The sequence below is a fragment of the Kitasatospora sp. NE20-6 genome (genome assembly GCF_045862635.1).
Window position 1 is genome coordinate 1 of the sequence record NZ_BPRL01000034.1, and the last position, 57,671, is coordinate 57,671.

Consider the following 57,671-nt stretch of genomic DNA (forward strand, 5'->3'; position numbering starts at 1 on the left):
AACCCGGAAGCTAAGCCTCGTAGCGCCGATGGTACTGCAGGGGGGACCCTGTGGGAGAGTAGGACGCCGCCGAACAATTCTTCGAGAGAAGCCCCCTCCCCTTTCCGGGAGGGGGCTTCTCTGCGTTAACCTTCGCCAATGCAGAACCTGACCCTCACCTGGCAGACCTCGGCCGTGACGTCCGTGGTGCTGTTCGGTTCGGCGTACGCCGCCGGGCGGACGCGCCGGGCGTTGCCGGCGGCGCTGCTGCGCGAGGCGGGGACGCTGCTGGCCCTGTTCGCGCTCTGGCAGATGGTCGGGCACCTCTCGCTGATGAGCACCGCCCATGCGCTCGACCGTGCCGAGTGGATCCACCGGACGGAGCTGGCGCTCGGCCTGCCCGACGAGGTGGCCTGGCAGCGCGCGGTGGTGCCGCATCCCTGGCTCGTGCAGGGGGCCAACTACTACTACGCCACCATGCACTTCGGCGTGATGCTGGTGCTGCTTCTCTGGCTCTTCCTCCGGCACCGGGAGAGCTACGCGTGGGTCAGGACGACGGTCGTGCTGACGACCGCCGCCTGCCTGCTGATCCAGTTCATCCCGGTCGCCCCGCCGCGCATGCTGCCCGGGAACGGCTTCGTCGACCTGGCGGTGCAGTACGGCCAGTCCGTGTACGGCGGCGGCGTGGCCGGCGTGGTCGCGGACCAGTTGTCGGCGATGCCGTCGGTGCACGTCGCGTGGTGCGTGATCGTCGCGGTGGCCGTCGTGGTGATCGGACGCGGCCCGTGGCGCTGGCTGGTGGTGCTGCACCCGGTGCTGACCGTGGTCGTCGTGGTCGTCACCGCCAACCACTTCTGGGCGGACGGCGCGGTCGCCGTGGCGCTGCTGCTCGTGGTCTACCTGGTGCAGCACGCCGCGGCGGGCTGGCGGGGCCAGAGCGGGGTGCCGGGCGTCGTGCTGACGCCGGCCGCGGCCGCGGCCGCGCAGGAGAAGGAGTCGGACCGGAGCCCGGCCGGCCGGTGAGGACTCCCCGGCCGGCCGGGCTCCGTCCGGTTCCGGGTCCGGTCCCGCGTCAGCCCGGCTTCGGTGCGGAGACCCGCATCGGCATCGGCAGGCTGCCGTCGGAGAGGCGTTCGGCGACCTCCGTGGCGGCCTCCCGGTCGCCGTAGAAGTGGATGTCGGTGGTCGGGTCGGTGATCGCCATGACGACGACGAGGCTCGACACGACCCGGCCGTCGAGGGTGATCGCGAGCTCGCCGGTGGCGGCGCCGGGTCCGGCGAGTGCGGTGGTGACGGCGGTGAACGCCTTCGTGCCGTCCGGCGTGAACCGGACGGAGACGATCCAGGCGGTGCCGTCGCCCGTGGAGTCCTTCAGTTCGGCGCCGGCGACAGTGTTGCCGTGCATCGCGGAGGGGGCGAGGGCGTACCGGCGGTCGGCGAGGGTGCGCGGCTGCTTGCCGCAGGCGACGGTGGGCTTCGCCGGCGCGGCGGGCCGGAGGTCCGCGGGGCACTTCAGGGTGTCGAACGCGGACCGGAGCTCGTCGGGCACCGTGCCCTCGGTCGTGCCGTCGGCGGCGTCGGCCACGGCCTGGACCGGCCTGAACGTGAGGAGTGCCCCGGCGGCGAGCCCGGCGATCCGGTCGCCCTCGCTGCCGGCGGCGGAGACCTCGATGGTGCCGTTGCCGATCCGGGCCTTCACGTCCTTGAGGCCGATCCTGGCGGCGCGCCTGGTCAGCACCGTGGCGGCCTGCTGCAGGACGGGCTTGTCGAGGGGCTGTTCCGGGGTGAAGACCACGGTGGTCCGGGCGCCCGTCCCCGAGGCCGTGCACCCGGTCAGTGCGGCGGCGGCCAGGAGGAGGGCGGACAGTGCGGCCGGCACCGGGTGGAGGGCGGCCCGGGGAGCGGACGGAGCAGGGTGGCGTGGCGGCGTCATGCGGGCCAGTCTCCCGATCGCGTACGGCCCCGGCGGCGAAGTAGACGCAACCGTGATCGGCCAGGGCCGCGGCGGGCCGCTGACGGGCCTCCCAGGCCCCGCGACAGGCCGCACGGACGCCTGCCGTACGGGCCCGGGCCGTGCCGGTGCGTGCAGACCGGATGCGTGCAGACCGGACGCGTGCCGACCGGGCGCGTGCCGGACGGCTGCGGACATGCCGGTGGGCCGGGCCCCGTGGGGGTGAGGCCCGGCCCACCGGCGGTCCCGAGGGCTACCTGACCGGCAGGGTCTTCAGCCCGCCGCCGCTGTTGGTCAGCGTGGCGGTCGCCCAGTACCAGGCGGCCAGGCCGGATGCCGCGGCGACCCAGCCGGCGACCTTGCCGAGCCCGCCGCTGTCGGCGAACGCGGCGACGGCCCCGAGCAGGAGGGAGACCGAGAACAGGCCGTAGACGGCGCGGCCGAGCAGCCCGTGGGCGTTCCAGCCGGCGAGGGTGAGGCTCAGTGCGAGCAGGGCCCAGAGCAGCAGGAACAGGCCGGCGGCGTTCTTGCTTGCCCCGCCGGCACCGGACCACACGGCCCAGAAGGCGCCGAGGGAGGTGAAGGCGGTGCCGGTGAAGACCTCACCGGCGCGGAGCTGCCAGAGGCCCGCGACGAAGAGGGTGAGGCCGCCGACCAGGTGGGCCAGCGACACGGCGTCCTTGACCCCGGCCCCGTCGAGGAGGCCGGTGGAGAGGAGACCGTAGGCGAGGAGGGTCAGTCCGAGGGCCAGGTGTCCGAGAGGACCCGCGTCGGCTCCTGCGGGTCGGGCGTTCGCCTCGGTAGCGTCGTTGCTCACCGGAGGCTCCTTTCACTGGGTGCCGGGATGGCGGCGGTGAAGGGTCGAGGGCGCACCGCGGCCCGGGGGCGCGGTGCGTGAGGGCGCACGGAACACGTGCGTGACGGTGCACGGTGGGTGCGGCAGGTGGTTGCGCGATGCCGGACCGCGGGCGCACGGACGGTGCGTGCGGGCGGAGGCCGGCGGGTGAGGACCGGCGGTCGGGCCGCTGGTCGGGTGCCCCTCCGGGGGAGTCCCCGGTGATGACGGTGTACCCGGCCCGCAGGCCCTTGTACCCTTGTGAATGCCACAATTTGTTCAGTCGTCAGCTGTGCAGGGCCGCCATCCGTCGCTCGCCGACCGTTCGGTGGCGACAGTCGACCGGGCGGCCGACCGGTGCGCGCAGGCCGCACTGCCGCACGGAGCTGCCGCGGTCCGTGGCGCGGACGGCGCCGTGCAGGCGCCGGGGCCGACTACCTTCCGTACGGCGGCCCGTGGCGGTGTCAGCCGTGGCGCTGCTCGGGCACGCGGAGGGTGAGGATCGCCATGTCGTCCGAGGGCGGCTCCGGGGCGAACCGTTCGACCGCCCGCTGGACGCGGGCGGCGACCGCGCCGGCGGTGAGCCCGGTGCACCCGGTGAGCACCTCGGCGAGGCCGTCGTCGCCGAGCATCCGCAGGCCTTCGCGGCGTTCGGTGACGCCGTCCGTCACGCAGAGCAGGACCTCTCCCGGTGAGAGGATCAACTCCTCGGAGACGAGGTCGAGTTCTTCCATGACGCCGAGCAGCGGCTGCGGCGACGCCGCCTGGTCGACCTTGCCGTCGGTGCGCAGCCGCAGCGGCAGCGGGTGGCCGGCGCAGACCAGGGAGAGTGCGGTCGACCCGTCCGGGCGGGGCGTCAACTCGCCGTACAGCAGGGTGAGGAAGCGGCTCCGGGTGCCCTCGCCGAGGATGGCGGCGTTGAGGCGGGTGAGCACCTGGGGCGCGTCGAGGCCCTCCCGGGCCAGCAGGCGGAGGGAGTTGCGGGCGAGGCCCGTCACGGAGGCCGCCTCCGGGCCGGTGCCGCAGACGTCGCCGATCGCGAAGCCGTACGTGCCCTCGCGGATCGGGAAGATGTCGTAGAAGTCGCCGCCGACCTCGTTGCCCTCGCCGGCCGCCTGGTAGAACACCTCGACGTCGACGCCGGGGATCTTGGGCAGTTCCGGGGGCAGCAGGGCCCGCTGGAAGGCCTGGCTGGTGGCGGTGCGCTCCGAGTAGAGGCGCGAGTTGTCGAGGGCGAGGGCGGCGCGGCGGGAGAGGTCCTCGGCGAGTTCGAGGATCTCCTGGCGGAAGCGGACGCCGGCGGCGGCGCCGAGCACGAGCAGTCCGATGACCCGGTTGCGGGCGGCGAGCGGGAGGACGACGGTCTCGCCGAGCAGCCCGGCGAGGGCGGGGCCGTCGGCCAGGCCGAGGCTGTGGGCGGTCTCCGCGGGGGCCTTCCAGAACCGGACGCCGGCGGCGGGCCCGGCGGCGGGCGGCGCGGTCTTGTCGAGGAGGTCGCGCAGCGGGTCGATGCGGTCCTCGTCCTCGTGCAGGAGGAAGGCGAGGTCGGCGGCACCGCCCTGTTCGCCGGTGGTGTAGACGGCGCACCAGGTGGCGAGCTTCGGCACGGCCATCTGGGCCATGAGGGCGAGGGTCTGCTCGTGTTCGAGGGTGCCGGCGAGCAGGTCGGAGGCTTCGACGAGGAAGGAGAGGGAGCCGCGGCGGAGCTGTTCGAGCTCGGTCAGCCGGGCGCTCTCCAGGGCCAGCGCGATGCGGTCGGCGGCGAACTGCAGGCGCAGCGCGTCCTCGTTGTCGTAGCGGGCGGGAGCGCCGGCGGCGACGCCGAGGGAACCGGTGAGTCGGCCCTCGACCTTGAGCGGTACGGTGATGAGGGAGCGCAGTCCGCTGCCGTTGAGCAGCGGCGCGGCGGACGGGCGGACGGCCAGGTCCTCGTGGACGGCGGGCAGCCGCGCGGAGTCGTAGCGGCCGGCGCCGCCGTCGATCGGCAGGCGGGCGTAGCGGCGGCCGGCGGTCGGCAGGCCGGTGGCGGCGCGCACCTCGAACTCGGTGTCGTCGTCGGTGGTGAGGAGCAGGTAGGCGGCGTCCGCGTCGAGGAGGTCGCGGGCACGGTCGACGATGCGCTGGAGGAGTCCGTCGATGTCGCCGAGGTCGCCCGCGGAGACGGGGCCGACCAGCAGGTCGAGGGGTTCGATGGAGGGCGGCGTCTCGGGCGTGGTGCCGGGGGTGCGCAGGACGGCCCGGTCGGCGTCGTCGACCAGCAGGCAGAGGGTGGACGGGGTGCCGTGGGTGTCGCGCAGCCGGACCTGGACGCCGTACACGTCGAGGGTGCGGCCGTCGCCGGTGCGGACGCCGTAGCTGCCCTCCCAGCGGGCGAGGCGGAGCGTCTCGGTGAGGCCGAGTCCGGTGCCGGGGGACTGCGGCCAGTCGGCGAGGTCGGCCCAGGGGCGTCCGACGGCCTGGTCGGCGGTGTGGCGCAGCAGGGATTCGGCGTCGGCGTTCCAGCCGCGGACGGTGCCCTCGTCGTCGAGTTGGACGACGGCGACGCGGACGGGCCCCGCGGCGCCGGGGAGTTCGCCGCCGGGCAGGCTCGGCACGGCGTAGCGGGTGCCGAGGACGTGCTCGGGCAGGGCGAGCCGGAACCAGACGGTCTTGCGGCCGGCGGTGTACTCGACGCCCCAGCAGGAGGAGAGGGCGGAGCACATGAGGAGGCCGCGGCCGCCTTCGCCGTCGGGGTCGGCGTACCGCTCGGAGGCGGTCGGGACGTTGACGAAGGAGGGCAGGCCGCGTTCGGGGTGATGGTCGGTCACCTCGATCCGGACGGTCTCCTGCTCGCGGATGCAGCCGACCTCGGCGGAGGTGCCGGCGTGGACCACGGCGTTGGTGACGAGTTCACTCACGAGGATGACGGCGTCGTCGACGACCTCCGGCAACCCCCAGCCGAGGAGTGCGTCGCGGACGAAGCCGCGCGCAGCGGCGGCGGACCGGTCGACCGGTCCGAAGGTGGCGGCTGCGCGTGCAGTGACCACGTGCCACGTCTCCTCTGCTCTGGTCCGGCTGCCCGGCTCACGGGAGTTGTGCCCCCTGGGCCCGGTGCAGCGTTCCACCCTACTTTCCGCTTGGTACCCCGCGGGCCCGGGGAGCGGAAACAGGCGCGTGGGGGTGATTCTGCCCACGGAGGAGGTGCGGGTGGCGTGAACCCTGTGCAACCGGACGGACACCGGCCGCAGGTGCTGACAGACTGGGGGGTCCGCAGCACCCGGCCGGCGAAGTACGGTCGAAGCGGTGCCGGTGGCCGGGACGGCCGCCGTACCGCTCCCGAACGGTACTGAAGCGGTACCGCACAGTAACGATGTGGGAGGGCCCCCGTTGAGTTCGGCCACCAAGGACGCCATCGCCACGACCGGGGAAGCGACCCATGCCGGCAGCCGGGCGCGCGGGGTGCCCGGGCGCCGGGCCGGAGGGTACGGCCGCGGTGCCGAGCCCGCCGACCTGCGCAAGCTGCTGGCGGCGCTGACCGCCATGCGGGACGGCAACGTCCGGCGGCGGCTGACCGTTCCGGGGGACGGCCCGCTCGCGGAGATCGCGGCGGTCTTCAACGAGGTCGCGGAGCGCAACCAGCACCTCACCGGTGAGCTGGCGAGGGTGCGGCGGGCGGTCGGCCGGGAGGGGCGGCTGTCGGAGCGCCTGGAGACGGGTGTCGGCGAGGGCGCCTGGATGGCGGCGATCGACAACTGCAACGCGCTGATCGACGACCTGGCGCGCCCGATGGCCGAGGTGGGCCGGGTGCTCGGGTCGATCGCGGAGGGTGACCTCGACCAGCGGATGGAGCTGCGGTCGATCCACACCAACGGGGCGAGCTACCCGCTGCGGGGCGAGTTCCTGAAGGTGGGCCGCACCGTCAACGGGCTGGTGGACCAGCTGTCGGAGTTCACCGACGAGGTGACCCGGGTGGCCATCGAGGTGGGCACCGACGGCAAGCTGGGCGGGCAGGCCCGGGTGCGGAGCGTCTCGGGCAGCTGGAAGGACCTGGCGGACTCGGTCAACACCATGGCCGGGCGGCTGACGGCGCAGGTGCGGAACATCGCCGAGGTGACGACGGCGGTCGCCAAGGGCGACCTGTCGCGCAAGGTCACGGTGGACGTCGCCGGCGAGATGCTGGAGCTGAAGGTCACCGTCAACACGATGGTCGACCAGCTCAACTCGTTCGCCGCGCAGGTGACGACGGTCGCGCGCGACGTGGGCACCGAGGGCCGGCTGGGCGGTCAGGCGCAGGTGCCGGGCGTGGCCGGGGTGTGGCGCGACCTCACCGACTCGGTGAACTTCATGGCGGCGAACCTCACCGCGCAGGTGCGGAACATCGCGGAGGTGACGACGGCGGTCGCCAAGGGCGACCTGTCGCGCAAGATCGAGGTCGACGCGCGCGGCGAGATCCTGGAGCTGAAGAACACCATCAACACGATGGTCGACCAGCTGTCCGGCTTCGCCGAGCAGGTGACGCGGGTGGCGCGCGCGGTGGGCACCGAGGGCATCCTGGGCGGCCAGGCGCAGGTGCCGGGCGTGGCCGGGGTCTGGAAGGACCTCACCGAGAACGTCAACTCGATGGCGAACAACCTGACGAGCCAGGTGCGCAACATCGCGCAGGTGACGACGGCGGTCGCCAAGGGCGACCTGTCGCAGAAGATCCAGGTCGACGCGCGCGGCGAGATCCTGGAGCTCAAGAACACCATCAACACGATGGTCGACCAGCTCGGGGCGTTCGCGGCGGAGGTGACCCGGGTCGCCCGGGACGTCGGCACCGAGGGCATCCTGGGCGGCCAGGCGTCCGTGCCGGGTGTCTCCGGCACCTGGCAGGACCTCACCAACAGCGTGAACCTGATGGCCAACAACCTGACCAGCCAGGTGCGGAACATCGCCGAGGTGACCACCGCGGTGGCCCGCGGCGACGTGTCGAAGAAGATCACCGTCGACGCGAAGGGCGAGATCCGCGAGCTGGTCACCACCGTCAACACGATGGTCGACCAGCTGTCGGCGTTCGCGGACGAGGTCACGCGGGTGGCCCGTGAGGTGGGCACCGAGGGCATCCTGGGCGGTCAGGCGCGGGTGCGCGGCGTCTCGGGCATCTGGCGCGACCTGACCGACAACGTGAACTTCATGGCGTCGAACCTGACGAGCCAGGTCCGCAACATCGCCGAGGTGGCCTCGGCGGTGGCCAGCGGAGACCTGTCGAAGAAGATCACCATCGAGGCGCAGGGCGAGGTCAAGGCGCTCGCCAGCACCCTCAACACGATGGTCGACCAGCTGTCGGCGTTCGCCGTCGAGGTGACCCGGGTGGCCCGTGAGGTGGGCACCGACGGCACCCTGGGCGGCCAGGCGTCCGTGCCGGGCGTCGCGGGCATCTGGAAGGACCTGACCGACAACGTCAACCTGATGGCCAACAACCTCACCGGCCAGGTCCGCAACATCGCCCTGGTCATCACGGCGGTCGCCCGCGGCGACCTGTCGCAGAAGATCGACGTCGACGCGCGCGGCGAGATCCTGGAGCTGAAGACCAGCATCAACACGATGGTCGACCAGCTCGGCGCGTTCTCCGACGAGGTGACCCGCGTGGCCCGCGAGGTGGGCACCGACGGACGGCTCGGCGGCCAGGCCCGCGTCCCCGGCGTGGCCGGCCGCTGGCAGGACCTCACCGAGTCGGTGAACGAGCTGGCCAACAACCTGACCCGGCAGGTGCGTGCGATCGCCCAGGTCGCCACCGCGGTGACCCGCGGCGACCTCTCCCCGCGGATCGACGTGGACGCGTCCGGCGAGCTCGACGAGCTCAAGGACAACATCAACCAGATGATCGCGAACCTCCGCGAGACCACCCGCACCAACAAGGACCAGGACTGGCTGAAGACCAACCTGGCCCGGATGTCCGGCCTGCTGCAGGGCCGCCGCGATCTGGAGGCGGTCGCCGCGCTCATCATGACCGAGCTGACACCGGTGGTCTCCGCCCAGCACGGCGCGTTCTTCCTGGCGCAGCCGTCCGGCCGGACGGCCGAGCTGGTCACCGAGGACGACGACGAGAACGACACCGTGCTGCGCCTGATCGGCAGTTACGGCTACCAGCGGCGCACGATGCCCACGACGTTCCGGCCGGGTGAGGGGCTGGTCGGGCAGGTCGCGGTGGAGCGGCGGTCGATCGTGGTCAGCCAGACCCCGCCCGGCTACCTGAAGATCGCCTCCGGGCTCGGCGAGGCGTCGCCCGCGCACGTGGTGGTGCTGCCGGTGCTGTTCGAGGGCCGGCTGCTCGGGGTGATCGAGCTGGCGACGTTCAGCTCGTTCACGGCGGTCGCCCTGGACTTCCTCAACCAGATCGCCGACCTGATCGGCGTGACGGTCAACACCATCAGCGTCAACACCAAGACCGAGGGCCTGCTGCTGGAGTCGCAGCGGCTGACCGCCGAACTCTCCATGCGCTCCGCCGAGCTGGAGGCGCGGCAGGAGGAGCTGGAGCGCACCAACGAGGAACTGCAGGAGAAGGCCGAGCAGCTCGCCCAGCAGAACCGCGACATCGAGATCAAGAACAGCGAGATCGAGGAGGCCCGGCAGATCCTGGAGGAGCGCGCCGAGCAGCTGGCCCTCGCCTCCCGCTACAAGAGCGAGTTCCTCGCCAACATGTCGCACGAGCTGCGCACCCCGCTCAACTCGCTGCTGATCCTCGCCAAGCTGCTCTCCGACAACAACGAGGGCAACCTCTCGCCCAAGCAGGTCGAGTTCGCCGAGACCATCCACGGCGCCGGTTCGGACCTCCTCCAGCTCATCAACGACATCCTCGACCTGTCCAAGGTCGAGGCGGGCAAGATGGACGTCCGTCCGGCCCGGATCGCCCTGGTGCAGCTGGTCGACTACGTGGAGGCCGCGTTCCGGCCGCTCGCCGCGGACAAGAACCTCGACTTCGCGGTGCGGGTCTCCGACGAACTCCCGGCGACCCTGCACACGGACGAGCAGCGGCTCCAGCAGGTGCTGCGCAACCTGCTCTCCAACGCGGTGAAGTTCACCGACGCCGGCGCGGTCGACCTGCTGATCCGGCCGGTCACCGACGCGGACGTCCCCCAGCACGTCCGCGAGCAGCTGCTGGAGGCCGGGGCCATCGGTGACCCGGACGAGCAGCTGATCGCCTTCTCCGTCTCCGACACGGGCATCGGCATCCCCGGCAACAAGCTGCGGGAGATCTTCGAGCCGTTCCGGCAGGCCGACGGCGGCACCAGCCGCAAGTACGGCGGCACGGGCCTGGGCCTGTCGATCAGCCGGGAGATCGCCCGACTGCTCGGCGGCGAGATCCACGCCGAGAGCGAGCTCGACGACGGCTCCACCTTCACGCTGTACCTCCCGCTGCGGACCGAGGGCCCGGAGGCCGCGCCCGACCGCCTCGCCGGACCGGGTGCGCGCGCCGCGGTCGGGTTCACGCCGGTGGGCCTCCCCGTGCCGGTCGGCGAGAACCCGGCCGAGCACTGGGCGCAGGAGGTGCGCGAACTGGCCGAGGAGCGCCGCAGGGGCGCCGCAGAGCGCCGCCGGGCGGCGGAGGGACGGCCGCAGCAGGCCCGTGCGGTCGCGGCCGAGCCGTTCGCCGCGGGCCAGGAGCAGTTCCCGCGGCAGCCCGTGCAGGCGGCCGACCGGCCGGGCCGGGCGGCGCAGTTCCAGGGCCGCTTCGAGGGCCAGCGGGTGCTGATCGTCGACGACGACATCCGCAACGTCTTCGCGCTGACCAGCGTGCTGGAGGAGTACGGCCTGGCGGTGCTGTACGCGGAGAACGGCCGCGAGGGCATCGAGGTGCTGGAGCAGCACGAGGACGTCTCCCTGGTGCTGATGGACATCATGATGCCCGAGATGGACGGCTACGCGACCACGGAGGCGATCCGGCGGATGCCGCAGTTCTCGGGGCTGCCGATCATCGCGCTGACCGCGAAGGCCATGAAGGGCGACAAGGAGAAGAGCCTGGAGGCCGGGGCGAACGACCACGTCACCAAGCCGGTCGAGACCGACCATCTGCTGGCGGTCATGCGCCACTGGCTGACGGTCGGGTAGCCGCCAGGTCCACCGGACGGCCCGCACTGGCGAGTCCGGTCGGGAACCCGGTAGGGTGCCGCAATCGTTGCGAACGGTGACCGGACGGTGACGCCGAGTCCCCGGCCGGCGGCTCCGTCGACCCCGCAGCGGCGGCGGTCCGGCCCCGGATCGCCGGGAGCGATGTGACGGGCGAGGGGGTACGGCTAGCATGACCGGGTCAGTAGCGGGCGGCACGCAGGTGCCCGCCCTGGGCAGGCAACCGGCAGGAGGGCGGGTCCTGGTGCAGAAGGCGAAGATCCTTCTGGTCGACGATCGGCCGGAGAACCTCCTTGCCCTGGAGGCCATCCTGTCCGCGTTGGACCAGACCCTGGTGCGTGCCTCGTCCGGCGAGGAGGCGCTGAAGGCGCTGCTCACCGACGACTTCGCGGTGATCCTCCTGGACGTCCAGATGCCGGGCATGGACGGCTTCGAGACGGCCGCCCACATCAAGCGCCGCGAGCGCACCCGTGACATCCCGATCATCTTCCTCACCGCGATCAACCACGGCCCGCACCACACCTTCCGCGGCTACGCGGCCGGCGCGGTGGACTACATCTCCAAGCCGTTCGACCCGTGGGTGCTGCGCGCCAAGGTGTCGGTCTTCGTCGACCTCTACATGAAGAACTGCCAGCTCAAGGAGCAGGCGGCACTGCTGCGCCTGCAGCTGGAGGCCGGCGAGGCGCCCGCGCTCGGCGGCGCACTGCTCGGCGAGCTGTCGGCCCGGCTGGCCAGCGTCGAGGAGCAGGCGGAGGCGCTCGCGAAGCAGCTCGACGGCTCCTCGGACCCCGCGGCCGCCGCGGGCGCCGCGCACCTGGAGCGCAAGCTCGCCGGTCTGCGCCGGGCCCTCGACGCGCTGCGCCCCGGCTCGTCCTGAGCCGGTCCTGACACCGCGTCGGCCCCGCCCCCGCGGGCCGTCCGCGGCGGGTACCGGCGACACGCCCCCCGCCGCCGCGCTCGGTCACATGTGCTGGAGTGCCGCCCGCCGGTAGGCTGCTGAGCCATGGCCACACGTACGCCCGGAAGCCAGGCACGCAACCCGAAGCCCGGGCCGGCCAAGAAGGCGCCGGCCGGGAAGGCCGCCGCCGCGCCCGCCGTCCCGCGCAAGGCGGCCGCGGCGAAGAAGGCGTCCACGAAGAAGGCCGCCGCGCCGCCCCCGCCCCCGCCGCGGCCGATACTCTTCCGCGCCGTGCGGGCGGTCTGGCTCGGCCTCGCGCACTCCGTCGGGGCGCTGTTCCGCGGGTTCGGCCACGGCGCGAGGAACCTCGACCCGGCGCACCGGAAGGACGGCCTGGGGCTGCTGCTGTTCGCGCTCGCGCTGGTCACCGCCGCCGGCACGTGGTTCAGCCCGCAGGGCTGGCTCGGCGGCGCCGCGACGAACGTCGTGTCCGGACTCTTCGGCCGCCTGGACGTCCTGGTGCCGTTCCTCCTCGGCGCGGTCGCCGTACGGCTGATGCGCCACCCCGAGGTGCCGGAGGCCAACGGCCGGATCGTGATCGGCCTGACCGCCCTGGTGATCGGTGTGCTCGGCCTGGTCCACATCGGCTGCGGAGCCCCCGTCATGTCGAGCGGGGCGACCCGGATACGGGCCGCGGGCGGGATCGTCGGCTGGGGCGCGTCCACCCCCATGATGGCCGCGGCGGGCCCGCCGCTCGCGGTGCCGCTGCTGCTCCTCCTCGCGTTCTTCGGGCTGCTGGTCGTCACCGCCACGCCGGTCAACAAGATCCCGGAGCGCCTGCGCCAGGTGGGCGTGCGGCTCGGCGTGGTCGAGCCGGCGTTCGCGGGCGGGGCCGGCGCGGACGCCCCCGGGGCGGCCCGCGAGTTCTCCTCCGAACCCCCCGAGGACGCCGACCCGGAGGCGCTGCCCTTCACGATCGAGGGCCGGGACGACGAGTCCGGCCGCTCGCGGCGGCGCCGCCGCCACAAGAAGGTCGACGAGCCGGAGCTCGGCTCGGCCCTCCCCGACATGTTCGTGAAGGACCCGTACGAGACCCGCGACATCGCGGCCGGCGTCGCCGCCGACCTGGACGGCGCCCTGCTGTACGGAGTGCCGGGCTCGCCCGCGGTCGCCAGCATGATGCACCAGGTGCAGGACAACACGGCGCCGCCGGAGGAGCCGGCCGTGCCGGCCGCCCGGTCCGCCGGGGCCCCGGGCGGCCACGGTCCGGCGCCGGTGCGGATGGAGCAGCTGCGGCTGGCCGGCGACGTCACCTACAGCCTGCCGCCGCTCGACCTGCTGGAGCAGGGCCCCCCGGCCAAGGCCAGGTCCCGGCTCAACGACGAGGTCGCCGCCCAGCTCAGCGCCGTCTTCGCGGAGTTCAAGGTGGACGCCCGCGTCACCGGCTTCACCCGCGGCCCGACGGTCACCCGCTACGAGGTCGAGCTGGGCCCGGCGGTCAAGGTCGAGCGGATCACCGCCCTCGCCAGGAACATCGCGTACGCCGTCGCCAGCCCCGACGTGCGGATCATCAGCCCGATCCCCGGCAAGTCCGCGGTCGGCGTGGAGATCCCCAACCGGGACCGCGAGATGGTCACCCTCGGCGACCTCCTGCGCTCGCGCAGCGCCTCCGACGACGACCACCCGATGGTCGTCGGCATGGGCAAGGACGTCGAGGGCCACACCGTGATGGCCAACCTCGCGAAGATGCCGCACGTCCTGGTCGCCGGCGCGACCGGTGCGGGCAAGTCCTCGTGCATCAACTGCCTGATCACCTCGGTGCTGGTCCGTTCCACCCCGGACGAGGTCCGGATGGTGCTGGTCGACCCCAAGCGCGTCGAGCTGACCGCGTACGAGGGCATCCCGCACCTGATCACGCCGATCATCACCAACCCGAAGAAGGCCGCCGAGGCCCTCCAGTGGGTCGTGCGCGAGATGGACATGCGCTACGACGACCTCGCGGCGTTCGGCTTCCGGCACGTGGACGACTTCAACGCCGCCGTGCGGGCCGGGACGGTCGTACCGCCGCTCGGCAGCGAGCGCGAGCTGACGCCCTACCCGTACCTGCTGGTGATCGTCGACGAGCTGGCCGACCTCATGATGGTCGCCCCGCGGGACGTCGAGGACTCCGTCGTGCGCATCACCCAGCTGGCCCGCGCGGCCGGCATCCACCTGGTGCTGGCCACCCAGCGGCCCTCCGTGGACGTCGTGACCGGCCTCATCAAGGCGAACGTGCCGTCCCGGCTGGCGTTCGCCACCTCGGCGATGGCCGACTCCCGGGTCATCCTCGACCAGCCCGGCGCGGAGAAGCTCATCGGCAAGGGCGATGCGCTGTTCCTGCCGATGGGTGCCTCGAAGCCGGTCCGGATGCAGGGCGCCTTCGTCACCGAGGCGGAGATCGCCCGGATCGTGCAGCACTGCAAGGACCAGATGTCGGCCGTCTACCGCGACGACGTCTCGGTCGGCGGCGGTCCGAAGAAGGAGATCGACGAGGAGATCGGCGACGACATGGATCTGCTGATCCAGGCGGCCGAGCTGGTGGTCTCCACGCAGTTCGGCTCCACGTCGATGCTCCAGCGCAAGCTCCGGGTGGGCTTCGCCAAGGCCGGACGGCTGATGGACCTCATGGAGTCCCGGGGGATCGTCGGGCCCAGCGAGGGCTCCAAGGCCCGGGACGTCCTCGTGAAACCCGATGAACTGGACAGTGTGCTCCTGACACTCCGTGGGTAGCCGCCTCTCACCCGTTCGGTGGAATGTGATAGGTAAGGGAACCACGCCGGGCACCCGGCACGTCCCCTTCGGGGCGGAGGCGAACCATCGCCCCGGCCTGCGCTGATCCGCCGTCAGGCAGGGTCGGGCGGCCGCCCACGTTCGGGCCTGTTCCGCTTGAGAAACGTTCCACCCCCGCCCCTAGACTGTCTTCTCAGCAGGTGGCCAACGCTCGAAAGGCGCGTCCAGTGACCATCGGCAAGTCCCCCGACCGAGGCAGCCGCCGGCCCTCAGCCCGCACGTCCCGGAACGCTTCGGGACAGCCGGCGCCGGCAGACCAGCCCGCCACCGACCTCCCGTCCATCGGACGTGTGCTCACCGTCGCCCGGATCGACGCCGGACTGACCGTCGATCAGGTGAGTTCGACGACCCGCATCCGCGTGCCGATCGTGCACGCCGTCGAGCAGGACGACTTCAGCCGCTGCGGCGGAGACTTCTACGCCCGGGGCCACGTCCGGCTCCTCGCCAAGGCCGTCGGGGCCGACGCCGACGAGCTGGTCGCCCGGTACGACGCCGCGCACGGCGGCGCCCCCGCCGACCGCCGGCCCACCCCGCTGATGGACCCCACCCCGATCAAGGTCAACGACCACCGCCGGCCGAACTGGACCACGCCGATGGTCGTGGCCATCGTCGCCGTCGTCGCGCTGATCGGCTTCAACCTGGTCGGCGGCGGCTCCGGCCAGCCCGCCGCGGGCACCGCCAGCTCCCCGCTCGCGGACGCCCCGGGCCCGGCCGCCGCCTCGCCGTCCGCCCAGCCGCCGGCCCCGGCCCCCAGCCTGGCGCCGATCGCGGCGGCCCCGGCCGACAAGGTCACCGTGAAGCTCGTCGCCGAGAAGGCCACGAGCTGGGTGTCCGCGAAGGACGGCAAGAACAGGACGATCTTCTCCAACAACCTCGAATCCGGCCAGGACCAGACGTTCACCGACGGCAAGCAGATCAGCCTGGTGATCGGCAACGCGGGCGCCGTGCACGTGTACGTCAACGGCAAGGACCTCGGTCCGGCGGGTGCGGACGGCCAGGTGGTGCACGTCACGTACACCCCTGGAGACCCCCAGGCAGGCTGAGTCCGGGCCTTCGGACAACGCGCGCGGCCTCCGGGGCGAACGGCACCGGGGGCCGCGCGTTAATCTTGGCGTCATGCCTGAACGCCGTACTGTCGCCCTTGTCACGCTCGGATGCGCCCGCAACGAGGTGGACTCCGAGGAACTCGCCGGGCGACTGGAGGCGGACGGCTGGCTCCTGGTCGACGACGCCGCCGACGCCGACGTCGCCGTCGTCAACACCTGCGGGTTCGTGGAAGCCGCCAAGAAGGACTCCGTCGACGCCCTGCTGGAGGCCAACGACCTCAAGGGCCACGGCCGCACGCAGGCCGTCGTCGCGGTCGGCTGCATGGCCGAGCGCTACGGCAAGGAGCTCGCCGAGGCGCTGCCCGAGGCCGACGGCGTGCTCGGCTTCGACGACTACTCCGACATCTCGACCCGGCTGCAGACGATCCTCTCCGGCGGCCACGTCGAGGCCCACACGCCGCGCGACCGCCGCACCCTGCTGCCGCTGACCCCGGTCGAGCGGCAGGCCGCCGCCGCCGAGGTCGCGCTCCCGGGCCACGGTGCCCCCGCGGACCTCCCCGACGGCCTCGCCCCCGCCTCCGGCCCGCGGACGCTCCGCAAGCGCCTCGACGACAGCCCGGTCGCCTCGATCAAGCTCGCCTCCGGCTGCGACCGCCGGTGCTCGTTCTGCGCCATCCCGGCCTTCCGCGGGTCCTTCGTCTCCCGCCGCCCCTCGGACGTCCTCAACGAGGCCCGCTGGCTCGCCGGCGAGGGCGTCACCGAGGTCGTCCTGGTCAGCGAGAACAACACCTCGTACGGCAAGGACCTCGGCGACATCCGGCTGCTGGAGACGCTGCTGGGCGAGATCGCCGCCGTCGACGGCATCGAGCGGATCCGCGTCAGCTACCTGCAGCCCGCCGAGATGCGCCCGGGCCTGATCGACGCGATGACCTCGACCGACAAGGTCGTCCCGTACTTCGACCTGTCGTTCCAGCACTCGGCCCCCGCGGTGCTCCGCCGGATGCGCCGTTTCGGCTCCACCGACCAGTTCCTGGAGCTGCTCGCGGGCATCCGCGGCAAGGCCCCGGAGGCCGGTGCCCGCTCGAACTTCATCGTGGGCTTCCCCGGTGAGACCGAGGAGGACTACGCCGAGCTGGAGCGCTTCGTCTCGCACGCCCGCCTCGACGCGATCGGCGTCTTCGGGTACTCCGACGAGGACGGCACCGAGGCCGCGACCCTCGACGGCAAGCTGCCGGACGACGTCGTCGCCGACCGCCTCTCCCGCCTCTCCCGTCTCGCCGAGGAGCTCACCGCGCAGCGCGCCGAGGAGCGGATCGGCACCGAGGTGCTCGTGCTCGTCGAGTCCGTGGAGGACGGCACGGTCGAGGGCCGCGCCGCCCACCAGGCGCCCGAGACCGACGGCCTCACGACCCTGCTCGGCGCGGACGACGCCGAGGTCGGCCGGTACTACCGCGCCGTGGTCGTCGGGACCGAGGGCGTCGACCTCGTCGCCGAGGCCGTGGCCGCGGAGCCGGAAGCCACCCCGGGAGCGGACGCATGACCCAGGGGCCCGGTGCCCCCGCCGCGGCCCGCCCCGGCCGCCCGGGGGCCGCACAGCCCCCGCAGCCCGGGGTCTGGAACATCGCCAACATCCTGACGATGCTCCGGCTGCTGCTGGTGCCGGTGTTCGTGGTGCTGCTCTTCGCCGACGGCGGCCACGACCCCAAGTGGCGGGCGGTGGCGTGGGCCACCTTCGCCGTCGCGATGATCACCGACGTCTTCGACGGCGAGCTCGCCCGGCGCAAGGGCCTGATCACCGACTTCGGCAAGATCGCCGACCCGATCGCCGACAAGGCGATCATGGGCGCGGCCCTCATCGGCCTGTCCGTGCTCGGCGACCTGCCCTGGTGGATCACCGTCGTCATCCTGGCCCGCGAGCTCGGCGTCACGCTGATGCGCTTCTGGGTGATCCGCTACGCCGTCATCCCGGCCAGCCGCGGCGGCAAGCTGAAGACGCTCACCCAGGGCATCGCCGTCGGCATGTACGTGCTGGTGCTGACCGGTCCGCTCGCCACCGCCCGCGCCGTGGTGATGGGCGCCGCCGTGCTGCTGACCGTCGCCACCGGCCTCGACTACGTCGGCCAGGCGCTGCGGCTGCGCCGCGAGGGCCTCGCCCGGAAGCGGACGGCCGGCGGGGGAACGACCGGGTGAACGACCGGGTGGACGACCGGGTGCTCGCGGAGGAGGTGCACGCCGCCCTGCGGGAGCAGGGCGCCACGGTGGCGGTCGCCGAGTCGCTCACCGGCGGGCTGCTCGCCGCCGCCCTGGTGGACGTCCCCGGGGCCTCGGCGACCTTCCGCGGGTCCGTCACGGCCTACGCCACCGAGCTGAAGGCCACCGTGCTCGGCGTCGACGAGGGGCTGCTCGCCGTCCACGGCCCCGTGCACCCCGTCGTGGCACGGCAGATGGCCGAGGGGGCCAGGAGGCTGCTCGGCGCGACGTACGGGATCGCGACCACGGGGGTGGCCGGGCCTGACCCGCAGGACGGGCTGCCGGTGGGCACCGTGCACGTCGGATTCGCCGGCCCGGACGGAACAGCGGCGGTCTCCCCGGTGTTGTCCGGGCAACGCACCGTCATCCGCGCGGCGACCGTCACCGAGGCCCTGGAACTGCTCCTCGGGCACCTAGCGAGTCGCGGGCGTCCGCGCTGAGCTTTCCTGAAATCGCTGAACTCACGGCCCGAGCTGGAGGATCGTGTTACATCACCACCCCGCGGCGGGCAGAACACAGGAAGCCGACCAGCCGCGCACCGGGGCCGGGGGCGCCCGAGGGGCGCGACGACGGCCCGGGTGGGGCCCAGAACGGGAGGGGACAGCCTTGCAGCCCAGAGTGAACACGACCACGGTCCCCGCACGCGATGCGGACGAGGCGGTACGGTGGGGTCGTGACATCTCGATCCGCAGTCCGAGGAGGGAGGCACCGATGATCCTGCTCCGTCGCCTGCTGGGCGATGTGCTGCGTCGGCAGCGCCAGCGCCAGGGCCGCACACTCCGCGAGGTGTCGGCGGCCGCCAGGGTTTCACTCGGCTACCTCTCCGAGGTGGAGCGGGGGCAGAAGGAGGCGTCCTCCGAGCTGCTCTCCGCCATCTGCGACGCACTCGACGTCCGGATGTCCGAGGTCATGCGCGAGGTCAGCGACGAGCTGTCGCTCGCCGAACTTGCGGCGATGGCCACCCTCTCCGAGGGTGATCTCCTGAGGCCGGTGCTCGAACCGGTGCCGCTGCAGTCGCCCGGCGACCGGGCCGGTGCCACGGTGCCCAAGGCCGCCGCCATGGACGTGGTCGCGGCCTGACCGGACCTCGCTGACCCCGCCCTCCCCCGGGGAGCGGGAGAAGGAGGCCGGAATGACCACCAACGGAGCGCTGCGAGCCGCACGGCTCGTGCGGGCGGCCGGGCGGGACCACCTCAGGTGGGCCGGCCCGGCCGCTCTGCTGTGCGCGGGCACGGGCTGGTGGCTCCTCGGCCCCGCCACGGGCGGTGACGGCACCGTGCTCGGCATACTCGCCGCCGGCGGCTGGGGACTGGGCCTGCTGCCCGTCCACAGCGACAGCCGGCCGACCGGTCCCGCCCGCCGCCGGCCGTCCGCGGCGCCCGCGCCCCCGCCTGCGACCGAGGACGAGCCTCAGGGCCTCAGCCGGTAGCCGCGCGGCGTCGGATGGAAGCCCGCCTCCTCCAGCACCGGCCCCAGCGCCGACGTGAGCGCCGCCTCGCCGTCCGCCCGCTCCACCGTCACGCTCCCCAGGGCGCCCGCCCGTACGGCCCCCGCGAGGGCCCGTGCCGCCACCGCCAGCGGCTCGCCCGCCGTCCACGACAGCAGTGACCTGCCGCCGCGCTCCACGTACAGCACCAGCTCGCCGTCGACCAGCACCACCAGGGCGCCCGCCTTGCGGCCCGGCCGGTGCGCGGCGCCCTTCGCGGCCGGACCGGCCGCGGGGTCGGGCCACGCGAGTGCGGCGCCGTACGCGTTGGCCGGGTCGGCCGCGGCCAGCACCAGCGCCGCCGGCTGCTCGTCACCACCGGGGCCGGGGGCCGACGCCCAGCCCCGGGCGGCGGCACGCTCCAGCCGGCCGTTCACCGACCGGAGCCGGTCGGCGGCGCCGTCCATCGCGAACTGCGCACCGCCCAGGCCCTCCACGAAGTAGCCCCGGCGGGCCCGGCCGCGCTCCTCGAAGGCGGACAGCACGCGGTACACCCCGGCGAAGCCGCCGGGAACCCGTTCGGCGGCGACCGCGCCGCGCGTCAGCACCCCGTGGCGGTCGAGCAGGCTCTGCGCCCGGGCCGCCGCCCGCGCCGTCGCGGCGCCGTCCGCCCCGGGCAGCAGCGACCACCGGCCGGCGACCGTCGGCGGGCCCGGCCGGCGGGCGCCGTACGGGCGGCCGGCGCCGCCGATCCGGCCGCGGGGGGTGCCGCGCACCGCCCGGTGGGCCGTCGACCCGGCGGTCCGTCCCGAGCCCAGGAGCGCCCGCAGCGGGGCCAGCGAGTCGTTGGTGACGTACCCGGCCCAGACGAGGTCCCACAGGGCCGTGGCGACCTCGCTCTCCGCCGTGTCCGGCAGACGGTCGGCGAGCTGGCGGAACAGCAGTCCGTAGCCGCCGGCGAGGGCCGAGAGCAGCTCCGTGTGGACGGGGGTCACGGCGGGCGGCACCGGCTCGGGGCGCAGCAGCGGCGCGTTCTCGGCGAGGTGGAGGCTGATCCAGCCGTCCTTGCCCGGGAGGGCCCCGGCCCCGGCCCAGCCGACCTCCCCGGCGATCATGAGCTCGTTCAGCAGCTCGGGGGAGTAGTCGGACACCCGGGCGGGGAGCACCAGCCTCTCCAGGGCGGACGCCGGCAGGGCGGTGCCCTGGAGCTGCTCCACGACGCGGTACAGGCCGTCGACCCCGCGCAGCCGGTGCCCGGCCAGGTGCTGCCACTGCGGGAGGAACGCGGCGAGCGCTCGCGGCGGCACCGGCTCCACCTCCTGGCGCAGCGCGGCCAGGGACCGCCGCCGCAGGCGCCGCAGCACCTCGGTGTCGCACCACTCGACGGTGGAGGTGTGCCCTTCGAGCGGGCGGAACTCGCCCTGGACGAGGCGGCCCGCCGCGGTGAGGCGGTGCAGCGTGCCGGTGACCACGGCGGTGCCGAGGCCGAAGCGCGCGGCGGCCTCGGCGGCCGTGAACGGGCCGTGGGTGCGGCCGTAGCGGGCCAGCAGGTCGCCGAGCGGGTCCTTCACCGGCTCGGTGAAGGCCTCCGGCACGCCGACCGGCAGCGGGGTGCCCAGGGCGTCGCGCAGCCGCCCGGCGTCCTCGATCGCGGCCCAGCGCTGCTCGCCGCCGATCCTGACCCGGACGATGCGGCGGGCGGCTTCGAGCCCGAGGGCCCACGGCGGCTCGGCGCCGCGGACGGCGAGCTCGGCCCCGGAGAGCGGGCCGAGCATGCGCAGGGCGTCGGCCACCCCCTCGGCGTCCTTGATCCGGCGCTCCGGGGTGAGGCGCTGGAGTTCGGTCTCCAGGTCGGCGAGGACCTGAGGGTCGAGCAGCTCGCGCAGCTCGGCCTGGCCGAGGAGCTCGGAGAGCAGCCGGGAGTCGAGGGAGAGCGCGGCGGCGCGGCGCTCGGCGAGCGGGGAGTCGCCCTCGTAGAGGAACTGCGCGACGTACCCGAAGAGCAGGGACCGGGCGAAGGGGGACGGCTCCGGGGTGGTGACCTCCACCAGGCGGACGGCGCGGGACTCCAGGTCGCCCATCAGCTCGACCAGGCCGGGCACGTCGAAGACGTCCTGGAGGCACTCGCGGACGGCCTCCAGCACGATCGGGAACGACCCGTACTCGGCAGCCACCTCCAGCAGCTGCGAGGCGCGCTGGCGCTGCTGCCACAGCGGGGTGCGGCGGCCCGGGCTGCGGCGGGGGAGCAGCAGGGCGCGGCCGGCGCACTCGCGGAAGCGGGAGGCGAACAGGGCGGAGCCGCCGACCTGGTCGGTGACGAGCCGTTCGACGTCTCCGGGGTCGAAGAGGGCGGCGTCGGCGCCGACCGGGGCCTCCTCGTCCGCGGGCCGGTCGGGGCTCGGGAAGTCGAGCAGGTCGGCGTCGGGCAGCCGCAGCACGATGCCGTCGTCGCCGTGCATGACCTGCGGGTCGAGCCCGTGCTTCTCCCGCAGCCGGGCGCCGATGGCCAGCGCCCACGGCGCGTGCACCTGGGCCCCGAAGGGGGAGTGGACGACGATCCGCCAGTCGCCGAGCTCGTCGCGGAACCGCTCGACCACGATGGTGCGGTCGTCGGGCAGGTGGCCGCACGCGGCGCGCTGCTCGGCGAGGTACGCGAGCAGGTTGCCCGCCGCCCAGTCGTCCAGGCCGGCCGCCCTCAGCCGGGCGGTCGCCTCCCCGGGCGGGAGGCCGCCGAGCTCGCGGACGAAGGCGCCGACCGCGCGGCCCAGCTCCAGGGGGCGTCCGAGGGTGTCGCCCTTCCAGAACGGCAGCCTGCCGGGCACGCCCGGTGCCGGGGTGACCAGCACCTTGTCGTGGGTGATCTCCTCGATCCGCCACGAGGTCGTGCCGAGGGTGAAGACGTCGCCCACGCGGGACTCGTAGACCATCTCCTCGTCGAGCTCGCCGACCCGGCCGCCGCCCTTCTTCGGGTCGGCGCCGGCGATGAAGACGCCGAACAGGCCGCGGTCCGGGATGGTGCCGCCGGAGGTCACGGCGAGCCGCTGCGCACCGGGCCGGCCGGTGACCGTGCCCGCGACGCGGTCCCAGACGACCCGCGGCCGGAGCTCGGCGAAGGCGTCCGACGGGTAGCGCCCGGCGAGCATGTCGAGGACGCCGTCGAACGCGGACTGCGGCAGCCCGGCGAAGGGCGCGGCCCGCCGGACGACCGCGAGCAGCTCGTCCACCGGCCAGGTGTCGAGGGCGGTCATGGCGACCAGCTGCTGGGCGAGGACGTCGAGCGGGTTGCGCGGGACGCGCAGCGCCTCGATGCCGCCCGCGCGCATCCGCTCGGTGACCACCGCGGCCTGCACGAGGTCGCCCCGGTACTTCGGGAACACCACGCCGGTGGAGACCGCGCCGACCTGGTGGCCGGCCCGGCCGACCCGCTGCAGCCCGGAGGCGACCGACGGCGGGGACTCGACCTGGACGACCAGGTCGACGGCGCCCATGTCGATGCCCAGCTCCAGGCTGGAGGTGGCGACCACGGCGGGCAGCCGTCCGGCCTTCAGCTCCTCCTCGACCTGCGCGCGCTGCTCCTTGGAGACCGAGCCGTGGTGGGCCCGGGCGAGCAGGGGCGGGGCGCCGCGGGCGGTCCCGGACTCGGCCATCAGCTGGGCCGGTGCGTGCGACTCGGGCAGCGGCTCGCCGGTGGCGCGCTCGTACGCGATCTCGTTGAGCCGGTTGCAGAGGCGCTCGGCGAGGCGGCGGGAGTTGGCGAAGACGATCGTCGAGCGGTGCGCCTGGACGAGGTCGACGATCCGCTCCTCGACGTGCGGCCAGATCGACGCGGCCCGGGCCGGGTCGTCGTCGCTGCCGGCGGGCAGCTCGTCGAGGTCGGGCACCGGGACGACCACCGACAGGTCGAACCGCTTGGCCGAGGGCGGCTGCACGACGACGGCCCCGCGCTGCGGGCTCAGGTAGCGGGCGACCTCCTCGACCGGGCGGACGGTCGCGGACAGCCCGATGCGGCGGGCGGGGGCGTCGAGCAGCTCGTCGAGGCGCTCCAGGCTGAGCGCGAGGTGGGCTCCGCGCTTGGTCCCGGCGACCGCGTGCACCTCGTCGAGGATCACCGTGTCGATGCCGCGCAGGGCGTCGCGCGCGGCGGACGTCAGCAGCAGGAACAGCGACTCGGGGGTGGTGATCAGGATGTCCGGCGGGTGGGTGGCGAAGCGGCGGCGCTCGGCCGCGGGGGTGTCGCCGGAGCGGATGCCGACCTCGACCTCCGGCTCGGGCAGCCCGAGCCGGACGGCGGCCTGCCGCAGGCCGGTCAGCGGGGCGCGGAGGTTGCGCTCGACGTCGACCGCGAGGGCCTTCAGCGGCGAGACGTAGAGCACCCGGCAGCGTCGCCCGGCGTCCGCGGGCGGCGGGGTGGCGCTGAGCCTGTCCAGGGCGGAGAGGAACGCCGCGAGGGTCTTGCCGGAGCCGGTCGGGGCGACCACCAGGACGTCGGTCCGCCGCCGGATGGCGGCCCAGGCCTCGGTCTGCGCCGGGGTGGGCGCGTCGAAGGCGCCGGTGAACCACGCCCTGGTCGCGGGGGTGAATCCGTCGAGGGCGTCCCCGGAGCTCTGCTGCGCCATGCCCCCATGGTGCCCGGTGCCACCGACAGGCCGGCGGCGTCGGCCCGGCCGCGTCGGCCCTCCGTCTGCCGCAGCCCGGCGGGCAGAAACAGACTTACCGCTCATATGGTGATGATTCGGTCACATGATGGGAGTCGCGGACACCGGACCCGACCGGTCCGGGCCCGACGGACGAGCGGAGGGCGCCATGGCGCACGGCAGCGCGGCCACCGACCGCACCGGCCGGCGGCACCGCGGGTCCGTCCACCTCCTGCTGGCGATGCTGCTCGTCGCCCTCGTCCTCGGCGGGGCGATCCCCTTCGTCTCCGGCCCGGACCGCTCCTACCTCAGCTACCTCGTGCTCGCCGAGCGCCAGGACGCCGACGGCGCCGCCCGCGCCGCCGAGGAGACCCGCGCCGCCGGCGGCCGCGTCGTCCAGGGCTACCCCCAGATCGGCGCCGTCCTGGCCTACGCGACCGGCGGCTTCGCCGACCGGCTGCGCGACCGGCCCGGGATGGCCGCCGTCGGGGCCACCCGCACCGTCGCCGTGCCCGGCCCGCCCGGCTCCCTCGACGGCGCGGGCTTCGGCCAGGAGGCCGTCGAGGGCGACGCCGCCCAGGGGAGCCTCGACGACCCCGCGGAGCAGGACGACTGGAACCTCGCCATGATCGGCGCGGGCGGACCGGCCCCCGCCGACGACGCCCTGCTGCGCACCCCGGCGGCCGACCGGGCGGAGGCGTCCGTCGCCCCGACGCCCGAAGCCCTCGGCCGGGTGCTGGTGGCCGTGCTCGACTCCGGCGTCGACGACACGCACCCCGACCTGCGCGACGCCGTCGACCCGCGGGCGTCCGCCTCCTGCGCCGACGGCCGGCCCGACTCCCGCCACGGCGCCTGGCGGCCCGACGAGGGGGTCTCCGAGAGCGGCCACGGCACCCACGTCGCCGGAATCGTCGGCGCCGCCCGCGACGGCCACGGCGTCACCGGCGTCGCCCCCGGCGTCCGGATCGCGGCCGTCCGGCTGCTCGGTCCGCTCGGGCAGTACTACGCGGAGAACATCGTCTGCGGCATGCTCTGGGCCGCCGACCACGGCGCCCGTGCCATCAACGACAGCTACTTCGCCGACCCGTGGAAGTACAACTGCCCGGAGGACGCGGACCAGGCCGCCCTCGCCCAGGCCGTCGGCCGTGCCGTCGCCTACGCCCAGCGCCGCGGCGCGGTCGTCGTCGCCTCCGCCGGCAACGACGGCCAGAACCTGGAGGACGTCCGGGTCGACCGGCGCAGCCCCAACGACCGCACCTCCGGGCCCGCCCAGGACCGCGTGCTCGGCACCGAGTGCATCCGCCTGCCCGGCGAGCTCCCCGGGGTGGTCACGGTCACCGCGCTCGACCGCGCCGGCCTGCCCGCCGGCTACACCAACTTCGGACGGGGCCGGGTCTCGATCGCCGCGCCCGGCGGCGACCCCGACGGAGGGCCCGGCACCGCGATCGTCTCCGACTGGCCCGGCGGCCGGTACGCGGCCCTCGCCGGCACCTCGATGGCCGCCGCCCACGTCACCGGGGCGGTCGCCGTGGTCGCCGTCGAGCACCCGGACTGGGGCCCCGACCGGATCGCCACCGCCCTGGCCGGGGCCGCCGCGGACAACTGCCCGTCCGGTCCCGACACCTGCCGCGACCGCCGCTACTACGGCGCCGGCGTGCTCTTCCTGCCCTGACCGCCCGGCCGCCGGGACGCCCCCGCCGACGGGGGATACTGGGGCGCATGAGGCTGACCGAGTTCTGGCGACGGATGCACGAGCACTTCGGCGAGGTCTACGCCGAATCCTTCGCGCAGGACCACGTGATGAGCGAGCTCGGCGGCCGGACGGTGCGTCAGGCCCTGGACGCCGGCTGGGAGGCCAAGGACGTCTGGCGGGTCGTCTGCCGCACCCAGGGGGTCACCGCCCGGCTGCGCTGAAGCGGCCGGACCGGGACGGTCCCGCCGCGGCCATGGGCGAGACTGGGCGGGTGGACAGCAGCCCAGAACGCAGTATCCCGGTGCCCGGAACCCCGGAAGGACAGCCTCCCGCCGACCGGCCGGCCGGCCGGGGCACCCCCACCGGTGCACCCCCCGGACGCAGGCCGCACCTGAGGGGCGGCGCCATGCCGCGCTGGCTGCCGAAGGCGATGGTGATGGCCCTGGTGCTGGTCGGGCTGTTCCAGCTCGCCGACTGGGCGTTCCACCAGCTGATCGACCTCTTCGTGATGCTGATCGTGGCCTTCTTCCTGTCGCTGGCCATGGAGCCCGCGGTCGACCGGATGGCCGCCCGCGGCGTGCGCCGCGGCGTCGGCACCCTCCTCGTCTTCATCGCGGTGGTCGTCGCCGTCGGAGGATTCCTCGCGGCGCTCGGCACCCTGCTCGTCGACCAGGTCACCCGGGTCGCGGGGGAGGCGCCGCACCTGCTGGAGAACCTCATCGCCTGGGTGAACCGCACGTTCCACCAGGACTTCTCGCTCGACGAGCTCCAGCGCCGGGTGCTCAAGGACTCCGGCACCGTCGAGAAGTACGCCCAGCAGGCGGCCGGCAACGCCTGGGGCGTCTCCAGCACCGTGATCGGCGGACTCTTCCAGGCCTTCACCGTCGGCCTCTTCACCTTCTACTTCACCGCGGACGGCCCGCGGGTGCGGCGCACGGTCTGCTCCCTGCTCCCGCCGGCCAAGCAGGCGGAGGTGCTGCGGGCCTGGGAGATCGCCCTGGCCAAGACCGGCGGCTACCTCTACTCCCGGGCGCTGCTGGCCGTCGTCTCGACGGTGGCGCACTGGGTGGCGTTCCAGATCCTCGACCTGCCGTACGCGGCGGCGCTGGGCATCTGGGTCGGCGTGATGTCGCAGTTCGTGCCCACCATCGGCACGTACATCGCCGGTGCGCTGCCCGTGCTCGTGGCGCTGACCGACCAGCCGGTGGACGCGATCTGGGTGCTCGGCTTCGTCATCGTCTACCAGCAGATCGAGAACTACCTGCTCCACCCGAGGATCACCGCGCGGACGGTGGACGTGCACCCGGCGGTGGCGTTCGGGTCCGTGATCGCGGGCGCGGCCCTGCTCGGTGCGGTGGGCGCGCTGATCGCGATCCCGGCGGCGGCCACGCTGCAGGGATTCGTCAGCACGTACGTGCGCCGCTACGAGGTGGCCACCGACCCGCGGATCGACCGGGGGGTGGAGCGGAGGGAACGCAGGGAGCGCAGGAGGCAGGCCGCGCGCCGCCTGCGGCGCATGATGGGAAGCGGACCGTCGGACAAGGACGCAGGTCAGGGCGGTGACGACGGGCCGGCGTAGGGATCCCGGCGGAATTCGAACGAATGTTCTCTATACTTGAGGGCGGCGAGTTTTCCACAGGCGCTGCCCGGTCCGGGCCGATTGTCGGTGGGACGCGCTAGCGTCGAGGACGATGAAGCGCACAGCACAGAACCCGAGGGTGGAAGCCATGGCAGGTATGGACCGCGAGAAGGCCCTTGAGACCGCACTCGCCCAAATCGAGCGACAGTTCGGCAAGGGCTCGGTGATGCGCCTCGGCGAGAAGGCCAACGAGCCGATCGAGGTGATCCCCACCGGGTCCACCGCGCTCGACGTCGCACTCGGCGTCGGCGGCATCCCGCGCGGCCGCGTGGTCGAGATCTACGGGCCGGAGTCCTCCGGCAAGACCACCCTCACCCTGCACCTGGCGGCCAACGCCCAGCGGGCCGGCGGCACCGTGGCCTTCGTCGACGCCGAGCACGCCCTCGACCCCGAGTACGCCAAGAAGCTGGGCGTCGACACCGACGCCCTGCTGGTCAGCCAGCCGGACACCGGCGAGCAGGCCCTGGAGATCACCGACATGCTGATCCGCTCCGGCGCGGTCGACCTGGTGATCATCGACTCCGTCGCGGCGCTCGTCCCGCGCGCCGAGATCGAGGGCGAGATGGGCGACTCGCACGTCGGCCTGCAGGCCCGCCTGATGAGCCAGGCGCTCCGGAAGATCGCCGGCGCGCTCAACCAGTCCGGCACGACCGCCGTCTTCATCAACCAGCTCCGCGAGAAGATCGGCGTCATGTTCGGCTCCCCGGAGACCACCACCGGTGGCCGGGCCCTCAAGTTCTACGCCTCCGTGCGCCTGGACATCCGCCGCATCGAGACCCTGAAGGACGGCACCGAGGCGGTCGGCAACCGCACCCGCGTCAAGGTCGTCAAGAACAAGGTCGCGGCGCCGTTCAAGCAGGCCGAGTTCGACATCCTCTACGGCGTCGGCATCAGCCGCGAGGGCGGCCTGATCGACATGGGCGTCGAGCACGGCTTCATCCGCAAGTCGGGCGCCTGGTACACGTACGAGGGCGACCAGCTCGGCCAGGGCAAGGAGAACGCCCGCAACTTCCTCAAGGACAACCCGCAGCTGGCGGACGAGATCGAGCGGAAGATCAAGAGCAAGCTCGGCATCGGTCCCAAGATCGAGGAGCCGGCCGCCGCCGTCGACGCCGCCGCTGCGGCCCCGGCCGCCGAGGTGCCGGCGGCGGCGACCAAGGCCGCCGCCAAGAAGACGGCAGCCGCCGCCAAGGCCTGATCAGCCCATGCACAGCCATGACCGCCCATCGGGCTCGGCCGCCCCGGCCGCCGAGCCCGATGACCTCGGCCCGCCCGACTGGTTCGCCGCCGTCGCCCTGCCGGAGCCCGAACCGGAACCGGAGCCGTCCCCCGAACCGGCGCAGCCGGCCACCGGAGGAACCGGCGCACCCGGCGTGCCCGGCCTGCTAACCGCCTCCTCGCTGCCCTCCGGCCGCCGTCGGCGACGCAGCGCACTCGCCCCCGACGAGCCCGCCCCGGCTGCGGACACGACGGGGTGCGAACCCGCCTACGAGGACGGGGCCGCACCCGAGTCCCCCGCCCGCGCCACCCGGCGCCGCAGCCGCAGCCGCACCGACGAGCGGACCGGGGCCCGCCCGGCCGCCCGTGCCGAGGAGCAGGCCGACCCGGCAACCCGCGCCCGCGACATCTGCCTGCGGCTGCTCACCGGCCACGCCCGGAGCCGGAAGCAGCTCGCCGACGCCCTGCGCAAGCGCGAGATCCCCGACGACGTCGCCGACGAGGTGCTCTCCCGCTACGAGGAGGTCGGACTGATCGACGACGCCGCCTTCGCGGCCGCCTGGGTCGACTCCCGGCACGGCAACCGGGGGCTCGCCCGGCGCGCCCTCGCCCAGGAGCTCCGCCTGCGCGGCGTCTCCGGCGACCATGCCGAGCAGGCCCTCGCCCGGGTCGACGCGGAGGACGAGGCCGAGGCGGCCCGCGCGCTGGTCGAGCGCAAACTCCCCGGCACCCGCAGCCTGGAGACGCAGACCCGCACCCGGCGCCTGGTCGCGATGCTCGCCCGCCGCGGCTACTCCGAGGGCCTGGCCTACCGCGTCGTCCGGGACGCCTTGGGGTCGGAGAGTGAAGGCTTTGGCGAGGACTGGTGACATATCGTCAGTCATCGGCATCAACTCTCGATCGCATCTTGACCGTTTCGTAACCTGCGCTTAGCCTCACAAGCAGTGAGGGATCACTTCGAACGCGCTACGGGCCACTGCGCGCAGCCACGTTCGGAGCTGTTTCCGCGTGCCACCCCCGGTCCTCGGCAGTTCCCTCACCGCCGCATCGGCACCGTGCGCAGGAACGGGGAAGTGAGGCCGGGATGAAGATCGCCATGGGCACCGGATCGGTCGCCTCCCTGCTGCTCACCGGCGTCCTCTGCCTCGTCCTCGCCCTCACCGGGCTCATGATCCGCAGACTGCAGGCCGCCCAGCGCCGCGCCGTCGGAGAGGCCGAACGGGCCCGCACCTGGGCCGAGACCCAGGCCGCCCAGCTCCGCGCCGAACTCGACCGCCGGGAGGACCGGTTGGCCGAGGAACTGCGCCGGCTCCGCGCCCAGGAGGACGAACTCGACCGCCGCGCCGAGGAGAACGCCGACACCCGCGAACGCCTGGCCGCGCTGGAGGGTGAACGCCGCCGTGCCCTGGAGCACGCCGCCGGCCTCACCGCCGCCCGCGCCCGCCAGGACCTCGTCCACAGCATCGAGGCCGAGGCCCGCCGCGAGGCGGCGGTCACCGTACGGGACATCGAGCGGCAGGCGAAGGCCGAAGGCGACCAGCGGGCCCGCGAGATCATCGCCGGCTCCGTCCAGCGGCTCGCCTCCGAGCACACCGCCGACACCGTGGTCTCGTCCTTCCGGCTGCCGAACGAGGACATGAAGGGCCGGGTCATCGGCCGCGAGGGCCGCAACATCCGCGCCTTCGAGGCGGTCACCGGCGTCAACCTGATCGTCGACGACACTCCGGAACTCGTCCAGCTCTCGTGCTTCGACCCCGTCCGGCGGGAGGCCGCCCGGCTCACCCTGGAGGCCCTCACCGCCGACGGCCGCATCAACCCGCTGCGCATCGAGGAGGTCCACGAGCGCAGCCGCGCCGACGTCGAGCAGCTCTGCGTCCGGGCGGGCGAGGACGCCCTGCTCGCCGTGCAGCTCGAAGGGATGGAGCCCGACCTCGTCCGCACCCTCGGCACGCTGCGCTACCGCACCTCGTACGGCCAGAACGTGCTCGGGCACCTGGTGGAGTCCGCGCACATCGCCGGGATGATGGCCGCCGAGCTCGGCGTCGACCCGGAGCTCGTCAAGCGCTCGGCCCTGCTGCACGACATCGGCAAGGCGCTCAGCCACGAACTGCCCGGCAGCCATGCGGCGATCGGGGCCGAGTTCGCCCGCCGCCACGGCGAGTCGCCGGAGGTCGTGCACGCGATCGAGGCGCACCACGGCGAGGTCGACCCCAAGACGGTGGAGGCCGTGCTCACCCAGGCCGCCGACGCCTGCTCGGGCGGACGGCCCGGCGCACGCCGGGAGTCCCTGGAGGCGTACGTGCGGCGGCTGGAGCGGCTGGAGGAGATCGCCCGGGCGCACGACGGCGTCTCCAAGGTCTTCGCCATGCAGGCCGGCCGCGAGGTGCGGGTGATGGTGCAGCCGGAGAAGGTCGACGACCTGCGGGCGCAGACCATCGCCCGCGAGGTCGCCCGGCAGGTCCGTGAGGAGCTGACCTACCCCGGCCAGATACGGATCACCGTGGTGCGGGAGAGCCGGGCGACCGAGTTCGCGCGCTGACGGACCGCCGGGTCCGCCCGACGGCCCTTCTGCGCGGCCTTCCTGGGTGGTGTGCTCAGCGGCGCGCGCCGTCCGGGGTGCCGGCGGGGCCGCCGGCGCCCGCGCCCGACACCGGCCCCGTGCCCTGGTCGGGCCCGGCGGTGAGGACCGCCGGGCCGCCGCGGGCGTCGTCGGCCAGCGACCGGAGGGCCTCGGCGTCGCATCCCTGCGTGGTGCCCACGAGATGGCCGTCGGGCCGCACGAGCAGCACGGTGTGCGGCTCCGCGCCCGGGTAGGCCTCGGTGACCAGCACCTCGGCGGGCACCGGGAGGGCGGTCGCCACCTCGGAGAGCTTGGGCATCAGGCCGGCGCCGAGCCAGTGCCGGGACGACCACACCGCGGTGCCGGGCGCGACCAGCAGCAGGACGAAGCCCTGCCCGAGACGGGCGCGCAGCAGGTCGGCGCTGCCGTCGGTGGTGACCACCGGCAGGTCGGGGACCTGCACCCCGGGTGCGGTGGGCGGGAGGTTCTCGGTGAGCGAGGTGCCGCGGCCGGGGCCGCGCTGCACGGGCACCCGGCCCGGCACGGCGGAGGGCGCGGCCGGGTAGGCGGGCGCGCCGCCGAAGCGTCCGGTGCCGAGCTGCCCGTCGGCCAGCAGGGCGGCGTGCTTGCGGAAGGAACCGGTGAGCAGGGACCGCCGGGTCTGCTGCCAGCCGCGCAGCGGCCGCAGCAGGGGCATCGCCTGGTCGACGGCGCGCAGGCGGGCGCCGACCGCGCCGCGGCGTTCGGTCTCGTAGCCGTCGAGGAGGGCCCCGCCGGGCTGTCGGCCGCCGTGCGGGTGCCAGGCGAGGGCGAGCCGCCAGGCGAGGTTGTCGGCGTCCCGGAGGCCGTCGACGAGGTTCTGCATGCCGAGGGCGCCGTGCAGGTGCGCGGCGTCGCCGGCGAGGAAGCAGTGGCCGGAGCGGAACCGTGCGGCGAGGCGCTGCTGGGCGGTGTGGTCGGCGGCGGCGAGGAGCTCGTACGGGGGCAGTTCGCCGCACCAGCCGGTGAGGGTGGCCCGGACCCGGGTGAGCAGGGTGTCGCCGGTGACGATGCCGGGCCAGGTGGCGTGCGGGTCGACGGGTTCGGTCGGGGCGGGCCGGCCGGGGGGCAGCCGCCAGTCCAGGCGCCACAGGCCGTCCGGGAGGGGGCGGGCGGAGGCTTCGCGGTCGCCGCGCCACGGGGGCTCGCGGTGCAGCCGTGCCCGGCCCGCGAACGGGAGGTCGACGCGGACGGTCGCGACGGCGTGCCGGTCGACGGCCGGGCGCCCGGGGAAGCGGATCCTGAGGAGCTTGCGGACCGTGGAGCGGGCCCCGTCGCAGCCGACCAGGTGGCTGCCGCGCCACCAGGTGGTCGTGCCGTCGCGCGTGCCCGTGGTGCGCACGCTGACGCCGTCGCGGTCCTGTTCGAGCTCGACGATCCGGGTCAGGGGCACGAGCTGGACGAGCGGGGCCGCGGTGACGGCGTCGCGCAGCCCGCGCTGCAGCCGGTGCTGCGCGAGGTGCAGCACCGGTTCGCCGTCGAGGGGGATGTGCAGCACCTCGGCGCGGCGGCGCCAGATGGTGAACGCGTCCCAGGCGGCGGCGTCCGCGGCCGCCCTGCCGTAGCCGAGGCGGGCGAGGAGGGCCGCGGTGTCGGCGCCGAGGACGACGGTGCGCGGGCTCTCCGGGCTGAGGCCCGCGCCCTCGTCGAGGACGATGCTCGGCACCTCGTGCCGGGCCAGCGACAGGGCGAGGGCCAGGCCGACAGGCCCGGCCCCGACCACGATCACCGGGTCCACGCGGGGACCTCCGGGCGTGCGGGAACTGCATATGCCGGGCGGGTGGTCCCTGGTGGTGTCACGAAGAGCAATGCAACAGATCACCCGGGGTGCCGTCAAGCAGCAGCAGGTGTACGCCGGTTCGCGCCGCGGCGGCCGCGCGCCTCGATCCACCGGGCGAGACCGGTGAGGGCGAGGCACAGACCGATGTAGAGGGGGGCGATGACCAGGGTCACGGGCACGTACGGGTAGCCGCCGGAGTTGCTCGCGATCAGCTTGCCCGCGTACAGCAGCTCGGGGTAGGTGATCACGAAGCCCAGCGAGGTGTCCTTGAGGGTGACCACGAGCTGGCCGATGATGGCCGGCAGCATCGACCGCACCGCCTGCGGCACCAGGACGATCGACATCACCTGGGTCTTGCGCAGGCCCAGGGCGAAGGCGGCCTCGCCCTGGCCGCGGGGCACCGCCAGGACACCGGTACGGATGATCTCCGCCTGCACGGCGCCGTTGTAGAGGGTCAGTCCGAGGACCAGCGCCCACATCGGCTGCGAGCCGAACAGCGCGTGGTAGAGCGCGAAGATCATGATGAGCAGCGGCATGGCGCGGAAGAACTGCACCACCACCGCTGCCACCGCGCGCACCGGCCGGTGGTCGGAGAGCCGACCGGCGGCGAGCAGCGCGCCGAGCACGACGGAGAAGACCGCTGCCAGGCCGAAGGCCTTCAGCGTGGCCAGGATGCCGTCGAGGATCCGCTGCTGGACGGCCGTGTACTGGAACGGCTCCCACATCGCGGCGTCGAACTGCCCGGCGTCGGTGAGCTTGAGGACGGCGAAGGCCAGCAGCGCGGCGATGCCGAGCAGCGAGACGATGCCGAACACCCGGTACCGGAAGCGGGCCCTGGGCCCGGGGGCGTCGTAGAGGACGGACGCGGAGGCGGTGCGGGTGCTCATCGGACCACCGCCAGGCGGTTCTCCAGCACGCGGAACACGCCGCCGACGGCGAAGCTGATCGCCAGGTACGCCAGCGCCACCCAGAAGAAGATCGCGAAGATGGCGTACCCCTTGTCGCTCAGTGTCGCCTGCACGCCGTACAGCTCGGAGACGCTGAACGCGCCCGCGATCGCGGAGTTGCGGGGCAGGGCGATGAAGATGCTGCTCATCGGCGGCAGCACGGTGCGCGCCGCCTGCGGGAGGATGACGTGCGTCAGCGTCTGGCCGAACGTCATGCCCAGGCTGCGGGCCGCTTCGGCCTGGCCGAGCGGCACGGTGTTGATGCCGGCCCGCAGCACCTCGCAGACGAAGCTGCCGGTGTAGGCGCTGAGCGCGATCACCGCGAAGGTGAAGTTGTCGAAGCGGACGTCCAGCCGGGGGAGGCCGAAGACCACCGCGAAGAACAGCAGCGTCAGCGGGGTGTTGCGGAAGGTCTGCACCCAGACGGTGCCGAACACCCGCAGGGCCGGCACTGGCGAGACCCGGAAGGCCGCCAGCACGGTGCCGAGCAGCAGGGCGAACAGGGCGCTGAGCGCGCTCAGTCCGACCGTCTGCAGAAAACCGTCGCGGAAGAGCGCGAGGTTGTCGTCCTCGAACAGGATGCCCATGCCGGCGGCCCTCCTCTCTCTCGGGGTCTATCGGGTCACGCGGTCACGCGGTCGCACGGATGTGCGGGCCGGCCGGGCCGGCCCGCACCCGCGGTCAGTAGCGTTCGAGCGCCGGGACGGCCGGGGCGGTGGCGCCGGACAGGCCGAGCGTGGCGTCGTACGCCTTCTTCCAGTCGCCGTTCTGCTCGTGCGCGGCGAGCGCCGCGTTGATGGCGTCCCGCAGCACCTTGTCCTCCTTGCCGAGGCCCACGCCGTACTTCTCGGTGGAGAAGGTCTTGCCGACGACCTTGAGCTTGCCGGCGTTCTTCGCGCCGAAGCCCTTGAGGATCGCGTCGTCGGTGGTGACCGCGTCGACCTCGCCGGTCAGCAGCTTGTCCACGCACAGGGCGTAGGTGTCGTACTGGGTGACCTTCTTGTCGGCACCGACGTACGTCTGGATCTGCTTGACGGAGGTCGAACCGGTGACCGAGCAGACGTTCTTGCCCTTGACCGACTCCGGGCCGGTGATGTCGGTGTTGTCCTTCTTCACCAGCAGGTCCTGGCCGGCGACGTAGTACGGGCCGGCGAAGGAGACGTCCTTCTTGCGGTTGTCGTTGATGCTGTACGTGCCGACGTAGTAGTCGATGCCGCCGCTCTTGATCTCCGTCTCGCGGTTCGCCGAGACGACGGTCTTCCACTCGATCTTGTCGGGCGCGAAGCCGAGGTCGGCGGCGATCATCTTGGCGATCTCGATGTCGAAGCCGTTGCGGGTGTTGGTCGTCAGGTCCTCGAAGCCGAGGTACGGCTGGTCGGCCTTGGCGCCGATGACGAGCTTGCCGCGCTCCTTCGCCTTCTTCCAGCCCGGCGAACCGTCGAAGTTGGCCGAGGTGTTGACGGTGTAGGTGGGCAGCGACGGGGCGGCGTCCCCCGAGCCCGCCGGGGAGCCCTCCTTGCCGCAGGCGGCGACGGCGGTCAGTGCGAGCACCGACAGGGCGGCGGCGATGGTGCGACGAGTCCTCATGGGATTGGCTCTCCTCGGTTCTTGCCCCCGGACGACCGGGGCGCTGGCATGACCTTCCGTACGTGCGGCCGGGCACCCCCTCGGGCCCGGCCGTGGTTGTCCGGCGCGCGGCGGCGCCGGCCCGCTCAGTGGTGAAGGATCTTGGACAGGAAGTCCTTCGCGCGGTCCGACCGCGGGGACGTGAAGAAGGCGTCGGGGGTGTTCTCCTCGACGATCCGGCCGTCCGCCATGAACAGCACGCGGTTGGCCGCGGAGCGGGCGAAGCCCATCTCGTGGGTGACCACGACCATGGTCATGCCGTCGGCCGCGAGCTGGCGCATGACCTCCAGCACCTCGTTGACCATCTCCGGGTCGAGCGCGGAGGTCGGCTCGTCGAAGAGCATCACCTTCGGCTTCATCGCCAGCGCGCGGGCGATCGCCACCCGCTGCTGCTGGCCGCCCGACAGCTGCGCCGGGTACTTGTCCGCCTGGGCGCCGACACCGACCCGCTCCAGCAGGGCCAGGCCGTCGGCCTCCGCCTCCGCGCGGGGCACCTTGCGCACCTTCACCTGCGCGAGGACGACGTTCTCCAGCACCGTCTTGTGCGCGAAGAGGTTGAAGCTCTGGAACACCATGCCGACCTCGGCGCGCAGCCTGGCCAGGTCACGGCCCTCCGCGGGCAGCGGGAGGCCGTCGATGGTGATGGTGCCGGAATCGATCGTCTCCAGCCGGTTGATGGTCCGGCAGAGCGTCGACTTGCCGGATCCGGACGGGCCGATCAGCACGACGACCTCGCCCTGCCTGATCGTCAGATCGACGTCCTGCAGTACGTGGAGCGCCCCGAAGTGCTTGTTGACCCCGTCGAGCACCACCAGCGGAGCCGATCCGGCCACGGCATCGGTGGCGTCGGTCTTGGTCATCGCGCGGTGCTCCCTCGTCTCTGACCCAGGGTTAACTCCCGTGGGATGCGGTGCTGCTGAGGTTCTCGTGGTGCCGGGGGCCGGAGCCGGCGGAGCCCGCAGCCCCCGGTGGGCCGACCATAGGAGTCCCGACGATGCCATGTCAGTCGATCTGAGCGGAACTTGAGGATCACGATCCGGCCACGCACCGTGGCGGCACGGCTGCTCCGCGCGTCCGGTACCGGCTCGGTAACGGTCGGCGGCCCCGGGCCGCCGGGCATTGACCCGGCGCCCCGGGATGGGCATGGATGCGGGTGGGCGGCGGTGATCCGCCGGGGCCGCGCCGCGGCCGCCGGGCGGACGGCAGAATACTCCGGACCACCCGCGCCGTACCGGCCCCGGCCGGAGGACAGGCACACTGGGCCGGACGGACCGCCGCCGAACCGAGACGAAGGAGGTACCGGATGCGACTGCTGCTCGTCGAGGACGACGACCGCGTCGCCGCCGCGCTGACCGCTGTCCTGGGCCGGCACGGCTTCCAGGTCAAGCACGCGCGCAGCGGGCACGAGGCGCTGGACGCCCTCGTCCCGGACGGCAACGAGCCCTTCCGCGTGGTGCTCCTCGACCTCGGACTGCCCGACCGGGACGGCTTCGAGGTGTGCAGCCGGATCCGCGCGGGCAGCGGCGTGCCCGTGATCATGGTCACCGCCCGCGCCGACGTCCGCTCCCGCATCCACGGCCTCAACCTCGGCGCCGACGACTACATCACCAAGCCCTACGACATGGGCGAGCTGCTCGCCCGCATCCACGCGGTGGCCCGGCGCGGCCTCCCCGCGGCCGCCGGCGCGCCCGCCGAGCCGGCGGGCGGCCCGCTGGAGTCGCGCGGGATCGTCATCGACCGCGAGCGCCGCCGGGTCAGCGTGCACGGCCGGGACGTGCCCCTCACCCGCAAGGAGTTCGACCTGCTCGCACTCCTCGCGCAGAGCCCCGGTGTCGTCTACCGCCGCGAGCAGATCTTCAGCGAGGTCTGGCGCAGCGGCTGGGAGGGCAACGGCCGCACCCTGGAGGTGCACATCGGCTCGCTGCGCACGAAGCTCGGCCTGCCCGGCCTCGTCGAGGCCGTCCGCGGCGTCGGCTACCGGCTGATCCCGGAGCAGCCGGCCGAGGAGCGGTCCGCCCAGGAAGCGCGGGCCGACGGGGCGCGGGCCGACGGGGCGCGGGCCGTCCCCGACGAGGACCCGGAGCGCTGACCCCCGGTGCGCAACCGCCTGCTCGGCATCCTGCTCTCGCTGATGGCCTGCGTGCTGGCCGCCCTCGGGCTGCCCCTCGCCGCCGCCGTCGCGGCCGCCGAGCAGAGCCGTGTGGTGGTCGACCGCATCGACGACATCGCCCGCTTCGCGCAGGACCTCCCCACCCAGGGCCGGGCCGGCTCGGACACCGCCGTCAAGGGCGGCACCGAGCCGGCCGCCGGCGACACCACCCGGCTGCACGCGCTCGGCGTGGAGGCCGCGCGCTACCACGACCTGTACGGCGTGCGGGTGGGCATCTTCCAGCGGGACGGCAGTGCCGTGGCCGTCGCCCCGGCGGACTGGCAGGTGCCCGGCGGCGGGCCCGGCGGGCAGGCCTTCCAGGAGGCCCTGGACGGCCGCCGCAGCCACAACCCGCCGCAGGTGTGGCCGTGGACGCCGGACCGCACGCTCACCGTGGCGCTGCCGGTCGTCCGCGACGGAGACGTGGTCGCGGTGGTGATCACCGAGTCGCCGACCGGCCCGATGCGGGCCCGGGTGCTGCACCGCTGGCTCTGGATCGGGGCCGGCGAGGCCCTCGCCATGATCGTCGCGGTGCTGCTGGCCTTCCGGCTGACCGGCTGGGTGCTGCGGCCGGTGCGCACCCTCGACCGCGCCACCCACGACATCGCGACGGGCCGGCTCAACGCCCGGGTCGCGGCGAGCGGCGGCCCGCCCGAACTGCGCCGCCTGGCCCGTTCCTTCAACGACATGGCCGACCACGTCGTGCTCGCCATCGACCAGCAGCGGGCCTTCGTCGCCGACGCCTCGCACCAGCTGCGCAACCCGCTCGCCGCGCTGCTGCTGCGGGTCGAACTGCTCGGCCTCGACCTGCCCGAGCGCCACCAGGGGGAGGTCGGCGCCGTCCGGGAGGAGGGCATCCGGCTGGCCCGGGTGCTGGACGACCTGCTCGGCCTCGCCACCGCCGAGCACGCCCGGCCCGAGCCCGAACCGGTCGACCTGACGGCCCTGGTGCTCGCCCGGCTCGACGCCTGGCGGCCGGTCGCCGTCCGGCGGGGCATCACCCTCGCCTGGGACGGCCCCCCGACGGCCTACGGCCTGGCCGACCCGATCGGCTTCGGCAGCGCGCTCGACGCGGTGCTGGACAACGCCCTGAAGTTCACCCCGGAGGGTCGCCGGGTGGCCGTCGACGTCGTCCTGCACAAGCGCGAGGTCGGTGTCGCGGTGACCGACTCCGGGCCGGGTCTCACCGAGGAGGAGATGGCCCGGATCGGCGACCGCTTCTGGCGCAGCCCCCGCCACCAGAACGTCGACGGCTCCGGCCTGGGCCTGTCCATCGCCCGCACCCTGCTGCTGGCCGGCGGCGGCTCGCTCGACTTCGCCCCGGCCGAGCCCGGCGGGCTCACCGTGGTGCTGACCGTGCCGCGCCGTCGCCGCTGAGCGGGTTCCTTCCGCGGCCCCGGCGTCGTGGCGCCCGCGTCCGTGCCCGCGCCCGCGTCCGTGTTTGTGTCCGGGCCCGCGTCCGTGCCCCGGCCGGCCGGGGCGCTCAGGGCTTGATCGACGTGTAGTACCGGCGGGCGCCCTCGTGGAGCGGCAGCGGATCGGTGTAGACGGCGGTGCGCAGGTCCACCAGCTGCGCGGCGTGCACCTCGGAGCCGATCGCGTCCCGGCTGCCGATCACCGCGCCGGTCACCCCCTGGACGAGTCCGGGGTCGACGTCGTCGCGGGTGATCAGCAGGTTGGGCACGGCGACGGTCGGCACGGCCGTCCCCTGCGGTTCCGCCTTCGGGTACGCGTCCTTCGGGATCGTCGCCGCCCGGTAGGCGTCGCTGCCGCCGCCCTCCTGCTGGTGCAGCGCCTCGGCGAGGTCGGCCAGCGGCACGATCCTGATCCTGAACCGCTCGGAGAGGTCGCTGACGGCGGTCGTCGGCAGCCCGCCGGACCAGAAGAAGGCGTCCAGCTGCCCGGCGGCGAGCCGGTCGGCGGCGTCCACCACGCCCAGCTGGGCGGGCGCGATGTCGTGGTCCAGGTCGAGGCCCGCCGCGGCGAGCAGCTTCCGGGTGACGAGGTTCACGCCGCTCTTGGCCTGCCCGACCCCCACCCGCAGCCCGCGCAGGTCGGCGGTGCGCTGCACGGGGGAGCCGGCGGGTACCACGAGCTGCAGGTAGTCGTCGTAGAGCCGGGCGATGGCCCGCACCCGGTCCTTCCCGGCGCCGTCGAACGCGGCCACGGAGTCGGCGGTGGCGATCGCGAAGCCGTCGCGTCCGGAGCTGACGCGTTCCAGGTTGTCGAGCGACCCCTCGGAGTTGTCGAGCCGCAGGTGCACCCCGGGCATCGCCGTGGAGACGTACCCGCGCAGCAGCTGGCCGTAGCGGTCGTAGACGCCGCCGCGGACGCCGGAGGCGAAGCCGATCTCGCCCCGCGGGTAGGCCGGACCGGACGCCGTGGACATCCACCAGCCGCTCAGGGCGCCTGCCACCAGCAGCAGCGCGAGGCCGATCCGCACCGCCCGCCGGCGGGCCGCCCGGCGCACGGCGGCACCGAGCTTGGCGGGGAACGCGGAATGGGCCATGCAGGGATACTGCCAGGCCCGGCCGCCCGGCGGGAGGCCCCGTCGCATGCCCGTACCCTTGCTGCTGTGGGTATGGAGGAGAGCTTGCGAACTTACAAGGTCGTCACGTACGGCTGCCAGATGAACGTCCACGACTCCGAGCGGCTGTCCGGTCTGCTGGAGGACGCCGGCTACGCGAAGGCCGGCCAGGACGCCGACCCGGACCTGGTGGTCTTCAACACCTGCGCCGTGCGCGAGAACGCGGACAACAAGCTGTACGGCAACCTCGGCCGGCTCGCGCCCGCGAAGCAGCAGCACGAGGGCATGCAGATCGCCGTCGGCGGCTGCCTCGCGCAGAAGGACCGCGACACCATCGTGCGCAAGGCGCCGTGGGTCGACGTCGTCTTCGGCACCCACAACATCGGCCACCTGCCCGCCCTGCTGGAGCGCGCCCGGGTCGAGCAGCAGGCGCAGGTCGAGATCCTGGAGTCGCTGGAGACCTTCCCCTCCACGCTGCCCACCCGCCGCGAGTCGGCGTACGCCGCCTGGGTCGCCATCTCGGTCGGCTGCAACAACACCTGCACGTTCTGCATCGTCCCGGCGCTGCGCGGCAAGGAGGAGGACCGCCGGCCCGGCGACATCCTCGCCGAGGTGGAGGCGCTGGTCGCCGAGGGCGTCGTCGAGGTCACCCTGCTCGGCCAGAACGTCAACTCGTACGGCTCCGACCTGGGCGACCGCGAGGCGTTCTCCAAGCTGCTGCGCGCCTGCGGCGAGGTGGAGGGCCTGGAGCGCGTGCGCTTCACCTCCCCCCACCCGCGCGACTTCACCGACGACGTGATCGCCGCGATGGCGGAGACGCCGAACGTCATGCACCAGCTGCACATGCCGATGCAGTCCGGTTCGGACACCGTGCTCAAGGCGATGCGGCGCTCCTACCGGCAGGACCGCTACCTCGGCATCATCCGCAAGGTCCGCGAGGCCATGCCGGACGCGGCGATCTCCACCGACATCATCGTCGGCTTCCCCGGCGAGACCGAGGAGGACTTCGAGCAGACCCTGCACGCCGTCCGCGAGGCCCGCTTCACCAACGCCTTCACCTTCCAGTACTCCAAGCGGCCCGGCACCCCCGCCGCCGAGATGGAGGGCCAGGTGCCCAAGGCGGTCGTGCAGGAGCGCTACAACCGGCTCGTCGCCCTCCAGGAGGAGATCTCCTGGGAGGAGAACAAGAAGCAGGTCGGCCGGCGCCTGGAGATCCTCGTCGCCGAGGGCGAGGGCAAGAAGGACGACCGCACCGCCCGGCTCTCCGGTCGCGCCCCCGACAACCGGCTGGTGCACTTCACCCGCCCGTCCGAGCCGGTGCGCCCCGGTGACGTGGTCACCGTGGAGATCACCTACGCCGCCCCGCACCACCTGCTCGCCGAGGGCGCGCCGCTGGGCGTGCGCCGCACCCGTGCGGGCGACGCCTGGGAGAAGCGGCAGGCCGCGCCCGCCGCCAAGCCCGCCGGCGTGATGCTGGGCCTGCCCGGCATCGGCGCCCCGGCCCCGCTCGCCGCCGCGCCGTCCAACGGCTGCGGCTGACCTGCACGTGCGTACGGGCCCGCCGGGGAATCACCCCGGCGGGCCCGCTGCGTGCGCGGGCCGCCGGTTAGAGTGATCACCATGCTGGTTGCCGCCGCCGTCTGCCCCTGCCCGCCGCTGCTCGTCCCGGAGGTCGCCGCCGGCGCCGCCCCCGAGCTGGACGCGCTGCGTGCCGCCTGTTCCGACGCGGTGGGGGAGCTGCTGGCCGCCGACGCCGAGCTGATCGTGGTCGTCGGCACCGGCCCGAAGGCCGGGGTGTGGACCGAGGGCGGTGCCGGCTCCTTCCGCCGCTACGGGGTGGACCTCGCCGTCCGCCTGCCGGCCGCCGGGGTGGCCGGGCCGGAGCTGGCCCCCTCGCTGACGGTGGGCGCCTGGCTGCTGGCCCGGGCCGGGGCCGTGCTGCCCGCCCACGCGTGCGCGGTGCGTCCGGACACCACGCAGGAACGCCTGCACGGGCTCGGCCGCGGCCTGGCGGACCTCGCCGACCGGGTCGGCCTGCTGGTGCTCGGCGGCGGCAGTGCCTGCCGGTCGGTCAAGGCCCCCGGCTACCTCGACGAGCGGGCCGAGGCCTACGACGCGGCGGCCGCCGCGGCGCTCGCCGCCGCCGACACGGCCGCACTGAACGCCCTCGACCCGCAGCTCTCCGCCGAGCTGCAGGCCGACGGGCGGGCGCCCTGGCAGGTGCTGGCGGGCGCGGCGGAGGGGGCCGGCCTGCGCGGCCGGCTGCGCTACGACGAGGCGCCGTACGGCGTCGGCTACCTGGTCGCCTCCTGGCTCTGACGCCGGCAGGCCCCCCGGCCGCCCCCGGCAGCCCCTCGGCCGCCCTCCCGACCGCTCCTCGCGGACGGCGGCGGTGGTGAGGGCGGTGGTCGGGCTGGCTGTGGACGGGTCAGCCGGTCGGGCCGGTCGGACCGGGCGCGCCGGGTTCCCGCGGGGGCGGTGACCCCGGGTCGGCCCCGGCCGTGCCGGGCGGCCGACCGCCGGCGGACCGGGCGGCGAAGTCGTCGACGGCGTGCCGGGCCTTCGCGGTGCCGTGCTCGATCGACCCGCTGTACTTGTGCTTGGTGGCCTTGTCGACGGCGTGGCCGGCCTTCTCGACGACCTCGTCGATCTTCTCGTTGTGCTTGCCCGCGAGCTCGCCGGCCTTGTCCTTGAGCTCGCCGGCCTTGCCCTTGAGGGTGTCCATCAGGCCCATGGCTGGTCTCCTCGTCCGGTCGGGGCATCGCACCCGGGGGCGTGCCCATCAGGTCCAACGCTCGGATGTGCCCGGTTGTTCTCGGTCGCAAACCAGGCGAAAGCCGACATGTCGGTCCGGGCGTCCGGGCCGGCCCGCCGGTTTGGGAGACTGGACGGGTGAGCAGCCCCAGCCCCCTCCCGCCCCGCGTCGTCTCCGTGGTCGGCGCGACCGCCGCCGGCAAGTCGGACCTGGCCGTCGCCCTCGCCCGCGCCCTCGACGGCGAGGTGATCAACACCGACTCGATGCAGCTCTACCGGGGCATGGACATCGGCACCGCCAAGCTCACCCCCGGCGAGCGCGGCGGGGTGCCGCACCACCTGCTGGACATCTGGGACGTCACCGAGGCCGCCAGCGTCGCCGAGTACCAGCGCCTGGCGCGCGCCGAGATCGACCGGCTGCTCGCGGCCGGCCGCACCCCGGTGCTCGTCGGGGGCTCGGGCCTGTACGTACGGGCGGCCGTCGACGAGATGGAGTTCCCCGGCACGGATCCGTCCGTGCGCGCACGGCTGGAGGCGGAGCTGGCCGAAACCGGCTCCGGCGCGCTGCACCACCGCCTCGCCGGGCAGGACCCGGCCGCGGCCGCGGCCATCCTGCCGAGCAACGGCCGGCGGATCGTCCGGGCGCTGGAGGTCATCGAGATCACCGGCCGCCCGTTCACCGCCAGCCTGCCCGGTCACACCGCGGTCTACGACGCCGTGCAGATCGGCGTCCGCGTGCCCCGGCCCGAACTCGACGAGCGGATCGGGCTGCGGGTCGACCGGATGTGGCAGGCCGGGCTGCTCGACGAGGTGCGGGAGCTGGAGAAGGCCGGCCTCCGGGAGGGCCGTACGGCCTCGCGTGCGCTCGGCTACCAGCAGGTCCTCGCGTACTTCTCCGGCACGTGCACCGAGGACGAGGCCCGGGAGGAGACCGTCCGGGCGACCCGGCGCTTCGCCCGCCGCCAGGAGTCGTGGTTCCGGCGCGACGACCGGATCCACTGGCTCGACCGGCCGGCCGGTGCCGACCCCGTCGCCCTGCTGGCGCGCTCGCTCGAACTCGTCGCCGGCTAGACCGCGTTCGGCCGCCGCGGCGGCACCGGCCGGATCCGGCCACTCCGGCCGTGCACCTGCGCACGCAGCGGCAGGTGCAGGACGAACCCGCGGTTACAGGCCGATCACGTCATGGCCACGGATCACCCGACGACCGCCGGGACGCCCTGTCGGCAACCTTGGACATGCCATCATCGGTGTCATCGGAGGCTGGTCACGCGGGCCGGCCTCACCGTTCACGAGTCCGTGAACCCCGTGTCGATCCGTCAGGGGAGGCCGCGTGTCTACGGGTACCGGCCCCGAAACCGACGAGCTGGCGCTCGGCGCCCGGCAGGCGCTGCCCGACCTCGTCGCCTCGGCCTCCTACGCGGTCGCGCTGCCCGCCATCGACGACCTCGCCGCCCCCGGCGCGGTGCGCGAGCGGGAGATCCGTCCGCGCCGCCGGCTGCGGTGGTGGCAGCTGCTGCCGATCGTCCTGATGGCCACCACCGGCTCGCTCATGTTCGCCTTCCCGCTCGCCTTCTCCGGCGACGCGGCGTCCGCGATGATCGGCATGCTGGGCCTGCTCCTCACCGCCGCCTCCGGCGGCTGGGGGGCGATGGCCGCCCGGCGCGCCGGCTACAAGTGGCCGGGCGTCCCCCATCGCGGCAGCGGCCTGCGGGCCGGCTGGCGCGCCATCGCCGTCTACACGGCGATCGCCGGTGCCGCGGTGGCACTGGCCCTCTGGCGGGTCGTCCACCTGCGCGGCTGATCAGTACCATCGGCGGTGTGAGCGCACCCACCACTCCCGGCCCCTCCTTCCTCAAGGGGCACGGCACCCAGAACGACTTCGTGATCGTCCCCGACCCGGACGGCCTCCTCGACCTCGGCCCCGACGCGGTCGCCCGGCTGTGCGACCGGCGCGCGGGCATCGGCGGCGACGGCCTGCTGCGGGTCGTGCGCTCGGCCGCCGACCCGGCGGCCGCGGCGATGGCGGGCGAGGCCGAGTGGTTCATGGACTACCGCAACGCCGACGGCTCGATCGCCGAGATGTGCGGCAACGGCGTCCGGGTCTTCGCCCGCTACCTGGTGCACGCCGGCCTCGCGAAGCCCGGCCCGCTGGCGGTCGCCACCCGGGCCGGCGTCCGGCAGGCACGGGTCGCCGGGGACGCCGCCGACGGCACCCCCGGCGAGGTGACCGTCGACATGGGCCGCGCCGCCCTGCCCGGCCCGGACGGCATCGAGGTCGCGGTCGGCGACCGGGTCTGGCCCGCCCGCAACGTCAACATGGGCAACCCGCACGCGGTCGCGTTCGTCGCCGACCTCGCCGACGCCGGCGACCTCCACGCCGCCCCGCGCACCGGCCCCGAGGGCGTCTACCCGGACGGCGTGAACGTGGAGTTCGTCGTCGACCGCGGCCCGCGCCACGTCGCGATGCGCGTCCACGAGCGCGGCTCCGGCGAGACCCGCTCCTGCGGCACCGGCGCCTGCGCGGTGGCCGTCGCCGCCGCCCGCCGCGACGGACTCGACCCCGCCGTCACCGGCGAGGCCGTCCGCTACACCGTGGACCTGCCCGGCGGGCGCCTGCTGATCGAGGAGTTCCCGGACGGCCGCGTGGAGATGACCGGCCCCGCCGAGATCGTCGCCGCCGGCACCCTCGACCCGGCCTGGTACGCCACGCTCTCCGCCTGAGCCGCCATTCGTCGCGGACGAACGCGCTGTTTTCCCGATTCCGTCGTGTGCGAATCCGCCCGATCGGGTGATCCGTCTCACGGACCGGGAGCAGTGCGTCGCGGAACGTGCTCTGCTCGGTAGCATGGACCACCGGGTCGGGAGTCGCTCCGGTGATCGCTGCCGGAGGTGCGGATGGCCATCGAAGCAGGACCGATCGAGACCGCTCAGCCCGGAGCCGCCCCGAAGCGGCCGCTCGGCAGGCTGAGCCGCAGCGCCATCGGCCGTGCCGGCCGGGCCGCGGTGCTGGCCACCGGACGCCAGCCCACGCCCGATGCCATCGAGCCCATCGTGCAGGTGCACCGGCGTCACCACCCCCAGGCCGACCTCGCGCTGCTCGCCCGCGCGTACCGGCTCGCGGAGGAGGGGCACCGCGGCCAGATGCGCAAGAGCGGCGAGCCGTACATCACGCATCCGCTCGCCGTCACCATGATCCTCGCTCAACTCGGCGCCGGGACGACGACGTTGGTGGCGTCCCTGCTGCACGACACCGTCGAGGACACCGAGGTGACGCTCGATCAGGTGTCCGCCGACTTCGGCCCCGAGGTCGCCTATCTCGTCGACGGCGTCACCAAGCTGGAGAAGGTCGACTTCGGTGCGGCCGCAGAGGCGGAGACGTTCCGCAAGATGCTCGTCGCCACCGGCGACGACGTCCGGGTCATGGTGATCAAACTCGCCGACCGGCTCCACAACATGCGCACCATCCGGCACATGAAGCCGGCCAGCCGGGCGCGGATCGCCAAGGTCACCCGCGACGTCCTCATCCCGCTCGCCGAACGGCTCGGCATCCAGGTGCTCAAGGCGGAGCTGGAGGACATCGTCTTCGCGACCCTCCACCCCGACGACTACGCGCGCACCCGCGCCGTGCTCACCGTCCACGAGGACCGGCCCGACGACGTCCTGCAGCCCTTCGCCGAGACCCTCGGCCGCCAGCTCGCGGAGGCCGGCATCGCCGCCGAGGCCTCCGTACGGCCCCGGCACTGCGTCTCCGTGCACCGGGTGCTGCTCAAGCGGGACGCCGCCGCCGGACGGGACGGCCGTCCGCAGGCACTCCAGCCCGCGGACATCGGCCGGGTGCTCGTCGTGGTGGAGGAGAACGCCGACTGCTACGCCGTCCTCGGCGAGCTGCACACCTGCTGGACGCCGCTGCCCGGCGAGTTCAAGGACTTCGTCGCCGCCCCCAAGTTCAACCTCTACCAGTCGCTCCACACGGCCGTGCAACTGCCCGGCGGCGAGGTCGCCGAGGTGCTCGTCCGGACGCGCCGGATGCACCGGATCGCCGAGTTCGGCGTCGTCGCCCTCGGCGACCCGCACCAGCAGCAGGGCGGCGCGGCCGCGGCCGGCGGCCCCGGCGACGAACTCGACCGCACCGACCCGGCCCGCCCCGGCTGGCTCAGCCGCCTCCTCGCCTGGCAGCAGGAGACCCCGGACCCGGACGCCTTCTGGTCGACCCTCCGGGACACCCTCTCCGACGACGGCGAGATCACCGCCGTCACCGAGACCGGCGAACGGCTCCACCTGCCGGTCGGCGCCAGCTGCGTGGACGCCGCCTACCTCCTCGGCGAGGAGACCGGGCACCGCTGCGTCGGCGCCCGGGTGAACGGCCGCCTCGCCGCCCTCTCGACCGTGCTGCGCGACGGCGACATGGTCGCGGTGCTGACCGCACCCGCCGGGGAGCCCTCCGGCCCCGCGCCGCAGTGGCTGGACCACGCCCGCACCCCGGCCGCCCGGCTGGCCATCGAGCGCTGGCTGGCCGACCGGCCCGCCCCCGCCGACGAGCCCGACCCCGCTCCGGCCGACGACCGCCCCGCCGCGCCCCCGTCCGGGCCGGCGGCCGGGCAGCCGCAGCCGCCGGCCGTCCGCGGCAGGGCCCCGGTGGCCGTGCTCGGCCGGCCCGGCACGCCCGTCCGGCTCGCCCGATGTTGCACCCCGGTGCCGCCCGACGCGGTGACGGGGTTCCCGATCCGCGGCGGCGCCGTCGCCGTGCACCGCACCGGCTGTCCGGTCGGCGAGCGGATGCGCGAGGACGGCCGCGGCCCGCTCGCGCTCGCGTGGATCCCCGGCGCCGAACCGCCGAACGGCCACCGCGTCACCCTGCACGCCGAGGCGCTGAACCGGCCCCGGCTGCTCGCCGACCTGACCGCGGCGATCTCCGCCGAGGGCGCCGGCATCTTCTCCGCCGACGTCGAGCCGCCGCGCGAGCTGCGGGTGCGGCACAGCTACACCGTCGAACTGCCCGCGGCGACCCTGCCCGCGGTCATGCGCGCGATGCTCCGCGTACCCGGCGTGTACGACGTCTACCGCCCCGGCGGGCCGGGCGCCGCGACGGCCGACGGCGGCGACACCTGGGGAGGCCCGGACGGAAATGGGGATGACCCGGCGGAGGGGGCCGTGCGACCATCGTCGGGAATGCACGGCCGGTCCGCGGCGTTCACCGGAGGCAGGACCACCGGTGACCCCGGCGGTCCGCAGGGGTAGCTCGATCCCGTCCGACGGTAGGCAGGGGCGGCAGCCGGGCAGACTCCTCGGTGCAGTACTGCTGCGCCGGCCTCCCGACACCGCAAAGGATGAGATGACCTCCACGTTCGACAGCCGCACCCAGACCAGCGAGTCCGCCCGACGGCTCGCCGACCTCAAGGCCGACGCCTTGATGGACGAGGACCTCGCGGCGATCGACGAGGACCTCGACCGTTACGACGGCGACCAGTACGACCGCTCCGAGCGTGCGTCCCTGCGTCGCGTCGCCGGCCTCTCCACCGAACTCCAGGACGTCACCGAGGTCGAGTACCGCCAGCTCCGCCTGGAGCGCGTGGTGCTCGTCGGCGTGTGGACGGACGGCACGGTGGAGGAGGCGGAGAATTCGATGGCCGAGCTCGCCGCCCTCGCCGAGACCGCCGGCTCCGAGGTGCTGGACGGCGTGATCCAGCGCCGCGACAAGCCCGACGCCGCCACGTACATCGGCTCCGGCAAGGCCAAGGAGCTCCGTGACATCGTCGCCTCGACCGGCGCCGACACCGTCGTCTGCGACGGTGAGCTCACCCCAGGCCAGCTGATCCACCTGGAAGACGTCGTCAAGGTCAAGGTCGTCGACCGCACGGCCCTGATCCTCGACATCTTCGCCCAGCACGCCAAGTCCCGTGAGGGCAAGGCGCAGGTCTCGCTCGCGCAGATGCAGTACATGCTGCCGCGCCTGCGCGGCTGGGGCCAGTCGCTCTCCCGGCAGATGGGTGGTGGCGGCTCCGGCTCGTCCGGCGGCGGCATGGCCACCCGTGGCCCGGGTGAGACCAAGATCGAGACCGACCGGCGGCGGATCCGCGAGAAGATGGCGAAGCTCCGCCGGGAGATCGCCGACATGAAGAAGGGCCGCGACACCAAGCGCCAGGAGCGCCGGCGCAACCAGGTGCCGTCCGTGGCCATCGCCGGTTACACCAACGCCGGCAAGTCGTCCCTGCTCAACCGGCTCACCGGCGCGGGCGTGCTGGTGGAGAACTCGCTGTTCGCCACCCTCGACCCGACCGTCCGGCGGGCCCAGACCCCGAGCGGCCGGGTGTACACCCTGGCCGACACCGTCGGGTTCGTCCGGCACCTGCCGCACCACCTGGTCGAGGCGTTCCGTTCGACCATGGAGGAGGTCGGCGAGGCCGACCTCATCCTGCACGTGGTCGACGGCTCCCACCCGGAGCCGGAGACCCAGCTCGCGGCCGTCCGCGAGGTGATCGTCTCGGTCGAGGCGCAGGACGTGCCGGAGATCGTGGTCATCAACAAGGCCGACGCCGCCGACCCGCACGTGCTGCAGCGCCTGCTGCGGCGCGAGCCGCACGCCATCGTGGTGTCGGCCCGCACCGGCCTGGGCATCGAGGAACTGCTGCAGCTCATCGACGACGAGCTGCCGCGTCCGGCGATCGAGGTGCAGGTGCTCATCCCGTACACCCGTGGCGACCTCGTCTCCCGGGTGCACGCCGAGGGCGAGCTGATCGCCACCGAGCACACCGGTGACGGCACGCTGGTGCGCGCCAAGGTGGCTGCGGAGCTCGCCGCGGAGCTGGAGCGCTTCGCGGTGGTCGCCCAGGACTGACGGGCCGCCGTACGGCCCCGGACGGGCCCCGACCTCGCCAGGTCGGGGCCCGTCCGCATGTCCGGGAGCATGCCCAGGTGTATGTCCGGTCCGGCCGCATGTCCGGACGCATGTCCGGGCGCAGGAATGTGACTCATCGATTGACAATTAGTCAAACCACTTGGTTAAGTGGTGTCCGGGCACGGCCGTCCCCGACCGCCTCCGCACGAGAAGGACACCCGCCATGCGCTACGCAGTCATCGGAACCGGAACCGTCGGCCGAACCCTCGCCGCCAAGCTGGCCTCGCTCGGGCACGACGTGCTCCTCGGCACCCGGGACGTCCAGGAGACGCTGGAGCGCACCGGGCCCGACGGCTACGGCAACCCGCCCTTCCACGTCTGGAGCGCCGAGCACCCGGACGTCCGGCTCGCCACCTTCGCGGACGCCGCCGCCGGCGCCGACACCGTCGTCAACGCCTCGCTCGGATCGGCCAGCCTCGCCGCCCTCACCGCCGCAGGCCAGGCCAACCTCGACGGCAAGCTCCTCATCGACGTCGCCAACCCGCTGGACTTCTCCCGGGGCATGCCGCCGACCCTCGACCCGGTCAACACCGACAGCCTCGGCGAGCAGATCCAGCGCGCGTTCCCGACCGCGCGGGTGGTGAAGACCCTGAACACCATGAACTGCGCCGTCATGGTCGACCCCGGACGGCTCCCCGGCCCCCACGACGTCTTCGTCTGCGGCGACGACGACGCGGCCAAGAAGGAGACCGTCGACCTGCTGCTCTCCTTCGGCTGGCCCCGGGCGTCCGTCCTCGACCTCGGCGACATCACCAGCGCCCGCGGCCTGGAGCAGGTGCTGCCCCTGTGGGTGCGCATCTGGGGGGCGCTCGGCGACTGGGACTTCAACTTCCACGTACAGAAGGCCCGCTGACCATGCAGTCGAACGAGACGAGGGAGATCGCGATGCCCCTGCACCGACCCCGCACGACCGTACGGGCCACCGCCGTACGGGCCGCCGCCGCCCTGGCCGCGGTGGCCGCACTCACCACCGGCTGCACGAGCGGGAGCGGCGGGACGGCGGCGCCCGCGGCCGCCGTCACGGCGAACGCCCCGGCCGCCCAGGCCGCGGACACGGCGGCCCCCGCCGTCCGGGGCACGCCCGGCGCGCAGGACCTCCAGGTGATCCGCGGCTTCACCGACGCCGCCAACCGCGGGGACGTCGCCCGCATCACCGCGTCCTACGCGCCCGACGCGCACTTCGACCGGGCCGGGGCCCACTTCACCGGGCGGAACGAGATCGTCGACGCCTTCCTCCGGCCCGACGTCGTCGACGACGACGGCCACTACCGCGAGATCGCCGTCACCACGCGGGACGGCCGCACCGTCGTCGAGTACATCTTCACCACCGGCTCCGGCGTCACCGAGCACTTCACCTACGCCTACCTGATCCGCGACGACGTCATCACCGACGTCGTCGGGCGCTACGTCTGAGCGGGCCGCCGCCCGCCGTTGCCGCCCGCCCGCCGCCCGCGCCGCCCGGAGGAGAAGTCCCGGGCGGTGCGGGTCACTTCTGCGCGATGTACGCCAGGGCCTGCCGCGCGACGCTCTCCAGGTACGGCCCGCTCAGCGTGGTGTGCGCCGACGTGCCGATCGAGGTGTTGCTGACCAGCGCCGGACGGCCGTCCGGCATCGGCGCGAACCAGCCCCCGCCGCTCGCCCCCGCCGTCATCGTGCAGCCGATGGTGAGCATCGCCGGCCGGGCCGGGTCGAAGGACAGCCGGGAGGGCCGCCCGCCGTCGCAGCGGTCCAACTCCTGGCCGTTGAAAGGCTTCACGGCCGGATACCCCCACGCCGAGACCGAGAGCTTCTCCCGCGGGGCGTCGAACCACACCGGCACGGCACCACCGATCGTCTCCTCCAGCGACGCCGCCCCGCCGTCCGGGCTGTGCACGCGCAGCACCGCGAAGTCGTACTGGTTGGCGGCATCGCCGCTGTGGCCGCCCTCGACCGTCCACAGCGGCGAGGTGATGACCTTGTCGGCCCACCACTGGCCGAGCGGGGCGACCTGCGCCAGCGTCGCCCTGTGCCCACCGCTCGCCGCCCCGGAACTGTTGTACGCGGGAACGAAGATGAGGTTCCTGAACCAGTCCCCGCCCTTGCCCTCGTGCACGCAGTGCGCGGCCGTCCACACGAGGTTCGACTTCCCCGGGTGCGCCGGATCCTCGACCACGGTCGCCGAGCACTGGCCGATCCCGCCGCCCGGTGCCGTCGAGAACACCTTCCCCGACGCCGGGTACTGCGTGTACGGGCGCGCCACCGGCACCGCCGCCACCGGGGCGGGGTCCGGCTCGGTGCCGTTGTCGCCCGCCGGCGGGGGAGCGGCCGGCGGCGCGGGCTGCTGCGGCTGCGCCGCGTCCATCCGGTCCGGGCTCCACAGGTCCCTGACCACCGGGTTGCGGAAGACGTGCTTCGACGCCCAGTTGTCCCAGTCGGCGAACTTCCAGCGCCTCAGCTCGTCCCAGCTCCGGGGCAGCCCGGCGAGCAGCCCCGGCGGCACGTCGTTCGGCAGCCGGATCCGGCCCGCCTGCGCCCCCGACGCACTGCTCGACGCGGTCGCGCCCCCGCCCACCGGCGTGCACGCCCCCACCGCGAGCACCAGTACGGCGGCGAACGCCGCCACCGGCCCCACCCGTCGGATCCGCCCCATCCCCAAGCCCCCTGACGCCCTCGCGGCCCGCATCGACCGCCGGTGCAGTCTCCCACCGCGGCGGGCCCGGACGGGCAGCCCCGCACCGGCCCGCCGCGCGAGGTCACCCAACCGTGATCCGGGCACACCGTCAGCCCGAACCACCCCCACGGGTGAGTGCGGAGCGGGAGTTCACCACAACGAGTGAGGTGATCTTGTGATCCCCCGGTCGAGATAGGTACGGCTTACCTGTCGCCTTCCGGGTGCGCGCCCCCTCCGCACCCGCTCGACCCCCCACGCGCCCGCCCACGGGCGCCCGAAGGAGCAGCCTTGAGCACCGCCCTCACCGGAGCCCCGCCCACCGCCCTGCTGCCCGGCCCCGCCGCACCCCGCCACGCGCCCGCCACGGCCGAGGACCCGCTGCTCCACCCCGACCCGGCCGTCGCCGCCGAACACGCCGGCGCCGAAGCCGTGCTGCGCTGCTGGGCCCGCGAGACCGGGGCCCTCCCGGACACCGCCGGACGCCTCACCGTGCCCGTCCTCGGCGGTGCCGCCCAGCTCGTGGCCCCCGTCCGGTACTGGTCCGCCTGCGGCCGCCACCGGTTCGGCCCGGTCGTGCTCGGCACCGGCCCGGGCGGCCCCGCCGCACCGGTCGACGCCGTCACCGTGACCGCCCTCCTCGCCCGCACCCTCGCGGACGGCCCCGCCCCCGGCCGCGCCGCGGACCCCGGCCGGGCCGCCGACCTCGTCGCCCGGGTCGCCGACTCCGTCGCCCGGACGGCCGAGATCCTCGACCACCGGCGCACCGCCGTCCCCCCGCCCGGCACCACCCCCTTCCTCCGGGCCGAACAGGCCCTGCTGCTCGGGCACCCGCTGCACCCCACCCCGAAGAGCCGCGACGGACTCGGCCCCGCCGAGAGCCGCGCCTACGCCCCCGAACTCCACGGCGCCTTCCGGATGCACTGGTTCGCCGTCGACCGCTCCCTGCTCGCCGCCGACTCCGCCGACGGCCTCCCCGCGGACCGCATCACCGCGGCCCTGCTCGGCGACGGAACCCCGCTTCCCCCCGGCACCGCGGCCCTGCCCCTGCACCCCTGGCAGGCCCGCGACCTCACCCTGCGGCCCGCCGTCGCCGCCCTCCTCGACCGCGGACTGCTGCACGACCTCGGCCCGCACGGCGACCCCTGGCACCCCACCTCCTCGGTGCGGACCGTCACCCGCCCCGGCACCCCGTGGATGCTCAAGCTCTCGCTCGGCCTGCGGATCACCAACTCCCGCCGCGAGAACCTCCGCAAGGAACTCCACCGCGGCACCGAGGTGCACCGCCTGCTGGAGAACGGCCTCGGCGCCTCGTGGCAGGCCGCCCACCCCGGCTTCGACATCGTCCGCGACCCGGCCTGGATCGGCGTCGACCACCCCGCCCTGGGCGACCCCAGCGGACTCGACACCGTGCTCCGCCGCCAGCCGTTCGGGCCCGACGAGCGGGCGCTGTGCGTCGCCGGACTCCTCGCCGAGCAGCCCGCCGACGGCGGCGCGTCCATGCTCGGCCGCCTCGTCTCCGGGCTCGCCGCCCGCAGCGGGCGCACCTCCGCGACCGTCACCGCCGAGTGGTTCCTGCGCTACCTCGACGCCGTCGTCCTGCCCGTCCTCTGGCTCGACGGCCGGGCCGGGGTCGCCCTGGAGGCCCACCAGCAGAACACCCTCGTGCTGCTCGACCACGACGGCTGGCCCGTCGGCGGCCGCTACCGCGACAACCAGGGCTACTACTACCGCGACTCGCACGCGGACCGGCTCACCACGGCCCTGCCCGGACTCGGCGCCGCCAGCGACACCTTCCTCCCCGACCACGTCGTCGACCAGCACTTCGCCTACTACCTCGGCATCAACCACGTCCTCGGACTGATCGGCGCCCTCGGCGCCCAGGGACTCGCCGACGAAGCCCTGCTGCTCGCCGCCCTCCGCCGGTTCCTCGCCGGGCCGCGGGCCGCCGCCACCGGTTCCACCCTGCCCGCGCACCTGCTCGACGCCCCCACCTTGCGCTGCAAGGCGAACCTCCTCACCCGGCTCCACGGCCTCGACGAACTGGTCGGACCGGTCGAGACGCAGTCCGTCTACGTGACCGTCGCCAACCCCGTGGCCGCGGCGTGAGCCGCCGGTCCGGCAACCCCGCCGACGCCACCGGCACCGCACCGCCCGCCCGCCCGTCCGGCCCGTCCGCCGGAGCGGCCGAAGCCGCCGGGGCCGCCGGGGCCGTCCGCGCGGACCTGCCGGACGGGGCCGCCGGACGGCCCCCGATCGCCACCCCGGCCGGGGAGTTCCGGCTGCGACCCGTGCGCCTCCCCGACGACCTCCCGCTGCTCACCGGCTGGATGAACGATCCTGCCGTCGACGCCTACTGGCACCTCGCCGGCCCGCCGGACGGCACCGAGCGCCACCTGCGCGCCCAACTCGACGGCGACGGCAGCAGCCTGCCCTGCATCGGCGTCCTCGACGGCACCCCCATGAGCTACTGGGAGGTCTACCGGGCCGACCTCGACCCGCTCGCCCGGCACTACCGGGCCGAACCCCACGACACCGGCCTCCACCTGCTCATCGGCACCGCCGCCGACCGCGGCCGCGGCCTCGGCAGCACCCTGATCGCGGCCGTCGCCGCACACCTCCTCGCCCACCGCCCGGGCTGCCGCAGGGTCGTCGCCGAACCGGACGTCCGCAACACCGCGTCCGTGCGGGCGTTCGCCGCCGCGGGCTTCCGCCGCACCGCCGACCTGCAGCTCCCCGACAAGCGCGCCGCCCTCATGGTGCGGCGCGCCCCCGAGCCGAGCCGCGCCGCGCCGGGCAGCCCGACCGCGGAACCGTACGACCTGCTCGGCATCGGCATCGGGCCGTTCAACCTGTCGCTCGCCGCGCTCGCCGACGGCGCGTCCGGGGTGGTCTCCGCGCTCTTCTGCGAGGCCGAACCCGCCTACCGCTGGCACCCCGGCATGCTCGTCGACGGCGCCCGGATGCAGGTGCCGTTCCTCGCCGACCTGGTCTCCCTCGTCGACCCGACCAGCCCCTGGTCCTTCCTCAACTACCTGCGGCAGCACGAGCGGCTCTACCCGTTCTACTTCGCCGAGCGCTCCCACCTCTCCCGCCGGGAGTACGTGCACTACTGCCGCTGGGCCGCCGACCGGCTGCCCAACTGCCGCTTCGGCGCACCCGTCACCGCCGTGCACTGGGACGCCCGCGACGCCGTCTTCACCGCCGAGGCCGCCGGCGAGCGGATCCGCGCCCGCAACCTCGTGCTCGGCGTCGGCACCGTGCCCGTCCGGCCGCAGGCCTTCGCCGCCCTGGCGGCACACCCGCAGGTCTGGCACTCCGCCGACTACCTCGAACGCCGCGCCGGCCTCTCCGCCGCCCGCGACATCACCGTCGTCGGCTCGGGACAGTCCGGGGCGGAGGTCTTCCTCGACCTCCTGCGCCACCGCGCCGACGACGGCACCCGGCTGCGCTGGCTCAGCCGCTCCCGCGCGCTCGCCCCCATGGAGTACTCCAAGCTCGGCCTGGAGCACTTCACCCCCGACTACACCCGCTACTTCCACGGCCTGCCGGCAGAGGTCCGCGACTCCCTGGTGCCCGCCCAGTGGCAGCTGCACAAGGCGGCCGGGGCCGAGACCCTCGCCGAGATCCACGAGCTGCTCTACGAGCGGTCGGTCGGCCGCCCGCCCGGCGGCGACCCGGTGGAGATCATGCCCGGCACCACCGTCGCCGACGCCAGGACCGGCCCCGGCGGGAGCCTCGAACTCCACTGCCGGCACACCGACTCCGGCGCCCGCCACCTCGTCCGCACCGACGCCGTCGTGCTCGCCACCGGCTACCGCGCCACCCGCCCCGCCGCCCTCGACCCCGTCGCCGGCCTGATCGACTGGGACGACCAGGGCCGCTACCGCGTCGACCTGCGGCACCGCGTCGCCACCCGGCCCGGCCTCTCCGGCGGCCTCTACGTGCAGAACGCCGAACTCCACACCCACGGCGTCGGCACCCCCGACCTGGGGCTCGGTGCCCACCGGGCGGCCGTGATCCTCAACGCCGTCGCCGGCAAGGAGCTCCACCCGCTCCCCGCCCGCACCGCCTGGACGTCCTTCGCCCCGCCCGGGCACCCGGCGGGGCCGCCGGACGGGCCGCCGGACGCCGTCCTGCCGCCGGGGGAGGCGGGCCGTGCCGCCGTCCGCCGCTGAGGCCCCCGCGGCTCCGCCCGCCCGCCGGTCCGCCACGGCGGAAGCCGATTGTCACAGCAGCGCCGTAGGGTGGTCGGCGTCATGACGAACGACTCCGAATCCCTGCCCCAGCCGGACGACGACACCCCGGCCCCCGTCCCGCGTGCCCGGATCCCCGAGCTGCTGCACGCCGCCGTCGCCTCCGTCGGCGGCGTGGAACGCCCCGGCCAGGTCAGGATGGCCGAGGCCGTCGCCGACGCGGTCGACGAGGGCGAGCACCTGCTCGTCCAGGCCGGCACCGGCACCGGCAAGTCCCTCGCCTACCTGGTGCCCGCCCTCGCGCACGGCGATCGGGTGGTCGTCGCGACCGCCACCCTCGCCCTGCAACGGCAGCTCGTCGAACGCGACCTGCCGCGCACCGTCGATGCCCTGCACCCGGTGCTGCGCCGCCGGCCGCTCTTCGCGATGCTCAAGGGCCGCTCCAACTACCTCTGTCTGCACCGCGTGCACGAGGGCACCCCGGCGGACGAGGGCGAGGGCCTCTTCGACGCCGCAGAGGTGCTGGGCGGGCCGAGCAGCAAACTCGGCCAGGACGTCCTGCGCCTGCGGGAGTGGGCCGAGGAGACGGACACCGGCGACCGCGACGACCTCTCCCCGGGCGTCTCCGACAAGGCGTGGGCCCAGCTCGCCGTCACCTCCTCGGAGTGCCTCGGCGCCACCAAGTGCCCCTACGGGCAGGAGTGCTTCGCCGAGGCCGCCCGCGAGCGCGCCAAGCTCGCGGACGTGGTGGTGACCAACCACGCCATGCTCGCGATCGACGCGATCGAGGGCGCCCCGGTGCTGCCCGAGCACGGGCTGCTCATCATCGACGAGGCCCACGAGCTGGTGAACCGGGTCACCGGTGCCGCCACCGCCGAGCTCACCGTGCACGCCGTCAACCGCGCCGTCCGGCGGGCCGCCAAGCTCGCCAACGAGAAGGCGGTCGACGCGCTGCAGGCCGCCGCGGAGAACTACCACGGGCTGATGGAGACGGCCCAGCCCGGCCGGATCGAGGAACTGCCCGAGTACCTCGCGTACGCCGTGGGCGGGATCCGGGACGCGTGCCGG

42 protein-coding genes and 1 rRNA gene (1 of these 43 running past the window's edge) are annotated in these 57,671 nt (G+C 74.2%); 31 read left to right on the plus strand and 12 right to left on the minus strand.

Annotation, left to right across the window (positions count from 1 at the left end; all coding sequences use genetic code 11):
* Both rrf and SNE206_RS22535 read left to right on the plus strand, forming a co-directional pair.
* Positions 1–75, plus strand: a 5S ribosomal RNA gene (gene rrf, locus SNE206_RS22530); the annotation flags it as partial.
* Between the two features lie 63 nt (positions 76–138).
* Positions 139–1,002: a phosphatase PAP2 family protein gene (locus SNE206_RS22535; RefSeq protein ID WP_407915283.1), complete on the plus strand. Its 864-nt coding sequence runs from the start codon at positions 139–141 to the stop codon at positions 1,000–1,002.
* Between the two features lie 49 nt (positions 1,003–1,051).
* Here the strand turns inward: SNE206_RS22535 and SNE206_RS22540 are convergent, their stop codons facing one another.
* The 3 genes from SNE206_RS22540 to SNE206_RS22550 all read right to left on the minus strand — a co-directional run bounded on the left by SNE206_RS22540 (position 1,052) and on the right by SNE206_RS22550 (position 5,791).
* On the minus strand, positions 1,052–1,912 hold the full coding sequence (locus tag SNE206_RS22540) for a SecDF P1 head subdomain-containing protein (RefSeq protein WP_407915284.1): 861 nt from the start codon (positions 1,910–1,912) through the stop codon (positions 1,052–1,054).
* Positions 1,913–2,183: 271 nt separating this feature from the next.
* On the minus strand, positions 2,184–2,747 hold the full coding sequence (locus tag SNE206_RS22545) for an acetate uptake transporter (protein WP_407915285.1): 564 nt from the start codon (positions 2,745–2,747) through the stop codon (positions 2,184–2,186).
* 482 nt (positions 2,748–3,229) lie between these two features.
* Positions 3,230–5,791 (minus strand): SpoIIE family protein phosphatase, encoded by a 2,562-nt coding sequence (locus tag SNE206_RS22550; protein WP_407915286.1) that lies wholly within the window; start codon positions 5,789–5,791, stop codon positions 3,230–3,232.
* A gap of 412 nt (positions 5,792–6,203) precedes the next feature.
* On the opposite strand from SNE206_RS22550, the gene SNE206_RS22555 reads away from it, so the two are divergent.
* The 9 genes from SNE206_RS22555 (at position 6,204) to SNE206_RS22595 (ending at position 19,302) form a co-directional block, all read left to right on the plus strand.
* Entirely contained in the window at positions 6,204–10,832 is a 4,629-nt protein-coding gene (locus tag SNE206_RS22555; protein WP_407915369.1) for a HAMP domain-containing protein, read from the plus strand.
* Positions 10,833–11,091: 259 nt separating this feature from the next.
* Positions 11,092–11,727 (plus strand): response regulator, encoded by a 636-nt coding sequence (locus SNE206_RS22560; protein ID WP_407915370.1) that lies wholly within the window; start codon positions 11,092–11,094, stop codon positions 11,725–11,727.
* A gap of 126 nt (positions 11,728–11,853) precedes the next feature.
* Positions 11,854–14,517 carry a DNA translocase FtsK gene (locus tag SNE206_RS22565; protein ID WP_407915287.1) on the plus strand — a complete coding sequence of 888 codons (2,664 nt, stop codon included), beginning with the start codon at positions 11,854–11,856 and terminating at the stop codon, positions 14,515–14,517.
* A 350-nt stretch (positions 14,518–14,867) separates the two neighbouring features.
* Positions 14,868–15,620, plus strand: a complete 753-nt coding sequence (locus SNE206_RS22570) for a helix-turn-helix domain-containing protein (RefSeq protein ID WP_407915288.1) — start codon at positions 14,868–14,870, stop codon at positions 15,618–15,620.
* A 73-nt stretch (positions 15,621–15,693) separates the two neighbouring features.
* The gene (gene rimO / locus SNE206_RS22575) at positions 15,694–17,163 is read left to right on the plus strand and encodes a 30S ribosomal protein S12 methylthiotransferase RimO (RefSeq protein ID WP_407915289.1); all 1,470 of its coding nucleotides are present in this window, start codon (positions 15,694–15,696) and stop codon (positions 17,161–17,163) included.
* On the plus strand, positions 17,160–17,813 hold the full coding sequence (gene pgsA, locus SNE206_RS22580) for a CDP-diacylglycerol--glycerol-3-phosphate 3-phosphatidyltransferase (RefSeq protein ID WP_407915290.1): 654 nt from the start codon (positions 17,160–17,162) through the stop codon (positions 17,811–17,813). Before rimO ends, pgsA begins: the two co-directional genes overlap by 4 nt.
* Positions 17,814–17,833: 20 nt before the next feature.
* Entirely contained in the window at positions 17,834–18,313 is a 480-nt protein-coding gene (locus SNE206_RS22585) for a CinA family protein (protein ID WP_407915371.1), read from the plus strand.
* Positions 18,314–18,584: 271 nt separating this feature from the next.
* Positions 18,585–18,953: a helix-turn-helix domain-containing protein gene (locus SNE206_RS22590; protein ID WP_407915291.1), complete on the plus strand. Its 369-nt coding sequence runs from the start codon at positions 18,585–18,587 to the stop codon at positions 18,951–18,953.
* A gap of 52 nt (positions 18,954–19,005) precedes the next feature.
* Positions 19,006–19,302 (plus strand): hypothetical protein, encoded by a 297-nt coding sequence (locus SNE206_RS22595; protein WP_407915292.1) that lies wholly within the window; start codon positions 19,006–19,008, stop codon positions 19,300–19,302.
* On the opposite strand, the gene SNE206_RS22600 is transcribed toward SNE206_RS22595, so the two are convergent.
* Positions 19,284–23,915 (minus strand): ATP-dependent helicase, encoded by a 4,632-nt coding sequence (locus tag SNE206_RS22600; protein ID WP_407915293.1) that lies wholly within the window; start codon positions 23,913–23,915, stop codon positions 19,284–19,286. The two genes, SNE206_RS22595 and SNE206_RS22600, sit on opposite strands and share 19 nt — an antisense overlap.
* 187 nt (positions 23,916–24,102) lie before the next feature.
* On the opposite strand from SNE206_RS22600, the gene SNE206_RS22605 reads away from it, so the two are divergent.
* The 6 genes from SNE206_RS22605 (at position 24,103) to rny (ending at position 31,022) form a co-directional block, all read left to right on the plus strand.
* On the plus strand, positions 24,103–25,605 hold the full coding sequence (locus SNE206_RS22605; RefSeq protein ID WP_407915294.1) for a S8 family peptidase: 1,503 nt from the start codon (positions 24,103–24,105) through the stop codon (positions 25,603–25,605).
* Between the two features lie 47 nt (positions 25,606–25,652).
* Positions 25,653–25,847 carry a DUF3046 domain-containing protein gene (locus tag SNE206_RS22610; RefSeq protein ID WP_407915295.1) on the plus strand — a complete coding sequence of 65 codons (195 nt, stop codon included), beginning with the start codon at positions 25,653–25,655 and terminating at the stop codon, positions 25,845–25,847.
* A gap of 185 nt (positions 25,848–26,032) precedes the next feature.
* On the plus strand, positions 26,033–27,205 hold the full coding sequence (locus SNE206_RS22615) for an AI-2E family transporter (RefSeq protein WP_407915296.1): 1,173 nt from the start codon (positions 26,033–26,035) through the stop codon (positions 27,203–27,205).
* 148 nt (positions 27,206–27,353) lie between these two features.
* Positions 27,354–28,463: a recombinase RecA gene (gene recA, locus SNE206_RS22620; protein WP_407915297.1), complete on the plus strand. Its 1,110-nt coding sequence runs from the start codon at positions 27,354–27,356 to the stop codon at positions 28,461–28,463.
* A gap of 7 nt (positions 28,464–28,470) precedes the next feature.
* Positions 28,471–29,352 carry a regulatory protein RecX gene (locus tag SNE206_RS22625; protein WP_407915298.1) on the plus strand — a complete coding sequence of 294 codons (882 nt, stop codon included), beginning with the start codon at positions 28,471–28,473 and terminating at the stop codon, positions 29,350–29,352.
* A 215-nt stretch (positions 29,353–29,567) separates the two neighbouring features.
* Positions 29,568–31,022, plus strand: a complete 1,455-nt coding sequence (rny, locus tag SNE206_RS22630; protein WP_407915299.1) for a ribonuclease Y — start codon at positions 29,568–29,570, stop codon at positions 31,020–31,022.
* Positions 31,023–31,077: 55 nt separating this feature from the next.
* Here the strand turns inward: rny and SNE206_RS22635 are convergent, their stop codons facing one another.
* The 5 genes from SNE206_RS22635 to SNE206_RS22655 form a co-directional block, all read right to left on the minus strand.
* A complete protein-coding gene (locus tag SNE206_RS22635; protein WP_407915300.1) occupies positions 31,078–32,820 on the minus strand; it encodes an FAD-dependent monooxygenase in 1,743 nt (580 codons plus the stop codon).
* A gap of 95 nt (positions 32,821–32,915) precedes the next feature.
* The gene (locus SNE206_RS22640) at positions 32,916–33,749 is read right to left on the minus strand and encodes an amino acid ABC transporter permease (RefSeq protein WP_407915301.1); all 834 of its coding nucleotides are present in this window, start codon (positions 33,747–33,749) and stop codon (positions 32,916–32,918) included.
* Positions 33,746–34,396: an amino acid ABC transporter permease gene (locus SNE206_RS22645; RefSeq protein ID WP_407915302.1), complete on the minus strand. Its 651-nt coding sequence runs from the start codon at positions 34,394–34,396 to the stop codon at positions 33,746–33,748. The genes SNE206_RS22640 and SNE206_RS22645 overlap by 4 nt, the downstream gene beginning before the upstream one ends.
* Before the next feature lie 94 nt (positions 34,397–34,490).
* Complete coding sequence (locus SNE206_RS22650; RefSeq protein ID WP_407915303.1) at positions 34,491–35,396, minus strand: glutamate ABC transporter substrate-binding protein; 906 nt, start codon at positions 35,394–35,396, stop codon at positions 34,491–34,493.
* A gap of 125 nt (positions 35,397–35,521) precedes the next feature.
* On the minus strand, positions 35,522–36,295 hold the full coding sequence (locus tag SNE206_RS22655) for an amino acid ABC transporter ATP-binding protein (protein WP_407915304.1): 774 nt from the start codon (positions 36,293–36,295) through the stop codon (positions 35,522–35,524).
* 443 nt (positions 36,296–36,738) lie between these two features.
* On the opposite strand from SNE206_RS22655, the gene SNE206_RS22660 reads away from it, so the two are divergent.
* On the plus strand, positions 36,739–37,524 hold the full coding sequence (locus SNE206_RS22660) for a response regulator transcription factor (RefSeq protein ID WP_407915305.1): 786 nt from the start codon (positions 36,739–36,741) through the stop codon (positions 37,522–37,524).
* Positions 37,525–37,530: 6 nt separating this feature from the next.
* A complete protein-coding gene (locus SNE206_RS22665; RefSeq protein ID WP_407915306.1) occupies positions 37,531–38,961 on the plus strand; it encodes a sensor histidine kinase in 1,431 nt (476 codons plus the stop codon).
* Between the two features lie 106 nt (positions 38,962–39,067).
* Here the strand turns inward: SNE206_RS22665 and SNE206_RS22670 are convergent, their stop codons facing one another.
* Entirely contained in the window at positions 39,068–40,093 is a 1,026-nt protein-coding gene (locus tag SNE206_RS22670; RefSeq protein WP_407915307.1) for a TAXI family TRAP transporter solute-binding subunit, read from the minus strand.
* A gap of 72 nt (positions 40,094–40,165) precedes the next feature.
* On the opposite strand from SNE206_RS22670, the gene miaB reads away from it, so the two are divergent.
* Both miaB and SNE206_RS22680 read left to right on the plus strand, forming a co-directional pair.
* Complete coding sequence (miaB, locus tag SNE206_RS22675; RefSeq protein ID WP_407915308.1) at positions 40,166–41,650, plus strand: tRNA (N6-isopentenyl adenosine(37)-C2)-methylthiotransferase MiaB; 1,485 nt, start codon at positions 40,166–40,168, stop codon at positions 41,648–41,650.
* Positions 41,651–41,731: 81 nt separating this feature from the next.
* Positions 41,732–42,430 (plus strand): class III extradiol dioxygenase subunit B-like domain-containing protein, encoded by a 699-nt coding sequence (locus SNE206_RS22680; RefSeq protein ID WP_407915309.1) that lies wholly within the window; start codon positions 41,732–41,734, stop codon positions 42,428–42,430.
* 109 nt (positions 42,431–42,539) lie between these two features.
* Here SNE206_RS22680 and SNE206_RS22685 read toward each other — a convergent pair whose 3' ends face one another.
* Entirely contained in the window at positions 42,540–42,845 is a 306-nt protein-coding gene (locus SNE206_RS22685) for an antitoxin (RefSeq protein ID WP_407915310.1), read from the minus strand.
* 158 nt (positions 42,846–43,003) lie between these two features.
* On the opposite strand from SNE206_RS22685, the gene miaA reads away from it, so the two are divergent.
* The 7 genes from miaA to SNE206_RS22720 all read left to right on the plus strand — a co-directional run bounded on the left by miaA (position 43,004) and on the right by SNE206_RS22720 (position 51,173).
* The gene (gene miaA / locus SNE206_RS22690) at positions 43,004–43,936 is read left to right on the plus strand and encodes a tRNA (adenosine(37)-N6)-dimethylallyltransferase MiaA (RefSeq protein ID WP_407915311.1); all 933 of its coding nucleotides are present in this window, start codon (positions 43,004–43,006) and stop codon (positions 43,934–43,936) included.
* A 259-nt stretch (positions 43,937–44,195) separates the two neighbouring features.
* Entirely contained in the window at positions 44,196–44,666 is a 471-nt protein-coding gene (locus tag SNE206_RS22695) for a hypothetical protein (protein WP_407915312.1), read from the plus strand.
* 17 nt (positions 44,667–44,683) lie between these two features.
* Entirely contained in the window at positions 44,684–45,586 is a 903-nt protein-coding gene (dapF, locus tag SNE206_RS22700; RefSeq protein ID WP_407915313.1) for a diaminopimelate epimerase, read from the plus strand.
* A 174-nt stretch (positions 45,587–45,760) separates the two neighbouring features.
* Positions 45,761–48,103 carry a RelA/SpoT family protein gene (locus SNE206_RS22705; protein WP_407915314.1) on the plus strand — a complete coding sequence of 781 codons (2,343 nt, stop codon included), beginning with the start codon at positions 45,761–45,763 and terminating at the stop codon, positions 48,101–48,103.
* A gap of 94 nt (positions 48,104–48,197) precedes the next feature.
* Complete coding sequence (hflX, locus tag SNE206_RS22710) at positions 48,198–49,700, plus strand: GTPase HflX (protein ID WP_407915315.1); 1,503 nt, start codon at positions 48,198–48,200, stop codon at positions 49,698–49,700.
* A gap of 223 nt (positions 49,701–49,923) precedes the next feature.
* The gene (locus SNE206_RS22715; protein WP_407915316.1) at positions 49,924–50,613 is read left to right on the plus strand and encodes an NADPH-dependent F420 reductase; all 690 of its coding nucleotides are present in this window, start codon (positions 49,924–49,926) and stop codon (positions 50,611–50,613) included.
* A gap of 32 nt (positions 50,614–50,645) precedes the next feature.
* Entirely contained in the window at positions 50,646–51,173 is a 528-nt protein-coding gene (locus SNE206_RS22720; protein ID WP_407915317.1) for a nuclear transport factor 2 family protein, read from the plus strand.
* A gap of 73 nt (positions 51,174–51,246) precedes the next feature.
* On the opposite strand, the gene SNE206_RS22725 is transcribed toward SNE206_RS22720, so the two are convergent.
* On the minus strand, positions 51,247–52,389 hold the full coding sequence (locus SNE206_RS22725) for a trypsin-like serine peptidase (protein WP_407915318.1): 1,143 nt from the start codon (positions 52,387–52,389) through the stop codon (positions 51,247–51,249).
* 309 nt (positions 52,390–52,698) lie between these two features.
* Here SNE206_RS22725 and SNE206_RS22730 point away from each other — a divergent pair, with 309 nt between their 5' ends.
* From SNE206_RS22730 to SNE206_RS22740, 3 genes are all read left to right on the plus strand, one after another.
* The gene (locus tag SNE206_RS22730; RefSeq protein WP_407915319.1) at positions 52,699–54,516 is read left to right on the plus strand and encodes an IucA/IucC family protein; all 1,818 of its coding nucleotides are present in this window, start codon (positions 52,699–52,701) and stop codon (positions 54,514–54,516) included.
* Positions 54,513–56,585 (plus strand): GNAT family N-acetyltransferase, encoded by a 2,073-nt coding sequence (locus SNE206_RS22735; RefSeq protein WP_407915320.1) that lies wholly within the window; start codon positions 54,513–54,515, stop codon positions 56,583–56,585. Before SNE206_RS22730 ends, SNE206_RS22735 begins: the two co-directional genes overlap by 4 nt.
* An 81-nt stretch (positions 56,586–56,666) precedes the next feature.
* Positions 56,667–57,671 carry the 5' end (the start) of an ATP-dependent DNA helicase gene (locus SNE206_RS22740; RefSeq protein ID WP_407915321.1) on the plus strand. Its footprint extends 1,089 nt past the window's final position, so 1,005 of the gene's 2,094 nt are visible here — the first part of the coding sequence; the start codon lies at positions 56,667–56,669; its stop codon lies beyond the right edge, outside the window.

Coding starts and splice junctions, on each gene's coding strand:
- pgsA (WP_407915290.1), top strand. CDS start 17,160: ATGACCCAGGGGCCCGGTGCCCCCGCCGCGGCCCGCCCCGGCCGCCCG.
- rny (WP_407915299.1), top strand. CDS start 29,568: ATGAAGATCGCCATGGGCACCGGATCGGTCGCCTCCCTGCTGCTCACC.
- SNE206_RS22720 (WP_407915317.1), top strand. CDS start 50,646: ATGCCCCTGCACCGACCCCGCACGACCGTACGGGCCACCGCCGTACGG.
- rimO (WP_407915289.1), top strand. CDS start 15,694: ATGCCTGAACGCCGTACTGTCGCCCTTGTCACGCTCGGATGCGCCCGC.
- SNE206_RS22610 (WP_407915295.1), top strand. CDS start 25,653: ATGAGGCTGACCGAGTTCTGGCGACGGATGCACGAGCACTTCGGCGAG.
- hflX (WP_407915315.1), top strand. CDS start 48,198: ATGACCTCCACGTTCGACAGCCGCACCCAGACCAGCGAGTCCGCCCGA.
- SNE206_RS22595 (WP_407915292.1), top strand. CDS start 19,006: ATGACCACCAACGGAGCGCTGCGAGCCGCACGGCTCGTGCGGGCGGCC.
- SNE206_RS22535 (WP_407915283.1), top strand. CDS start 139: ATGCAGAACCTGACCCTCACCTGGCAGACCTCGGCCGTGACGTCCGTG.
- SNE206_RS22705 (WP_407915314.1), top strand. CDS start 45,761: ATGGCCATCGAAGCAGGACCGATCGAGACCGCTCAGCCCGGAGCCGCC.
- SNE206_RS22680 (WP_407915309.1), top strand. CDS start 41,732: ATGCTGGTTGCCGCCGCCGTCTGCCCCTGCCCGCCGCTGCTCGTCCCG.
- SNE206_RS22605 (WP_407915294.1), top strand. CDS start 24,103: ATGGCGCACGGCAGCGCGGCCACCGACCGCACCGGCCGGCGGCACCGC.
- SNE206_RS22565 (WP_407915287.1), top strand. CDS start 11,854: ATGGCCACACGTACGCCCGGAAGCCAGGCACGCAACCCGAAGCCCGGG.
- SNE206_RS22540 (WP_407915284.1), bottom strand. CDS start 1,912: ATGACGCCGCCACGCCACCCTGCTCCGTCCGCTCCCCGGGCCGCCCTC.
- SNE206_RS22600 (WP_407915293.1), bottom strand. CDS start 23,915: ATGGCGCAGCAGAGCTCCGGGGACGCCCTCGACGGATTCACCCCCGCG.
- SNE206_RS22685 (WP_407915310.1), bottom strand. CDS start 42,845: ATGGGCCTGATGGACACCCTCAAGGGCAAGGCCGGCGAGCTCAAGGAC.
- SNE206_RS22715 (WP_407915316.1), top strand. CDS start 49,924: ATGCGCTACGCAGTCATCGGAACCGGAACCGTCGGCCGAACCCTCGCC.
- miaB (WP_407915308.1), top strand. CDS start 40,166: ATGGAGGAGAGCTTGCGAACTTACAAGGTCGTCACGTACGGCTGCCAG.
- SNE206_RS22645 (WP_407915302.1), bottom strand. CDS start 34,396: ATGGGCATCCTGTTCGAGGACGACAACCTCGCGCTCTTCCGCGACGGT.
- SNE206_RS22670 (WP_407915307.1), bottom strand. CDS start 40,093: ATGGCCCATTCCGCGTTCCCCGCCAAGCTCGGTGCCGCCGTGCGCCGG.
- SNE206_RS22590 (WP_407915291.1), top strand. CDS start 18,585: ATGATCCTGCTCCGTCGCCTGCTGGGCGATGTGCTGCGTCGGCAGCGC.
- SNE206_RS22615 (WP_407915296.1), top strand. CDS start 26,033: ATGCCGCGCTGGCTGCCGAAGGCGATGGTGATGGCCCTGGTGCTGGTC.
- SNE206_RS22625 (WP_407915298.1), top strand. CDS start 28,471: ATGCACAGCCATGACCGCCCATCGGGCTCGGCCGCCCCGGCCGCCGAG.
- SNE206_RS22725 (WP_407915318.1), bottom strand. CDS start 52,389: ATGGGGCGGATCCGACGGGTGGGGCCGGTGGCGGCGTTCGCCGCCGTA.
- SNE206_RS22655 (WP_407915304.1), bottom strand. CDS start 36,295: ATGACCAAGACCGACGCCACCGATGCCGTGGCCGGATCGGCTCCGCTG.
- SNE206_RS22650 (WP_407915303.1), bottom strand. CDS start 35,396: ATGAGGACTCGTCGCACCATCGCCGCCGCCCTGTCGGTGCTCGCACTG.
- SNE206_RS22660 (WP_407915305.1), top strand. CDS start 36,739: ATGCGACTGCTGCTCGTCGAGGACGACGACCGCGTCGCCGCCGCGCTG.
- recA (WP_407915297.1), top strand. CDS start 27,354: ATGGCAGGTATGGACCGCGAGAAGGCCCTTGAGACCGCACTCGCCCAA.
- SNE206_RS22640 (WP_407915301.1), bottom strand. CDS start 33,749: ATGAGCACCCGCACCGCCTCCGCGTCCGTCCTCTACGACGCCCCCGGG.